The organism is Pseudomonas sp. BJa5, assembly GCF_030272875.2.
Classification (GTDB): Bacteria; Pseudomonadota; Gammaproteobacteria; order Pseudomonadales; family Pseudomonadaceae; genus Aquipseudomonas.
The window spans coordinates 1-57,671 of sequence record NZ_JALRNG020000017.1 but is presented as its reverse complement, the minus strand read 5'-3'; the positions used below and the strand labels follow the sequence as shown (position 1 = coordinate 57,671).

General features: G+C 61.9%; 47 protein-coding genes and 1 pseudogene (1 of these 48 running past the window's edge). 33 read left to right on the top strand and 15 right to left on the bottom strand.

Annotation, left to right across the window (positions count from 1 at the left end; translation table 11 throughout):
- The 3 genes from M2D63_RS12130 to M2D63_RS12120 form a co-directional block, all read left to right on the top strand.
- A protein-coding gene (locus M2D63_RS12130) for a FadR/GntR family transcriptional regulator (RefSeq protein WP_285863161.1) crosses the window boundary here: on the top strand, nt 1-382 show its 3' portion. The gene continues 323 nt to the left of window position 1, outside the view; the window shows 382 of its 705 coding nt (coding positions 324-705); its start codon lies off the left edge, out of view; it ends in the stop codon at nt 380-382.
- Between the two features lie 16 nt (nt 383-398).
- Nucleotides 399-1,085: a GntR family transcriptional regulator gene (locus M2D63_RS12125; RefSeq protein ID WP_285863160.1), complete on the top strand. Its 687-nt coding sequence runs from the start codon at nt 399-401 to the stop codon at nt 1,083-1,085.
- A 73-nt stretch (nt 1,086-1,158) separates the two neighbouring features.
- A complete protein-coding gene (locus tag M2D63_RS12120; RefSeq protein ID WP_285863159.1) occupies nt 1,159-2,271 on the top strand; it encodes a hypothetical protein in 1,113 nt (370 codons plus the stop codon).
- A gap of 2 nt (nt 2,272-2,273) precedes the next feature.
- Here M2D63_RS12120 and M2D63_RS12115 read toward each other — a convergent pair whose 3' ends face one another.
- A complete protein-coding gene (locus M2D63_RS12115; RefSeq protein WP_285863158.1) occupies nt 2,274-2,720 on the bottom strand; it encodes a PACE efflux transporter in 447 nt (148 codons plus the stop codon).
- Nucleotides 2,721-2,817: 97 nt separating this feature from the next.
- Between M2D63_RS12115 and M2D63_RS12110 the strand changes: the two genes are divergently transcribed.
- The 3 genes and pseudogenes from M2D63_RS12110 (at nt 2,818) to M2D63_RS12100 (ending at nt 5,769) form a co-directional block, all read left to right on the top strand.
- A complete protein-coding gene (locus M2D63_RS12110) occupies nt 2,818-3,693 on the top strand; it encodes a LysR family transcriptional regulator (protein WP_285863157.1) in 876 nt (291 codons plus the stop codon).
- A gap of 189 nt (nt 3,694-3,882) precedes the next feature.
- Nucleotides 3,883-4,866, top strand: a pseudogene (locus M2D63_RS12105) (cache domain-containing protein); the annotation flags it as partial.
- Nucleotides 4,867-4,983: 117 nt separating this feature from the next.
- A complete protein-coding gene (locus M2D63_RS12100) occupies nt 4,984-5,769 on the top strand; it encodes a methyl-accepting chemotaxis protein (RefSeq protein ID WP_405309894.1) in 786 nt (261 codons plus the stop codon).
- A gap of 48 nt (nt 5,770-5,817) precedes the next feature.
- Here M2D63_RS12100 and M2D63_RS12095 read toward each other — a convergent pair whose 3' ends face one another.
- The 3 genes from M2D63_RS12095 to M2D63_RS12085 form a co-directional block, all read right to left on the bottom strand.
- On the bottom strand, nt 5,818-6,882 hold the full coding sequence (locus M2D63_RS12095; RefSeq protein WP_285863155.1) for a hypothetical protein: 1,065 nt from the start codon (nt 6,880-6,882) through the stop codon (nt 5,818-5,820).
- A 78-nt stretch (nt 6,883-6,960) separates the two neighbouring features.
- Complete coding sequence (locus tag M2D63_RS12090) at nt 6,961-7,338, bottom strand: RidA family protein (RefSeq protein ID WP_285863154.1); 378 nt, start codon at nt 7,336-7,338, stop codon at nt 6,961-6,963.
- Nucleotides 7,339-7,359: 21 nt separating this feature from the next.
- Nucleotides 7,360-8,490 carry an FAD-binding oxidoreductase gene (locus M2D63_RS12085; protein WP_285863207.1) on the bottom strand — a complete coding sequence of 377 codons (1,131 nt, stop codon included), beginning with the start codon at nt 8,488-8,490 and terminating at the stop codon, nt 7,360-7,362.
- Nucleotides 8,491-8,616: 126 nt separating this feature from the next.
- On the opposite strand from M2D63_RS12085, the gene M2D63_RS12080 reads away from it, so the two are divergent.
- The 9 genes from M2D63_RS12080 (at nt 8,617) to kdsB (ending at nt 19,963) form a co-directional block, all read left to right on the top strand.
- Nucleotides 8,617-9,240 carry a helix-turn-helix domain-containing protein gene (locus M2D63_RS12080; protein WP_285863153.1) on the top strand — a complete coding sequence of 208 codons (624 nt, stop codon included), beginning with the start codon at nt 8,617-8,619 and terminating at the stop codon, nt 9,238-9,240.
- A 377-nt stretch (nt 9,241-9,617) separates the two neighbouring features.
- A complete protein-coding gene (locus tag M2D63_RS12075; protein ID WP_285863152.1) occupies nt 9,618-10,409 on the top strand; it encodes an ABC transporter permease in 792 nt (263 codons plus the stop codon).
- Nucleotides 10,410-10,420: 11 nt separating this feature from the next.
- Nucleotides 10,421-11,074 carry an ABC transporter ATP-binding protein gene (locus tag M2D63_RS12070; RefSeq protein ID WP_285863151.1) on the top strand — a complete coding sequence of 218 codons (654 nt, stop codon included), beginning with the start codon at nt 10,421-10,423 and terminating at the stop codon, nt 11,072-11,074.
- 49 nt (nt 11,075-11,123) lie between these two features.
- Nucleotides 11,124-12,230: an ABC transporter permease gene (locus tag M2D63_RS12065; RefSeq protein ID WP_285863150.1), complete on the top strand. Its 1,107-nt coding sequence runs from the start codon at nt 11,124-11,126 to the stop codon at nt 12,228-12,230.
- Nucleotides 12,223-13,308 carry a polysaccharide biosynthesis/export family protein gene (locus tag M2D63_RS12060; RefSeq protein ID WP_285863149.1) on the top strand — a complete coding sequence of 362 codons (1,086 nt, stop codon included), beginning with the start codon at nt 12,223-12,225 and terminating at the stop codon, nt 13,306-13,308. The genes M2D63_RS12065 and M2D63_RS12060 overlap by 8 nt, the downstream gene beginning before the upstream one ends.
- Nucleotides 13,309-13,484: 176 nt before the next feature.
- Nucleotides 13,485-16,934: a hypothetical protein gene (locus M2D63_RS12055; RefSeq protein WP_285863148.1), complete on the top strand. Its 3,450-nt coding sequence runs from the start codon at nt 13,485-13,487 to the stop codon at nt 16,932-16,934.
- A 170-nt stretch (nt 16,935-17,104) separates the two neighbouring features.
- Nucleotides 17,105-17,773, top strand: a complete 669-nt coding sequence (locus tag M2D63_RS12050; RefSeq protein WP_285863147.1) for an acyltransferase — start codon at nt 17,105-17,107, stop codon at nt 17,771-17,773.
- A 29-nt stretch (nt 17,774-17,802) separates the two neighbouring features.
- Nucleotides 17,803-18,645, top strand: a complete 843-nt coding sequence (gene kdsA, locus M2D63_RS12045; protein ID WP_285863146.1) for a 3-deoxy-8-phosphooctulonate synthase — start codon at nt 17,803-17,805, stop codon at nt 18,643-18,645.
- Nucleotides 18,646-18,676: 31 nt separating this feature from the next.
- Entirely contained in the window at nt 18,677-19,963 is a 1,287-nt protein-coding gene (gene kdsB / locus M2D63_RS12040) for a 3-deoxy-manno-octulosonate cytidylyltransferase (RefSeq protein WP_285863145.1), read from the top strand.
- Nucleotides 19,964-20,024: 61 nt separating this feature from the next.
- Here kdsB and M2D63_RS12035 read toward each other — a convergent pair whose 3' ends face one another.
- Complete coding sequence (locus M2D63_RS12035) at nt 20,025-20,957, bottom strand: SIS domain-containing protein (protein WP_285863144.1); 933 nt, start codon at nt 20,955-20,957, stop codon at nt 20,025-20,027.
- A 247-nt stretch (nt 20,958-21,204) separates the two neighbouring features.
- Between M2D63_RS12035 and M2D63_RS12030 the strand changes: the two genes are divergently transcribed.
- The 9 genes from M2D63_RS12030 to M2D63_RS11990 all read left to right on the top strand — a co-directional run bounded on the left by M2D63_RS12030 (nt 21,205) and on the right by M2D63_RS11990 (nt 32,194).
- Nucleotides 21,205-22,239, top strand: coding sequence for a phosphotransferase (locus M2D63_RS12030; protein ID WP_285863143.1), 1,035 nt, complete (start codon nt 21,205-21,207; stop codon nt 22,237-22,239).
- A 179-nt stretch (nt 22,240-22,418) separates the two neighbouring features.
- On the top strand, nt 22,419-24,440 hold the full coding sequence (locus M2D63_RS12025) for a capsular polysaccharide biosynthesis protein (RefSeq protein ID WP_285863142.1): 2,022 nt from the start codon (nt 22,419-22,421) through the stop codon (nt 24,438-24,440).
- Nucleotides 24,380-25,696, top strand: a complete 1,317-nt coding sequence (locus tag M2D63_RS12020) for a capsular biosynthesis protein (RefSeq protein WP_353050863.1) — start codon at nt 24,380-24,382, stop codon at nt 25,694-25,696. Before M2D63_RS12025 ends, M2D63_RS12020 begins: the two co-directional genes overlap by 61 nt.
- A complete protein-coding gene (locus M2D63_RS12015) occupies nt 25,693-26,469 on the top strand; it encodes an SDR family oxidoreductase (protein WP_285863140.1) in 777 nt (258 codons plus the stop codon). The genes M2D63_RS12020 and M2D63_RS12015 overlap by 4 nt, the downstream gene beginning before the upstream one ends.
- Complete coding sequence (locus M2D63_RS12010; protein ID WP_285863139.1) at nt 26,462-27,985, top strand: LTA synthase family protein; 1,524 nt, start codon at nt 26,462-26,464, stop codon at nt 27,983-27,985. Before M2D63_RS12015 ends, M2D63_RS12010 begins: the two co-directional genes overlap by 8 nt.
- A 2-nt stretch (nt 27,986-27,987) precedes the next feature.
- The gene (locus M2D63_RS12005; protein WP_285863138.1) at nt 27,988-28,566 is read left to right on the top strand and encodes a GNAT family N-acetyltransferase; all 579 of its coding nucleotides are present in this window, start codon (nt 27,988-27,990) and stop codon (nt 28,564-28,566) included.
- Complete coding sequence (locus M2D63_RS12000; protein ID WP_285863137.1) at nt 28,563-30,689, top strand: capsular polysaccharide biosynthesis protein; 2,127 nt, start codon at nt 28,563-28,565, stop codon at nt 30,687-30,689. The genes M2D63_RS12005 and M2D63_RS12000 overlap by 4 nt, the downstream gene beginning before the upstream one ends.
- A gap of 3 nt (nt 30,690-30,692) precedes the next feature.
- The gene (locus tag M2D63_RS11995; protein ID WP_285863136.1) at nt 30,693-31,736 is read left to right on the top strand and encodes a phytanoyl-CoA dioxygenase family protein; all 1,044 of its coding nucleotides are present in this window, start codon (nt 30,693-30,695) and stop codon (nt 31,734-31,736) included.
- Nucleotides 31,737-31,945: 209 nt separating this feature from the next.
- Nucleotides 31,946-32,194 (top strand): hypothetical protein, encoded by a 249-nt coding sequence (locus M2D63_RS11990; protein WP_285863135.1) that lies wholly within the window; start codon nt 31,946-31,948, stop codon nt 32,192-32,194.
- 172 nt (nt 32,195-32,366) lie between these two features.
- Here M2D63_RS11990 and M2D63_RS11985 read toward each other — a convergent pair whose 3' ends face one another.
- Nucleotides 32,367-33,719 (bottom strand): aminotransferase class I/II-fold pyridoxal phosphate-dependent enzyme, encoded by a 1,353-nt coding sequence (locus M2D63_RS11985; protein WP_285863134.1) that lies wholly within the window; start codon nt 33,717-33,719, stop codon nt 32,367-32,369.
- 22 nt (nt 33,720-33,741) lie between these two features.
- Complete coding sequence (locus M2D63_RS11980) at nt 33,742-41,259, bottom strand: type I polyketide synthase (RefSeq protein WP_285863133.1); 7,518 nt, start codon at nt 41,257-41,259, stop codon at nt 33,742-33,744.
- Nucleotides 41,260-41,648: 389 nt separating this feature from the next.
- Between M2D63_RS11980 and M2D63_RS11975 the strand changes: the two genes are divergently transcribed.
- From M2D63_RS11975 to M2D63_RS11955, 5 genes are all read left to right on the top strand, one after another.
- Nucleotides 41,649-42,434: a sulfite exporter TauE/SafE family protein gene (locus tag M2D63_RS11975; RefSeq protein ID WP_285863132.1), complete on the top strand. Its 786-nt coding sequence runs from the start codon at nt 41,649-41,651 to the stop codon at nt 42,432-42,434.
- A gap of 90 nt (nt 42,435-42,524) precedes the next feature.
- Complete coding sequence (locus M2D63_RS11970; RefSeq protein ID WP_285863131.1) at nt 42,525-42,869, top strand: metalloregulator ArsR/SmtB family transcription factor; 345 nt, start codon at nt 42,525-42,527, stop codon at nt 42,867-42,869.
- 16 nt (nt 42,870-42,885) lie between these two features.
- Nucleotides 42,886-43,356: an arsenate reductase ArsC gene (locus M2D63_RS11965; RefSeq protein ID WP_285863130.1), complete on the top strand. Its 471-nt coding sequence runs from the start codon at nt 42,886-42,888 to the stop codon at nt 43,354-43,356.
- An 11-nt stretch (nt 43,357-43,367) separates the two neighbouring features.
- The gene (arsH, locus tag M2D63_RS11960; RefSeq protein ID WP_285863129.1) at nt 43,368-44,060 is read left to right on the top strand and encodes an arsenical resistance protein ArsH; all 693 of its coding nucleotides are present in this window, start codon (nt 43,368-43,370) and stop codon (nt 44,058-44,060) included.
- Nucleotides 44,061-44,109: 49 nt separating this feature from the next.
- The gene (locus M2D63_RS11955) at nt 44,110-44,718 is read left to right on the top strand and encodes an alpha/beta fold hydrolase (protein WP_285863128.1); all 609 of its coding nucleotides are present in this window, start codon (nt 44,110-44,112) and stop codon (nt 44,716-44,718) included.
- Between the two features lie 15 nt (nt 44,719-44,733).
- Here M2D63_RS11955 and M2D63_RS11950 read toward each other — a convergent pair whose 3' ends face one another.
- The 5 genes from M2D63_RS11950 to M2D63_RS11930 all read right to left on the bottom strand — a co-directional run bounded on the left by M2D63_RS11950 (nt 44,734) and on the right by M2D63_RS11930 (nt 50,384).
- Complete coding sequence (locus M2D63_RS11950) at nt 44,734-45,858, bottom strand: acyltransferase (RefSeq protein ID WP_285863127.1); 1,125 nt, start codon at nt 45,856-45,858, stop codon at nt 44,734-44,736.
- Between the two features lie 9 nt (nt 45,859-45,867).
- Complete coding sequence (locus tag M2D63_RS11945; RefSeq protein WP_285863206.1) at nt 45,868-46,992, bottom strand: acyltransferase; 1,125 nt, start codon at nt 46,990-46,992, stop codon at nt 45,868-45,870.
- A 1,062-nt stretch (nt 46,993-48,054) separates the two neighbouring features.
- Complete coding sequence (locus M2D63_RS11940) at nt 48,055-48,375, bottom strand: multidrug efflux SMR transporter (protein WP_285863126.1); 321 nt, start codon at nt 48,373-48,375, stop codon at nt 48,055-48,057.
- Between the two features lie 23 nt (nt 48,376-48,398).
- Complete coding sequence (locus M2D63_RS11935; RefSeq protein ID WP_285863125.1) at nt 48,399-48,848, bottom strand: carboxymuconolactone decarboxylase family protein; 450 nt, start codon at nt 48,846-48,848, stop codon at nt 48,399-48,401.
- Between the two features lie 105 nt (nt 48,849-48,953).
- Entirely contained in the window at nt 48,954-50,384 is a 1,431-nt protein-coding gene (locus M2D63_RS11930; protein WP_285863124.1) for a PLP-dependent aminotransferase family protein, read from the bottom strand.
- Between the two features lie 153 nt (nt 50,385-50,537).
- On the opposite strand from M2D63_RS11930, the gene M2D63_RS11925 reads away from it, so the two are divergent.
- Together M2D63_RS11925 and M2D63_RS11920 are read left to right on the top strand one after the other, a co-directional pair.
- A complete protein-coding gene (locus tag M2D63_RS11925) occupies nt 50,538-51,179 on the top strand; it encodes an FMN-dependent NADH-azoreductase (RefSeq protein ID WP_285863123.1) in 642 nt (213 codons plus the stop codon).
- Nucleotides 51,179-51,760 (top strand): TIGR00730 family Rossman fold protein, encoded by a 582-nt coding sequence (locus M2D63_RS11920; RefSeq protein ID WP_285863122.1) that lies wholly within the window; start codon nt 51,179-51,181, stop codon nt 51,758-51,760. The genes M2D63_RS11925 and M2D63_RS11920 overlap by 1 nt, the downstream gene beginning before the upstream one ends.
- Before the next feature lie 43 nt (nt 51,761-51,803).
- On the opposite strand, the gene M2D63_RS11915 is transcribed toward M2D63_RS11920, so the two are convergent.
- The 3 genes from M2D63_RS11915 to M2D63_RS11905 all read right to left on the bottom strand — a co-directional run bounded on the left by M2D63_RS11915 (nt 51,804) and on the right by M2D63_RS11905 (nt 55,081).
- The gene (locus tag M2D63_RS11915; protein ID WP_285863121.1) at nt 51,804-52,595 is read right to left on the bottom strand and encodes a hypothetical protein; all 792 of its coding nucleotides are present in this window, start codon (nt 52,593-52,595) and stop codon (nt 51,804-51,806) included.
- 13 nt (nt 52,596-52,608) lie between these two features.
- Nucleotides 52,609-53,334 (bottom strand): hypothetical protein, encoded by a 726-nt coding sequence (locus M2D63_RS11910; protein ID WP_285863120.1) that lies wholly within the window; start codon nt 53,332-53,334, stop codon nt 52,609-52,611.
- A gap of 1,039 nt (nt 53,335-54,373) precedes the next feature.
- Nucleotides 54,374-55,081 carry a CatB-related O-acetyltransferase gene (locus M2D63_RS11905; protein ID WP_285863119.1) on the bottom strand — a complete coding sequence of 236 codons (708 nt, stop codon included), beginning with the start codon at nt 55,079-55,081 and terminating at the stop codon, nt 54,374-54,376.
- Nucleotides 55,082-55,443: 362 nt separating this feature from the next.
- On the opposite strand from M2D63_RS11905, the gene dusA reads away from it, so the two are divergent.
- Together dusA and tal are read left to right on the top strand one after the other, a co-directional pair.
- Nucleotides 55,444-56,454 carry a tRNA dihydrouridine(20/20a) synthase DusA gene (gene dusA, locus M2D63_RS11900; protein ID WP_285863118.1) on the top strand — a complete coding sequence of 337 codons (1,011 nt, stop codon included), beginning with the start codon at nt 55,444-55,446 and terminating at the stop codon, nt 56,452-56,454.
- A gap of 122 nt (nt 56,455-56,576) precedes the next feature.
- Nucleotides 56,577-57,503, top strand: a complete 927-nt coding sequence (gene tal / locus M2D63_RS11895) for a transaldolase (RefSeq protein WP_285863117.1) — start codon at nt 56,577-56,579, stop codon at nt 57,501-57,503.
- Nucleotides 57,504-57,671: the final 168 nt, after the last annotated feature.

Below are 57,671 nucleotides of genomic sequence, written 5' to 3'. Positions count from 1 at the left end.
CGCCCAGTCGATCAGCAGCAAGGAAATCGGCCAGCTGCGCCTGACCCTGATGGACATGCGCGAAGCCCTCGAGGCCCAGGACAGCGAAGCCGGGGTCAATGCCTACATCGCCTTCCATGAAGAGCTGTTTACCCTGACCGCCAACCCGATCTTCCAGAACGTGGTGCAGCAGACCAGCAACGCCCTCAAGCAGAGCGCCGATGTGCTGCGCAACTCGCCCGAGCACCTGGCGGCGCGACTGGAAGAAAACGAAGCGGTGGTTCGCGCCATTCGCAACAAGAACAGTGCCCAGGCCAGCGCCCAGATGCGCCACCATATCCTCCAGGAAGGCCTGCGCATGGGTATCGAACTGAAGATCCCGGACGAACATCCGGTCAAATGATCAGAGGAGTGCAGTGATGAACACCAGCGCCCAAGCCCCTGCGACCACCCTGCCGCCCCTGCTGGCCCATGGCGAGGTACGGCTGTCGGCCGAGCAGATCTACCCGCGCCTGTTCGACGCCATTCTCGAACAGCGCCTGGCACCGGGCAGCGCCCTGCCCGAGCAAGCCCTGGGCGAGGCGTTCGGAGTCAGTCGCACGGTGATCCGCCGAGTGCTTGGCCGCCTGTGCGACCAGCAGGTGATCGTCCAGCGCCCCAGCCACACCGCCCGTCTGGCCGCCCCCGACCCGCAACAGGCGCGGCAGATCCTCAGCGCCCGGCGCCTGGCCGAAACCACCCTGATCAGCCTCGCCGCACAGCGCTCGCGCCCGGCCAAGATCCGCCAGCTGCGCGAACTGGTGGCCCGCGAGCGCCAGCACCACGAACAGGGCCAGCGCTGCACCGCCATTCGTCTGGGCGGCGAGTTTCACCTGAAACTGGCCGAGATCGCCAACAATGCCCCGCTGACCCGTTTTCTCAACGGCCTGGTGCCGCAGACCTCGCTGATCATCGCCCAGTACGAAGCCCGCCCCTGCAGCCACTGTGCCTGGCAGGAGCACGCGGCGATCATCGATGCGCTGGAACAGGGCGATGGCGACAAGGCGCTGGCATTGATGCACGAGCACCTGGACCATATCGAGGCCAAGCTCGACCTGCAGGACTGAAACGCACAGGGAGGCCGGACCTATACTAAGGTAACCAAGCCGGTACGCCTGACTCTTCACAGGGGGCTGCGATGTGAATGCGCGTTCCCCGCTCACCTTCCTCCTGCTCACCCTGTTGTTGGTGCTGGGCGGCTGCGCGTCACGGGAAAAGCCCGTCGAGCCGCCGCCGGTGCAACTGAGCCCGGCGACCTGGGAGCAGATCGACCGGGAAATCATCGACGCCTCCCTGGCGGCCACCAGCTCGGTCAATGATTACGCGAGGCGCTCCATGCGCGTGTGGAAAGATCGGGTGCAGCAGTACACCGAAAGCAATTTCATCCCCTGGTTCACCGGCTACTGGACCCAGCAATGGCTGACCATGAAGGTGGCCTGGTACAAGATGAACAGCAAAAATGCCGACGACGCGCCGGATAAGCGCCTGGCCCTGTACCTGCAAGAGCAGTACCACGAGCGCGTACTCGACCAGGTGGCCAAGGAGATCAACCCCGAAGGCATCCGCGATCGGGCCATGGAACTGTACCTGCAGTTGCTCGGCCAGCAACTGCAACAGATCGCCCAGCGCTACCGCGCCCCCGCCGAGCAGTTCAACCTGCGCCTGACCCGCATCCAGGCCATCAGCCTGGCGCCCCCCAAGTCCAACGATGCCTCGCTCTACCAGTTGCTGTTCGCCAAGTCGCTGTCCGAACAACCGGCCTGGGTCGCGCTGCACAAACGCATGCACAGCGCCGTGCGCGCCGGCACCCAGCGCTCGGACATCGGCCTGTCGTCGGTGGCGCGCCAGGCCAGTGAAAAGCTCGGCGCCACCCTCGCCCCGCGCGGCATTGCCAGCGCCGTGGCCGCCGCCGTGGGCCGCGCCGCCGGCACCCTGATCTCGCTGGCGGCCACCGGCTACAACGTGGTGACCCACAACCAGGAACAACCGGCGATGATCGAGCAGCTGCGGGTGATCCTCAACGTGGCGCTCAACCAGGAATGGCGCGACCTCATGGATAACCGCAAGACCGGGGCCATGGCCGGGGTCTACTACCTGTCCGGCGAGATCGAGGACAACCTGCTGGGTGCCACGCGCCTGCAGGACAATCCCGACAGCAACGCCAACACCGACACCGACACCGACCCCACTCCCAGCTCTGGCTCTGGCCCTTCCGATACCGGCTCGCTCTACATCAGAATCCCGGCGCAATAGCCTCAGGCGGCAACGCGCGGGTCGTCCTTGGCCTGGGCCGAGGTCGGCAGGCCGAAGATGCGATCGAACAACCAGTTGTAGAGGAAGGTGTAGCAAGGAATGAGAATGATGAAGGCCAGGTCCACCAGCAAGGCTTCCAGCAGGCTCATGTCCAGCCACCAGGCGATCAGCGGAATCAGGTAGACCACCAGGGTCAGCTGAAAGCCGACGGCATGCGCCAGCCGTCGCGCAACACTGCGGCCACGGGTGGCCTGGCGGCTTTCCCAGTACTCGAACAGGGTGTTGTAGATGAAGTTCCAGGCCATGGCGATGGTTGTGATCATCACCGCCAGCGGCCCGGTATTGCTCGGCGCGCTGTCCGACAGGTAGGCCAGGCCCAGGGTCGACATGCACAGGCCGATGGCTTCATAGGCGGTCACGTAGACCAGTTTGCGTTTGACACCTTGCACCGGGTTACCTCATGAGCTGTAAAGCCGGTGAGGATGCGTCAATCTTCTTGACAGCCAAAGTCAGCAGCTATCAGATTGACTGATAGGAGATTGACCTTTGAATTTTTCCAGCGACAACATCGAACTCTTTCTCGCCGTGCTCGACGGCGGCTCCTTCTCGGCCGCCGCCCGCGCCCTGGGGCGGGTGCCTTCGGCGGTGAGCATGGCCATCGGCAACCTTGAGGCCGAGCTGGGCTTCGCCCTGTTCGAACGCAGCCACCGGGAAACCCGGCCCACCGCCCTGGCCCGGGCACTGGAGCCCCACGCCCGGCTGATCGCCGCCCAGCTTGGGCAATTGCAGGTACACGCCCTGGAACTGTCCCAGGGACTGGAGAGCACCCTGTCCATCAGCGTGGTCCCGGATATCGACCATGGCCCGCTGCTGGCGGCAATCACCCGGATCAGCGAGCGCTATCCGTTGCTGCAGGTGGAAGTGCTCAGCGCCCCACAGGAAGAAGCCCTGCACCTGCTGCACAGCGGCCGGGTCAGCCTGTGCCTGGCCTTTGCCGGGCTGGCGGTTGATCCGCAGCAACGCTTCCAGAACATTGGCATGGAGTCGCTGGTGGCGACCATTTCTCCCCACCACCCTGCCCTGCAAGGCCAGCCCCGGCAGATCGCCTACCTCGAAGACCTGGTCAATGTCCGGCAGATCGTGGTGGCCAGCCGCGACCTGCCGATCAGCGATACTCGCGCCCTGATCGGCAAGGCCCACTGGCGCACCGACAGCCTGGCCATGGCCCTGGAAATGGTCGAAGCGGGCCTGGGCTGGGGCGATTTTCCGCTGTCACGGGTGGCACCGCTGCTGGCCGCCGGGCGCCTGCTGCGCCTGGACTTCAAGAACACCCGCAATGAGCTGCAGCTGCCGGTGCATGCCTTCTGGCGTCACAACCAGCCACTGCAGAAGGCTGCACAGGAACTGGTGAAGCTACTGTAGGAGCGGGCTTGCCCCGCGATTGGGCCCATGCCTGCCACAGCGTAATCGCGGGGCAAGCCCGCTCCTACAGGGCTGCGGCAATCTGTCCTTCAACCTTTGCGCAAATCAGCCGATACCCGTCGGGATAGGTACGAGCATCGCCACAAGCAGCGCTCGGCATTTCTCTTTACTGGCACAAGGTCTCGGAACATGAACCTGAAATTTCGCCACAAGATCCTGCTGTGCGCTTGCAGCGTCGTGGTTCTGGCATTTGCATTGTTCACCCTCTACAACGATTACCTGCAACGCAACACCATCCGGCAGAACATCGAATCCTCAGTCAAGCAGGCCGGCGCCCTGACCGCCAGCAGCGTGCAGAACTGGATGGGCGGGCGCATCCTGGTGCTGGAAAACCTCGCCCAGGACGTCGCCCACCAAGGCGCCCGGGCCGACCTGCCAGGCCTAGTGGACCAGCCGTCGTTCACCAGCAACTTCCAGTTCACCTACGTCGGCCAGGCCAACGGCGTGTTCACCCAGCGCCCGGACGCGAAAATGCCCGACGGCTACGACCCGCGCCAGCGCCCCTGGTACAGCGCTGCCGTGGCCGCCAACCAGACCATGCTGACCCCGCCCTACATGGCCGCCGTCGGCGGCCTGGTGGTGACCATCGCCATGCCGGTCAAGAGCAAGGCCAACGGTGAGCTGCTGGGCGTGGTCGGTGGCGACCTGAGCCTGGGCACCCTGGTCGACATCATCAACGCCGTGGACTTCGGCGGCATCGGCCACGCCTTCCTGGTCGACCGCAGCGGCCAGGTGATCGTCAGCCCCGACAAGGGCCAGGTGATGAAGAACCTCAAGGACATCTACCCCGGCAGCAGCCTGCAGGTGGCGCCGGGCATCCATGACGTGACCCTCAACGGCCAGGATCGGATCATTTCCTTCGCCCCGGTCAGCAACCTGCCGTCGGCCGACTGGTACATCGGCCTGTCCATCGACAAGGACAAGGCTTATGCCGCGCTGAGTCAGTTCCGCACCTCGGCGATCATCGCCATGCTCATCGCCGTGGCGGCCATCACCGTGCTGTTGAGCCTGCTGATTCCGGTGCTGATGCGCCCGCTGACCACCATGGGCCGCGCCATGCAGGACATCGCCCAGGGTGAAGGCGACCTGACCCGCCGCCTGGTGGTGGAAAACAAGGACGAATTCGGTGAACTGGCCGGCGCCTTCAACCAGTTCGTCGAGCGCATACACGCCTCGATCGCCGAAGTGTCGTCGGCCACCCGCCAGGTCCACGACCTGTCCGAGCGGGTAATGAGCGCTTCCAATGCCTCGATCATCGGCTCCGAAGAACAGAGCATGCGCACCAACAGCGTGGCGGCGGCGATCAACGAGCTGGGCGCCGCCACCCAGGAAATCGCCCGCAACGCCGCCGATGCCTCGCAGCACGCCAGCGGCGCCAGCGAGCAGGCCAACGATGGCCGTCAGGTGGTGGAAGCAACTATCTCGGCGATGACCTCGCTGTCGCAGAAGATCAGCGAATCCTGCGCCCAGATCGAGACCCTCAACGCCAGCACCGACGACATCGGCCAGATCCTCGATGTGATCAAGGGCATCTCCCAGCAGACCAACCTGCTGGCCCTGAACGCAGCGATCGAAGCGGCCCGCGCCGGTGAAGCCGGACGTGGCTTTGCCGTGGTCGCCGACGAGGTGCGCAACCTGGCGCACCGCACCCAGGAGTCGGCCGAAGAGATCCACAAGATGATCACCACCCTGCAGGTCGGTTCCCGCGAGGCGGTGCACAATATGAACGCCAGCCAAGTGTCGAGCGAGGAAAGCGTGATGGTCGCCAACCAGGCCGGCGAGCGCCTGGGCAGTGTCACCCAGCGCATCGGCGAGATCGACGGCATGAACCAGTCGGTGGCCGCCGCCACCGAAGAACAGACCGCCGTGGTCGAAAGCCTGAACCTGGACATCACCCAGATCAACGTGCTGAACCAGCAGGGGGTGGCCAACCTCAATGACACCCTGCGCCATTGCGATGCCCTGGCCCAGCAGGCCGGTCGTCTCAAGCAACTGGTCGACAGCTTCAAGATCTGATCGAAGGCCCTGGCGAGGGCGCTTGCCGTCCTCGCCAGGCGCTTGCCGCTACACCGTCACCGCGCGTTTGAAACGACCGATCCGCAGCCAGCCGACCAACACCGCCAGCATCAGCACGAAGCCCAGGTAACCGAAGAACGGGTAGACCTGGCCGACCAGGCTGATAAAGCCGATCAGGCTGCAGACGAACGCCGCCACCCCCGCCGCCACCGACCCCATCCGGAAACTGCGCGTCCCCGCCGGCAACAGCCGGGCCATGAACGAATACAGCGTACCCACGGCCGTGTTGACGATCATGCCGAAGATGATCACACACATCACCACACCCAGGGCCGGGGAGATTTCGCTGGCGATCGAGAGCATCGGCATCGGCAGATCGGCCACGCTGTCGAGCCGCGACAACAGGCCGGCGCTCATGATCAGCATCAGGCCACCCAGCGCGGCACCGCCGAGGATACCGCCCCAGACCGCGGTTTTCTCGAAGCGCGCCGAACCCCCGAGAATCGCCAGGATCGGCGTGCCGGCGACGATGTTGTACGACACATAGAGAAACGCCCCCAGCAACCAGTGACGGGTGCCAGCTTCCTGCTGGCTGGCCACCGCGTTCAGCTCGCTGAAACTCAAGCTGCGGGTGAACAACGCATACAGGGCGATGGCACTGGCGACCAGGATCAGGAACGGCGTGACCGCCCCGATCAGGACGATCACCTTCTGCACATCCAGGCACACCACCGCCACCACCAGCGCTGTCACCAGGATGCTGCCGGTCAGCGCCGGAACGCCGAACTGCTGCTCAAGCAAGGCACCGCCGCCGGCGAGCATCACCACCGTCACGGCGAACATGAAGAAGGTGATCAACAGGTCGATGAACAAGCCCAGGTGACGTCCGCAAATGGCGTACACCACATCCTTGTGCGAGGCTGCCTGCAGGCGATTGCCCAGGCCCGCCAGGGCCATGCCGAGGAAGGTGAACAGCGCCGCACTGACCAGCGCGCCGAGCAGCCCCCAGAGGCCGAAGTCGACGAAGAACAGCAGCAACTCACGCCCTGACGCGAATCCCGCACCCACGATGACACCGATGAAGGCACCGGCAATTTTCAGCTGTTCCCGCATGTCCGAATCCTCTGGTCTATAGCCCTTTGCGAGCCTTGTTGTTCTTGTCCAGTGCGGCGCCGGGATGGCGCGCAGTCATCAGTCCTGGCCGATCCAGGCCTGCACTTCGATCTCTACATCCACCCCCAGGGCAAGCCCGGCACTGACCGTGGAACGTACCGGGTAACCCTCGGTGAAAAACTCTTTGTAGACTTCGTTGAAACCGGCGAAATGGACCATGTCCGACAGCCAGACGGTGGCCTTGATCACCTGGCCGAAACCGACGCCGCACTCGGCCAGGGTCTCGCCGATACGTTCGAGGGTGGCGCGGGTCTGGGCCTGGATATCGCCACGCACCACCTCCCCTTCGCGGCTCATGGGCACCTGGCCTGAGAGGAACAGGAAGCCGCCGACCTTGATCGCTTTGGAGAAGGGAAACGGCAGGTTGCTGGGGATACGCTGGATGCTGGTGCTCATGGAAAACTCCTCGATGAGTGATTAACGAAAACGCGCGGGCGACAAGCGTTGCGGCTCGACACCTTCGGCGATCAGGGCCGCGGGCAACGGCTGCTCGAGCAGCAGCGCCGCGGCCAGTTGCGAAACACCGGCAGCCGACTGGATGCCATAGCCACCCTGGGCCGCCAGCCAGAAAAATGCCGGTTGTCCGGGCTCATGACCGATCACCAGGTCGCCGTCGGCGACGAACGAGCGCAGCCCGGCCCAGGTGTGGCTGGGGCGGCGAATACTCAGGGTGGTCATGTTTTCAATGTTGTAGATACCCAGCGCCACATCCAGCTCCTCGGCCATCACGTCCTGGGGCGCGACCGGATCGGCATTGGCCGGGGAGCCGAGCAACTGCCCGGCATCGGGTTTGAAATAGAAACTTTCGTCGACACCGATCACCGCCGGCCAGCGGGCGAAGTCCTGGTCTTGCGGGCCTTCGAAGGTGAAGGCACTGCGCCGGCAGGGTTGCAAGCCAACCGGTTGCACGCCACAAACCCGGGCCACCTCGTCGGCCCAGGCGCCTGCCGCGTTGATCAACTGACGCGCCTGCACCCCGCTGCCATCGGCCAGGCTCAGGTGCCAGAGGCCGTCCTCGAAACGACCTTCGACCACCTCGGCATGACAGCGCAGCTGGCCACCGGCCTGGCGGAAGCCGCGCAAGAAGCCCTGGTGCAAGGCATGTACATCCAGGTCCATGGCACCCGGTTCATGCACCGCGCCGGCAAGGGTTTCGCCACGCAGGCTGGGCACCAGCGCCAGGGCTGCCGGGGCATCGAGCAGGCTGACCGCAGTGCCGTTGGCGAGGTTCTGCGCATAAGTGCTGGCCAGCAGTTCCTGCTGTTCAAGGTTGGCGACGTACAGGCAGCCCCGCGACTCCAGCAGCGGGTGCTCGCAGAACCCGGCCGGCGGCGCCTCGTAGAAGCTGCGGCTGGCGCGGGTCAGGGCCTGGATCTGCGCCGTGCCGTAGGCCTCCATGAACATTGCCGCCGAACGGCCGGTGGCGTGGTAGCCCGGCTGGGCCTCACGTTCGAGCAGCAACACCTGCTGCCCGCCGACCAACCGGTAGCCCAGGGACGCACCGGCAATACCGGCACCAATGATCACGCTGTCGAACGTCTGGGTCATATCCATGCCACCGCCTGTTGGGAAATACAAAATTATCACTTATGAGAATTCTAATATATGAGAATTTAGAAATACGCAAGCGGCCACGGTAAGATGCCTGCCCGTAAAGACAGACCGAGATCCTTGATGAGTGCCGACCGCTCCCCTGCTGCCGACCGCCCTGGCGCGCTACCTTTGATCGACCGTGGCGAAGTCGGCGCGCGTCTGCGCCAGGTGCGCAAGGGCCAGCAACTGACCCTCAAGCAACTGTCGGAGCGCTCCGGGGTGCCGGTGTCGACCCTGTCGAAAATGGAACTGGCCCAGGTCTCGGTCAGCTACGAAAAACTGGCGGCTGCGGCGCGGGCGCTGAATGTCGACATTGCCCAGCTGTTTCGCTCCTCCGGCGTGGGCGACACACCGGCGCCGGCCACCGTGGTGGTCGACTCACTGCCGGCCGCGGCGGGCTACAGCACCGGTACCTATGACTACCATCCGATTGCCGGGGCCTTTCCCGAGCGACTGATGACGCCGATGTATGCGCGGATCATTGCCCGCGAGCGGCAGCAGTTTGACGAATTCATCCGCCACCCCGGCCAGGAATTCGCCCTGGTGCTCAGCGGCCGGGTGCGGATCGAGTTCGAGACCGGCGAAGCGGTGAGCATCGGGCCGCAGGAGACGGCGTACTTCAACAGCAATGTCGGGCATATCTACCTGTCGGAGACAGACGATGGCGGTGATGCCCATGTGATGGTGGTGATGACCGATCGCTGAACGCCCCACGATCGACCGCAAAGCCCTCGCGATCCACTACCTCGATACAGCAGAAGCTGAAAACCGGGTCAGTTTTTAGCAACGATTCCCAACCAGGCGACAGCGGTTACGGCAGGTACCTGTTCAAAAAGTTTGGATCCTAAGTGGAATCTGCCCACAGCCATATCCGACAAGGCCTACAGGAACTTTTTCACGTTCTGCGGCAGCCGTCGTGAATACCTCTCATCTTGACGCTTCTATCGCCCACGGATTAATCTCGCGCCCCTTAGAGCACGGAAGCTTTCCGAACGCCCGTTTTCATTAGGGAAATCGGACCTTTCATGAAATGAATTCACCAGCATGCCCCAGGCGTGCTGCTTTGCTTTGCGGTAAATATCTTGAAGCCTCGCTCCTCCTTCCAGATCCAGAAATCGGTCATCTTTGCCCTTGTTCTGCGCGAAGCCCGCGCGCGTGTCGGCGACCGCCGCATGGGAGCGGTCTGGACCCTGATCGAGCCGATCTGCCACCTGCTGATCTTCACCCTGCTATTCACGCTGATTCGCGGCCGTACCGTGGCCGGCGTCGAATACCCGGTGTTCGTCCTGGTCGGCCTGGCCCCCTTCCTGCTCTACCGCAACACTGCCCTGCGCCTGATGGACAGCCTGCGCGAGAACCGTTCGCTGTTCGGCTACAAGCAGATCAAGCCGCTGGACACCTACGTGGCCCGGGTACTGGTGGAAACCTGCATCAGCGTCACGGTCTACGCCATCCTGGTGTTCGGCTTTGCCTGGTACGGCTTCGACATGTCGGTGCACAGCCCGCTGCAGTGGGTCGCGACCCTGGCCCTGGGCCTGTTGTTCGCCTTTGGCCTGGGCATGCTGCTGGCATTGATCACCCACGCCCTGCCCAGCCTGAAGCTGGTCATCCGCATGGCCTTCTTCCCGCTCTACTTCATCTCCGGCGTGCTGGTGCCGGCGGCTTACCTGCCGCAAGCGATGATGCCCGTGCTGCTGCTCAATCCGTTCCTGCACCTGATCGAGCTGATTCGCGCCGAAGTACTGCCGCACTACACCCCGGTCGATGGCGTGTCCGAGACCTATGTGATTTCGCTGACCATCGTGTTGCTGTTCATCGCCCTGGGTAGCTACCGCGCCCGCCGCCTGCACTTGATTTCCACCAAGAACGGCTAAGGAAGGCCTACGTGTTCGAACTTAAAAACGTCACCAAGTCCTACCTGACCCCCAACGGCCGTCGGTATGTCTTTCGCAACCTGTCGCTGGCGATTCCCCCGGGCAAGAACATCGGCCTGATCGGCCGCAACGGCGCGGGCAAATCGACCCTGATGCGCCTGCTCGGCGGCGCCGACGTCCCCGATTCCGGCGCCATCGTCACCGACCGCAGCATTTCCTGGCCCGTGGGCCTGACCGGCGGTTTCCAGGGCAGCATGACCGGCCGCGACAACATCAAGTTCGTCTGCCGCGTCTATGGCGCCGAAGGCGAAGCCATGCGCGAGAAGGTCCGCTACGTCCAGGAGTTCGCCGAGATCGGCGACTGGATCGACGAGCCGATCAAGACCTACTCCTCCGGGATGCGCTCGCGGGTGGCCTTCGGCCTGAGCATGGCCTTCGATTTCGATTACTACCTGATCGACGAAGTGATGTCGGTGGGCGATGCGCAGTTCAAGCGCAAGTGCGCCGAGGTCTTCCAGGAAAAACTGCAGAAGTCCAACGTCGTCCTGGTCTCGCACTCCATGCCGGAAATCGAAAAGCTCTGCGACATCGTCCTGCTGGTACGCGATGGCGGCATCCAGGTCTTCGACGACGTCGCCGAAGGCATCAAGGCCTACAACAGCTGAGCGCACCCCCTATTTCGCAGCACCGTTCCACTTCAAGGATGCATCACATATGAGCAGTACGGGTACAAAAAAGGGCTGGCGCCTGGCGATGGCCATGGTGGTCTTACCACTGATCCTGGCGGCCGTGTATTACGCTGTATTCGCCGTCGACCGCTATGTCAGCTCCGCCCAGGTGGTGGTGCGCCAGGATGGCGGCAACCCGGGTGCGCAGATGCCAGGCCTGGCCACCCTGCTGACCGGTAACAACCCGGCTTCCCGTGAAGAGACCCTGTACCTGCGCGAGTACATCGTGTCGACCGACATGATGCTGCTGCTCGAAGAGCGCCTGCACTGGATCGAACAGTACGCCGCCCAGCGCAGCGACGTGTTCTTCTGGCTGGACAAGGACGCCGAGCGCGAAGACCTGCTCGAGTACTACCAGCGCATGGTCTCGGCGCACTACGACGAAACCACCGGCCTGCTGCGTGTAGAGGTGCAAGCCTTCACCCCTGAACTGTCGGAGCAGATGCTGCGCACCATCCTCAAGGCCAGCGAACACTTCGTCAACGAAGTCAGCCACAGCATCGCCCGCGAGCAGATGAAGTTCGCCCAAGGTGAACTGGAAACCGCACGCATCAACTACGCCGAGCGCAAGACCGAACTGCTCGACTTCCAGAACATCAACAAGGTCCTGGACGGTGGCAACACCGCACAGAGCCGCGCCAGCATCATTGCCGACCTCGAAGGCCAGTACACCAAGGAACAGGCCGTTCTCACCGAGATGCAGTTCAAGCTGCGCGCCGATGCGCCACAGGTCAAACAGCAGATCCAGAAGGTCAGTGCCATCACCCAGCAGCTGGCCAAGGAAAAGCGCCTGTTGGTGTCCTCGCCCAACGGTTCGCAGTTGAACGTGGTCGCCTCGCGCTACCAGCAACTGACCCTGGACGCCGGCATTGCCGAAGAAAGCTACAAGACCGCGGTCGCCGCCCTCGACAACGCCCGTATCGAGGCCAGCAAGAAGATCCGCACCCTGGTGACCGTCGTCAGCCCGAACACCCCACAACTGGCCCTGTACCCAGAGCGTCTGTACAACCTGGCAACCATCCTGCTAGGCCTGCTGATGCTGTACGGCATTACCCGCTTCATCCTGGCTTCCATCGAGGATCACCGTGATTAAATCCCTTGTCGTTTCCCACAAGTTCAAACTGGCAGCCCTGGCCCTCGCGACCCTGGGCCTGAGCGGATGCGGCGGCACCCTGTCCGGCGCCGGCCCTTACAAGGGTGATATCGAAGCCAAGAACCAGCCCTACAACCTGGTCGAGATCAACGCCAACACCATCGCCCCGTACATGCGCGGCGAAGTGCGCCCGGCGCAGGCAACCATCGCCAAGCCGGTGGCCCCGACCGCGCGGCTGATGGCTGGTGACACCCTCAATGTGCTGATCACCGACAACGCCCCGGAAGGCTCGGCGCTGTTCGCCCCGCTGACCACCGGCGGCACCCAGCTCAAGACCCGCATCGACGACCAGGGCACCATCTCCCTGCCCTACGTGGGTCGCCAGTTCGTCGCCGGCATGACCCTGAGCCAGGTCGAGACCATGATCCGCAACAAGCTCAAGGGCGTGACCACCGACGTGCAGACCCACGTCGAGCTGGTCGGCGACCTGTCGGGCTCGGTGCTGGTGGCCGGCGCGGTCAAGGCTCCAGGCCGCTTCAGCACCCTGCAAGGCCCGCTGACCCTGCTCGATGCGGTCAACCAGGCCGGTGGCCCGGTGCTGGAACCGCACCTGGTCAACGTCACCGTACGTACCGGCAGCGATGTCCAGCAGTTCAACTACGAAGATGTTCTGGCCGGCAACAACATGGTCCTGCGTCCGAACTCGGAAGTGGTGCTGGACCGTGCGCGCCAGCGCTTCGTGGCCATGGGTGCCGTGGGCGAGCCAGGCCTGAAGGACCTGCCATCGCAGAACACCAGCCTGCTCGATGCACTGGGTAGCGTCGGTGGCCTGCGCGAAGCGAATGCCAACCCTGAGGGCGTATTCGTGTTCCGCATGGGCGAAGGCGCCAACGCCAAGCCTACGGTGCTGCGTCTGGACATGCGTGATCCGGCGGCGGTTTTCTACGCTCGCCAGGTCATGATCAAGCCGGATGACACCATCTATGTGACCAACGCAGCTGTGTACGAATGGCAAAAAATCATCGCGCCGATCGTACAGACCATGTTGGTGGGTAATGTGACTGGCGCTATCAAATAGAACAGACTGAGGCGTGCTGGGAACAAAAACTACAAAAACAGATTTCTAGGCACACTGTATAGCAGGGATCGCCCTGCTGTTTATGGAATGAACGCAAAGCATAAGCATATATGCTCATGCTGTAATCAGTGAGACCGACAATGTTTGCTAAAATATTTTTGTGCTGCGATTTTTTGATGACTCGTCCAGAAACCCAGCGATACCATTTGCGCTGGCTTTCCACAATCCTGAACACATCACTAGGTCGCGCACTTAAAGTAAAGCCTGAAGACTTTTTGAGCGACCAGCAAAACACCTTCAGTCGTCGAGATTTTTTCGCGAAAAGCGGAATAATCCTTAACGAGTCCGAGTCTCACTTCCACTTTAATGAGCAGTCAATCTCAGAAAAGTCACTGGAGCTAATTAAAGCACCACTCCAAAACACAATTCTTATTGGCTATGAACTTTCGGAAGAAACCCGAGCCGTCTTGTCAAGAGCCAATATCTCGTATATTGACATTTGGCTTCATCCGATTCGCTTTTTAGACGATAATTTCTTTGCATTTCGATCTAATGTAAAAAAGATTAACTACGCTCTAGAATCCTTTCACCTCAAAGATGATGTCTACACACTCTATGCAGACAAACTGCGCATCCAGTCCTACATGGGGTGGGATAAATACAAAAACAGTCTAGATAATGCACTGAAGGCAAACTCAGCGCTCTTTGTTGGCCAGACTTTGACCGACAAAGCAGTTTGCCGTGACGGCACAATGCTTAACGTGCTTAATTTTAAAGATGAGTTCACCGAGCTCACAAAACGTTTCAGTCATGTGTATTTCTCACGCCACCCTATGATCAAGGGTGATGACTCTGCACAGCTTGAATTTGTTCTTTCACATGACAACACAAGCATTACAACTGAACCTGGCTACAAACTGCTCTGCACCGAATCCATCGAGCACGTAACCGGCGTTTCCTCGTCTCTAATGTATGAATCCAAGTACTTTGGGAAAAGTTTTAGTTACTTGTATCGTCCAGTTCTAGAAATCTTTGACAGAAATACTCCTTCTGGATACTACTCAGTATTTTCGAAACTTCACTCTCCTGGGTTCTGGCAGGCAATTTTAAGTGGCAGCCTCCCAACAACAAAAATATCCTCTGACTACGATTTTTTGAACCCCTCATCAAACTATCGTGACATGCTGGCGCTTTACTACAACACCCATGTTTTTGATAAAAACCATGCGTCCTTCGTCGACTCAACAAAATCAAAAAGTGTTAAGCGCAAGGATCAACCCGAATCCAAGTCAACCAAAGTAACCTCCGAGCGCCTGCAAGCCAATCCGCCATCCCTTAAGAAGCTCGAAGCCCTTATCGATCAACATGAGACTATTTCGTTTGATGTTTTCGACACGCTTCTCCAAAGAAAGACCTGGGTCCCTGGCGATGTTATTTCCTTAACAGGTCATAGAGCCCACACTGAGTTTGGAATCATCCAGGAGGACTTCGTACGTGCACGTCGTGAAGCGAAAAAGCATTCGACAAAACATGAAGTCCCTTTGACAGAGCGTTACGAAATAATCGGAAAAATTCTAAAGCTTGACCCTGCCACTACAGCAAAGCTTTACGAGTTTGAAATTGAAGTTGAAAAAGGCCTTCTTGAAGCCCGTACAATCGGGAAGATGGCTCTAGAATACGCTCAAGCTCGCGGCAAACGGGTGATTATTACATCTGACACCTATTTCTCTGAGGACCAAATCAGAGAGTTTCTTGCTGCAGCAAGCATTTTCCCCGATGAAATATATGCATCAAGCGCTTATGACGCCACCAAGGAAGCTGGCGGACTATACGAAGTGCTGCTTGCACAAGAAAAGAATAAATTATTGCATATCGGCGACAACTACAAAGCCGACATTACTAATGCCCATGCACACAAAATCAATGCGAGCTGGGTAATTTCCAATCACGACCAATTTAAAGGTAGCACCCCACAATTCCTTCGCTCAACAGGCCCCTATGGCCCAATAAAAAATGGCCTAATTCAGCGAAACACTGCTGGATATCCATCGATCACCAACGGCGCAGGATATACTAGCGGCAAGCCTTACAACCTTGGCTATAACATCGTGGGCGATATGATGCTCGCGTTCGCCGCATGGACTATTGAAAAAGCTCGGATTGATGGAGTTGAAACACTTTATTTCTTGGCAAGAGACGGTGAAATTGTCAAGAAGATGGCGGACGAACTGTTAAGCCGAATTCCCGGAAACAAAATCCGAACCCAATATTTACTGGCCTCTCGGCGATCCACCCGAGTCGTTTCGCTTCGAAACGAAAATGACATTCTTGAAGAAATTGATCTAGTAACCAAAGAGTATGCAAAGAACCCAAATAAATCGAGCCTAGACCAATATATTTCGCTACGATTCGGGCTTACAACCAAAGCGCTAAACTCTTTCGGCCTTGAGGAGCTTGAGCGCAGCATCGAAAAAACCAGCGAGAACAACGCCCCCGCACTTTTGGAAGCATGGCTAAAATCTCGAGAACTGCTTACCGCTATCTTGGAAAATGCTGCCGAAGAACGCGAACTATATTCCGAGTACTTGGATGGAGTTGGCTTTATCGAGTCTGACGCTCCGCTCGGACTCGTTGACATCGGCCACAACGGATCGCTTCAAGCCAGCCTGGCCAAAGCTCGTAATCTTAAGCAGACTCGCGGTTACTACTTCTGCACTTACGATGGCGTTGAAAGCACGCTATCTGCGGTACCCGGCCAGCATATTGGCACTGGTTTCTACAAAGACAGAATCAGCGCTTCTGACAGAACACAAAAATACATTCGATATGCACTTATTATCGAATCTCTGTTCCTCAACAACAAAGGAACCTTCCTAAGGTTCCAAAAAGAGTCCGACCAACTCTCGCCAACATTCCTTGATGGAAAGGAACGCGCCCGCGCCATCTTTAATCAAGAAATACATTCCGGCTCGCTGCAGTATACAAAAGACCTTCTTGACACCATTCAAGAGTGCTTCAACTCAATACAGATCAGCCATCTGTGGATGTATGACGATGTATGTGGCCGCCTGTTCTCGATGCTAGAATCTCCAATGTATCGAGACTCCGAGGTATTTTCCGGCATTACTATCGAAAACTACTTTGCTGGCCGCCCACTACGATATTTCGTCCCGCCAAAGAACCGCCTGGATGTTAGCCCAACACTTTGGAAAGAAGGTACTCAAGCGCTAAAAAATGGGCTCAGCGCACTTAAACAGTCGGCTCTCGAAAAACAAAACCAGGCAAAACTTGAAACCAAGAAAAAAGCCAGGACCGACATCCACAAACAGTACGTGGACCTAGAAGCATCTGCTCGCAGACTCTTCAAAGAACAAAAATTTTCCGAGGCCGCGTCTGCGTTCAACATAGCTTTTGAAGCGAAGCCCGAAAAGCCAAATCTATTGCGCGCGGCTTCAGAGGCCTATCTGTTAGCAAACGACCGAAAATCCGCTATTGAGGCCTTGATTAAAGCTCAGCAGCTAATGCCCAACAACCAGAAACTCAAGCTAAGGCTGCTTACACTTAAGATGCCTTATTTGAAAATATTTTTTGGCAACAATAAGTTCGATATTTCATCCCAGGCCTAAGTTAGTTTTTCCGCAGGCAGATCAGCTTTAACTGCCTGCGGAAAAAATACTAAACAAACATATCCGCTTATAGACATCAAATGTTGACGTCAAAAATCCGTCGCCTATTGACAAAGACATCAAAACGAAATATTAAGACGGTCCAACTGAAACCTGATGCAGAGAACCGCATGCCTGTACTGAACGAAGCGACCGATTATAATGACGAAAATGGAAATTCGATCATCGGTACAGCTACGAGCAAAGGAAGGCTGACAATTTTTTTCGGCGCAAAGAACTGCCGAATTGAAATTGAAGAGGGTGTTACACTTAAAGATGTAAACATTACAATGCAGGCAGATGGCGGCACTGTCATCTTAAAAAAAGACACCGAACTCCGCGGAAGAGTTAGAACCGGCTTAAATAGCACTATTATTGTGGGATCTCGCCTGAAACCCACAGGCTCCATGAACATATCAGCCGCCGAAGGGACATCCGTTACAATAGGTAACGACTGCATGTTTGCAGTAGATATTGATATACGAAGCGATGACGCGCACCCAATATTTTCACGTTCAACTGGACAGAGACTGAATCATAGTCGCTCCGTAACCATAGGAGACCATGTGTGGCTTGGCCCACACGTGGCGGTACTTTCCGGGTCTAACATTGGCAAAGGAAGCGTGATTGGCTATCGGTCAGTAGTTAAGGGTGAAATACCCGAGCACTGCATTGCTGTCGGCACCCCAGCAAAAGTCACTAAAACAGATATTGTTTGGGACAAACTCCACTTGTCCGTCCAGCAACCATGGAGTTTTGACTCTTCTGAAGGATTGTCCCTCTGGAGTCCTGACGTATAACTCCACCTCAAATCTAAGCTAATAAGACCATGATCAAAATCACCCCCACTATCACCTGCTCCAACACCGCCCCCTTCGTCCTCTTCGGCGGCATCAACGTCCTCGAATCCCTGGACCTGGCCCTGACCGCCTGCGCCGAGTACGTGCGCGTCACCGAAAAGCTGGGCATCCCTTACGTATTCAAGGCCAGTTTCGACAAGGCCAACCGCTCCTCGATCCACTCCTACCGTGGTCCGGGCATGGAAGAAGGCCTGCGGATTTTCGAGAAGGTGAAGGCCGAGTTCGGTGTCCCGGTGATTACCGACGTGCATGAGATCTACCAGGCTGCGCCGGTTGCCGAAGTGGTCGACGTACTGCAGTTGCCTGCGTTCCTGGCGCGCCAGACCGACCTGGTGATGGCCCTGGCCAAGACCGGCAAGCCGGTGAATATCAAGAAGCCCCAGTTCCTGAGCCCTTCGCAAGTGCAGAACATCGTGCACAAGTTCAAGGAAGCCGGTAACGACCAGCTGATCCTGTGCGACCGCGGCACCTGCCTGGGTTATGACAACCTGGTGGTCGACATGCTCGGCTTCGGCGTGATGAAGCGCACCTGCGAAGACCTGCCGATCATTTTCGACGTGACCCACGCCCTGCAGCAGCGCGATCCGTCCGGCGCCGCCTCCGGTGGTCGTCGCGAGCAGGTGGTCGAACTGGCCCGTGCCGGCATGGGCGTTGGCCTGGCCGGTCTGTTCCTGGAAGCGCACCCGAACCCGGACCAGGCCAAGTGCGACGGCCCGAGCGCCCTGCCGCTGGATCAGCTGGAACCTTTCCTGGCACAGATCAAGGCGCTGGATGATCTGGTCAAGTCGTTCCCACCGCTGAACATCCGCTGAACCCGTACGTCTCCAAGCAAGGATTGTGAAGATGGCAAGTACAGAACAACGGGTGGCGATCGTCATTCCGGCCCGCTATGGCTCCACCCGCCTGCCGGGCAAACCGCTGGCCGACATTGCCGGCAAGCCGATGGTGCAGCACGTGTACGAGCGCGCGCTGCAGGTCGCCAATGCCCAGGTGGTGGTGATCGCCACCGATGACGAGCGCGTTGCCCAGGCCGTGCGCGGGTTCGGTGGCGAATGCGTGATGACCTCGCCGGATCATCCGTCCGGCACCGACCGCCTGGCGGAAGTCATGGCCCAGGTCGAGGCGGACATCTACATCAACCTGCAAGGTGACGAGCCGCTGGTGCGCCCGGCCGATATCGACGCCCTGGCCGCCGGCATGCTCGCCGACGCCAGCGTGAAGGTCGGCACCTTGTGCCACCCGATCGACAGCCACGAAGCCGGCAATCCCAACACCGTGAAAGTGGTGCTGGGCAACAACGGCAACGCCCTGTACTTCAGCCGCTCGCCGATCCCCTACCCGCGCGATGGTGAAGTGGCTCATTACCTCAAGCACGTTGGCGTGTACGGTTATCGCCGCGAAGTGCTGGCCGACTACAGCAGCCTTCCGCAACCGATGCTCGAGCACGCGGAAAAGCTCGAGCAACTGCGCTTGATGGCCGCCGGCTACTGCATCCGCGCCTATCAGGTAGAACCAACCGGCCCGGGCGTTGATACACCCGAGTGCCTGGAGCAGGTGCGCGCCCTGATGAGCGGCCAGCCCCCTGCCTCGCAGCCGACGCTGAAGGACATTCGCCTGGTGATCACCGATGTCGATGGTGTGCTCACCGACGGCGGCATCTACTACGACGCCAGCGGTGAATGCCTGAAACGCTTCCATGTCCGCGATGGCATGGGCATGCGCCTGCTGGAAGAGAACGGTGTGCGTGTAGCCGTGTTGTCGGGTCGTGATTCGGCCACCCTGCGCAAGCGCGTGGCCGACCTGGGCATCACCCTCTGCCAGTTCGGCGTGAAGGACAAGCAGGCCGCCTGCAACCAGCTGATGGCCGAAGCCGGTGTCAGCGCCGCGCAAACGGCATGCATCGGCGACGACTGCATCGACCTGCCGGCGTTCGCCGCCTGTGCACTGTCATTCGCGGTGGCGGATGCACCGGTGTACGTCAAAGCGGCGGCCACCGGTGTGCTCAATGCTGCTGGCGGTACTGGCGCCTTCCGTGAAGTGGCGGATGCCATCCTCTTTGCCCAGGGCAAGGATGCGGTGCTGGGTACAGCGGTAGGCTACGCGCAGGTGATGGCCAAGATGGCGCAGTAAGGCCAAATGAAAAACGGGGCCGTTGTAGGGCCCCGTTATTCTTCATGCACAGGCGGAAGGATCAGTCGAAAATCTCGACTACACCTACCACCGCATTGTTCTGATCGGTCACCGCCAGGGCGCGGATCTTGTTATCGAGCATGTAGGCTTCAGCTTCCGACAACTGCGAATCGGCCTTGATGGTATGCGGGTTGGCCGTCATGAACTGGGCGACGGTCGCGTGGATGATGCCTTCGTCTTCCAGCAGGGCACGGCGCAGGTCGCCGTCGGTGACGATACCGACCAGGGTGCCCTGGTCCATGACCACGGTCAGGCCCATACGGCTCTGGGTCATGACCAGCAGGCAGTCGTGGAAGCTGGTGGTCGGGGTTACTACTGGTGCCGGCGAGTGCATGACGTCGCTGACGCGGGTCAGCAGCTTGCGGCCCAGGCTGCCGCCGGGGTGGTAGCGGGCAAAGTCCATCGGCTTGAACTGGATGGCTTCGATCAGCGCCACTGCCAGGGCATCGCCCATGGCCATCGTGGCCAGGGTCGAGGTAGTCGGTGCCAGGTTGTTCGGGCACACTTCGCGCTCGACCGAGATGTCCAGCCAGATGTCGGCATGCTTGGCCAGGGTCGACTTGCCGTTGCCGGTCATGGCGATGATCTTGTTGCCGAAGGACTTCAGGCTCGGGATCAGTTTGATCAGCTCTTCGGTCTCACCGCTGTAGCTGATCAGGATTAGCACATCGATGGGTTTGAGCATGCCCAGGTCGCCGTGGAAGGCTTCGGCCGGGTGCAGGAAGAAGCTCGGGGTGCCGGTGGAGGCGAAGGTGGCCACCATTTTTTGCCCGATCAGGCCGGATTTGCCCATGCCGCACACCACGGTGCGTCCCTGGCAGCCGAGGATGAGTTCGACAGCCTGCTGGAATTCGCCATTCAGGCGGTCGGACAGCTGGGTGACAGCCTGGGCCTGAGCGATCAGGGCTTCTTTGGCAATAGCGAGGTGATTCATCGTTTGACGTTCGTCCTTGAAAAAACAGCGTGGTAATCGAGGGCGAATTTTAAGGTTTTTGCAAGATTTAGCAAAGTCGCATTACCGCCGGAGTCGCAGTTTAAACGTATTTTTCGCACCCGCCCCGTCAACCACGGCCATCGGGATAAACTTTTCGTTGTGCCGCCGGGCTGTATGACGCAGCATATTATTACCGAAACCGCGACAAATCAGACGTACGGCGCTTGCCTAAGTTGAAGTTATGAACATGGACCTACACCCCCTGCAAGGCTGCAGAACGCTTTACCGCTGGCAACACGGTCACCTGGAAGACCACCTTCGCGCCCTGTTGCCCCATTGGGGCGACAAACCCCTGACCATCACCAGCCAGGACCTGAACGCCAACGCGTCGTTCGTCAATTATGTGCGCCACCATCGACTGCTCGACCCCTGCACCGGAGAGCCGTTCGAGCTGGTGGAGAAGTCCATCCGCAAGCTGGGCTTGATCGGCAGTCAGGAAGCACGCTTCCACCGCATCCAGGACATGCTGCGCGGCAGCGAGCATTTCCACTACCCGGCCTGTCTGGGGGTCATCGAAACCCCCTGGGAAAGCCTGATCTTCACCGAATTTGTACGCGGCAAGCCGCCGCGCATGCAGGCCATTGCCGGGCAGCTGGCATTGGGCATTGCCGAGCTGGAAGAGCGCAGCCACCGCTACCTGAGCAACCAGCCCTGGCACAAGGCTGCGCTGTTCTGGAGCATGGACTTCTTCCGCCCCTGGTTCCTGCTACGTCCGCGTTTCAACTATGCGCGCTGCCTGCCCGAACTGCAGCGCCTGGCGGCCAGCGACGAACGCTTCGCTGGCCTGGCCGACTCCTTCAAGGGCTTCGAACCGCTTCTGACCCGACTGAAGTCGGCCGCCTGGCAAAGCCCGCGCTGTATCAGCCACATGGACTACCTGCGCAAGAATCTGTTCATCGACAAGGGCCAGCTGCAGTTGATCGACTGGAGCGAAGTCAAGGTCGGTCGGGTGGGGTTCGACGGCGGCGCTTATCTGGGCAGCCTGTTCAGACGCAAGGACATGCCGGCGTTCCTCACCGCTCGGACGCAGTTCCTGGAAGCCTACCAGGCTGCCCTGCCCGCGCACTTCGATGGCGTTGAGGCGCTGCGCAACCTGGATTACATGTTCCTGCTCACGGCGCTGTTCCATTGCCTGCGCCCGGAGACCATCAGCGAGTATCAGGAAAAGCAGCGCATGCCGCTGCTACGGCAGAAGTACGACTACCTGCTCGGCTTGCTCTGAAGAAGGCGCGCAAACCAGATGTAGGAAATATCTGATCTGGAGCACATTTTTATCCACAAATTCAGCCGGCCAATTGTTAAGATATGTGGCTCTTTGCGCGCCAACTTTTTCCTTCGGCCTGTTTCACAGAAGCCGCCCTGGCGCAGTCACGCACTTAAACGGATTTTCGCTGCTCGTTCATGGATGATGTTGCTCCCCGCCCGCGTTTGCTGATCCTCTCCAAAGGCGCTCAACGCATAGCCACACTGCCCTCGCTGCTGCCCGATTTCGCGCTGCACAACGGTACTGTGCGCGATGTGAAGGATGCCGACTGGGTGATGGCCTGGGGACGCAAGCCCAGCGCGATCAAGGCCATGGCCGAGGCTGCCAGCAACCAGCGACCGGTGCTGACCCTCGAAGACGGCTTCCTGCGCTCCGTGGGCCTGGGCGCCGACGATCCGCCGCTGTCGCTGATCGTCGATGATCTCGGCATCTACTACGACGCCAGTGCGCCCTCGCGCCTGGAGCAGTTGATCGCCACGCCACTGACGGCCAGCGAAAGCGAACGCGCCCTGGCGCTGCAACTGCTGTGGCAACAACAGCGAGTCTCCAAGTACAACGACGCGCGCATCGAAGCGCCGGAGCTGCCTGCCGACTGTGTGCTGGTGGCCGACCAGACCTGCGCCGACGCCTCGCTGCAAGGGGCCGGGCCCGCCGATTTCAAGGCCATGCTCGATGCCGCCCTGGCCCGCTACCCCAGCAGCACCGTGCTGCTCAAGGTCCACCCGGACGTGGTGGCTGGGCGCAAGCGCGGGCATTTCGACCTGGCGGCACTGGCGGGTCATCCGCGGGTGCAGGTACTGGCGCGCAATGTGCACCCGGCCGAACTGTTGCCGCACATGCGCGCGGTCTATGTGATGACCTCGCAACTGGGCTTCGATGCGCTGCTGTGGAATGTGCCGGTGCACACCTGGGGCATGCCGTTCTACGCCGGCTGGGGCCTGACCGATGACCGTCTGCCGCCACCGTCGCGGCGCCAGCCGGCGAGCCTTGCGCAGTTGATCCATGCCAGCCTGGTGCGCTACCCGCGCTATGTCTGCCCCGAGCGCGGCCAGCCTTGCGAGCCGGAAATGCTGATGCACTGGCTCGGCCTGCAACGCCGCCATCGCAGCGCCCTGCCGAGCGCCATCCAGATGCTTGGTTTCAGCCGCTGGAAGGAACCGCTGGTCAAGTTGTTCTTCGAGGGCAGCGCGATCCACTTCGTCAAGCCCGAGCAGCCCCTGAGCCCGGGCCTGCCCGTGGTGTCCTGGGGCTGCAAGCACGATGCTGAACTGGCAAGCCATCCGCAAGCGATCAGTCGGGTCGAGGATGGCTTCCTGCGCTCGGTCGGCCTGGGTGCCGGCAAGGCCCGTCCGCTGTCCTGGGTTGTCGACGACCTGGGCATCTACTACGACGCCACGCGTACCTCGCGCCTGGAGCGCATCCTGCTCAGCGAACCCTTCGACCCGGCGCTGCTGGAGCGGGCCCGGGCCCTGCGCCTGGCCATCTGCCGCGCCGGCCTGACCAAGTACAACCTGCCCGGCAGCACCTGGCAGCGACCGCCACAGGCGCAGCGGGTGATCCTGGTCACCGGCCAGGTGGAAGACGACGCCTCGATCCGCTTTGGCGCCCATCGCATCCGCAGCAACCTGCAATTGCTCAAGGCCGTGCGTGAGCGCAACCCGGATGCCTGGCTGCTGTACAAGCCGCACCCGGAGGTGCTGGCCGGCACCCGCGCCCAAGGTGCCGATGAAGCGCAGACCGTGCAGTGGTGCGACGAGGTCATTGGCGACAGCCCGTTCCAGCAGTTGCTGGAGCGTGTCGACGAGGTCCATGTGCTGACTTCCCAGTCCGGCTTCGAAGCCTTGTTGCGCGGTGTCCCGGTGACCACCTACGGCCAGCCGTTCTATGCCGGCTGGGGCCTGACCCGCGACCTCGACCTTCACCCGCAGGTGCAGGCCAGGCGCTCACGAACGCTGAGCCTCGATGAACTGGTTGCAGGCACCTTGCTGTTGTACCCCACCTATGTCAGCCGCATCACCAATCGCTTCACCACGGCTGAACAGACCCTTTACGAATTACAGAATTGGCACGCGTTACCGCAGTCAGGAGCAACATCCAGATGGCAGGACTTGATAGAGCGCTTGAGCAGTTTACTGGGCATCCGTCGCCCGAGAAGCTGACAGCGCGGGCACCGGAATGCCCTCTTCCACCCTGCGGGCGCAACAGTTTTCTGTTCTTGCAAGGGGTCAGCTCGCCGTTCTTCGACCGGCTGGCCAAGGCCCTGCGCGCGCGCGACCAGCGTGTGCACCGGATCGGCTTCAACGTTGGCGACGTGCTCTACAGCTCGGGTGCGCGCAGCCTCTTCTCGGCGCGCCCGGACGAGCTGGAAGGCTTCTATCGCCAGCGCTTCGACGAGCTTGGCATCACCGACGTGGTGCTGTTCGGCGACTGCCGTCCGGTGCACCGCCCCGCCGTGGCCCTGGCCCGGCAACTGGGCATTCGCGTGCACGTGTTCGAAGAAGGTTACTTTCGCCCCTACTGGATCACCCTGGAGCGCGACGGGGTCAACAACAACTCGCGGCTGCCACGCGACCCGGCCTGGTACCGCGAAGTCGGCAAGCACATCGAGCGCTATGGCAACGGCACGCCGTTCAAATTGTCCTTCGCTGCCCGCGCCGCCCATGACGTGCTCTACCACAGTGGTGGCGCGCTGAACAAACTGTGCTTCCCGCATTACCGCACCCATGCGCCCTACAGCGCAGCCAAGGAGTATGCCGGCTTCATCCGCCAGGGCCTGCGCCTGCTGCTGGCCGCACGTCGCGACGATGCCCTGGTGGCCGAAGTGGCACGGGAAAAGCGCCCGACCTTCCTGCTGCCGCTGCAACTGGACAGCGATTCGCAGATCAAGGATCACTCGCCCTTCGCCAACATGTTCGAAGTCATCGACCATGTCATCGCCTCGTTCGCCGCCCATGCGCCGAGCGCCGCGCGACTGCTGGTGAAGAACCATCCGCTGAGCCCGGGCCTGGTCAACTACCAGCGCATTACCCAGGCACTGGCGCAGCAGTACGGGGTCAGCGACCGGGTCGATTACCTTGCCAGCGGGCACATGCCGACGCTGCTGTCGCACATTGCCGGGATGATCACGGTCAACAGCACCGCCGGTGCCTCGGCACTGCTGCACAAGCGCCCGACCTTCACCCTGGCCGAGCCGATCTACGCCATGCCCGGGCTGACCCACCAAGGCAGCCTCGACGATTTCTGGCAGCACCCGCAAGCACCGGACATGGGCCTGTTCCATCACTTTCGCAACACCGTCATCCACACCACCCAGATCAACGGCGGCTTCTATACCCGCTGCGGCATCGACATGGCCGTGACCAATTGCCTGGACGTGTTGCTGGCAAAAACATCAAGAATCGAAAACTACCTATGACTCACCGCTCTACGCCCCGCTGCATCCTTATCACCGGCGCTACCGGCGGCATCGGCGGTGCCCTGGCGCCCGCCTATGCCGCCCCGGGCGTGACCTTGATCCTGCAAGGCCGACGCCTTGAACGCCTGGAAGAGATGGCCAGCGAATGCCGTGCCCTCGGCGCCCGGGTGTTGCTCGAAGCGCTGGACGTACGTGACCTGGAGGCCTTGCGGGCGATGGTGCGCCGGGTCAGCGCGACCGAGCAGCCGGACCTGGTACTGGTCGGCGCCGGACTCAACACGGCGGTGGGCAGCAATGGCGAACCGGAGCGCTGGGACGACAGCCGCGCCCTGCTCGACGTCAACGTCACCGCGGCGCTGGCCACGGTCGACGCAGCGCTGCCGGCCATGCGCGCTCGCGGCGCCGGGCAGATCGCCCTGTTCAGCTCGCTGGCGGGCTGGCGCGGCCTGCCGGTCACGCCCACCTACAGCGCCAGCAAGGCGGCGATCCGTGTCTATGGCGAAGCGATGCGCGACTGGCTGGCCCCGCAAGGGGTGAAGCTCAACGTGATCGTGCCCGGCTACGTCGAATCGAAAATGTGCTTCGAAATGCCTGGTCCCAAACCCTTCCTGTGGACCGCCGAAAAGGCCGCCCGACGCATCAAGCGCGGGCTGGCAGCCAACCAGGCGCGCATCAGCTTCCCCTTCCCGCTGAACCTGGGCACCTGGTTGCTGGGGGTGATTCCACAGCGCCTTTCTTCGTTCATTCTGCGTGGTCTGAATTACAGTGAGTGAATTGTCCATCCTCCAGGTCGGTGTGTTCGGCCTGCTGCTCACCGTGCTGATCGAACGTCTGCTGACCCCCCGCCCGGCACTGCGCCGCCCCTTGAGCTGCTGGTGGCTGCACGCCGGCGCCTGGTGCGTCAGCCTGGCGCTGCTCTACGGCCTGACCGCGCGCCCGCTGTTCAGCGGCGTCAATGTGCTGCTGGTGTGGTTGCTGATCGTGATGGTCAGCAACGCCAAGTACCATTCGCTGCGCGAGCCGTTCGTGTGCGCCGACTTCGAGTACTTCAGCGATGCGGTGCGCTTTCCGCGCCTGTACCTGCCGTTCTTCGGCTTCGGCAAGGCGGCCGCACTGGCAGCCGGGTTCATCGCCTACCTGTGGGCCGGGCTGAGCTTCGAGCTGCCGGTGGCCGGCGCGCGCCTCGATGCGTTGTGGCTGGGTCTGACTGGCATGCTGATGCTGAAGCTCGGCCATCGCCGCGCGCCCCCGAGCTTCGATGCCGAGGCCGATGTCCGCCGCTGGGGGCTGACCGCCAGCCTGTGGCGCTACTTCTGGGCCGCCCGGACCAAGGTCGACCGCAACGCGCTGGGTTCGCCGTTCGCCGCCCCGGTTGCAATCCCGGCAGGCAAGCCCCTGCCTGATCTGGTGTCGGTGCAGAGCGAATCGTTCTTCGATGTCCGCGAGCTGTGGCCCGGGGTCAGGACCGACGTGCTTGGCGAGTACGACCGCCTGGCCGGTGAAGCCCTGGCCCGGGGCAAACTGCAGGTGGCTGCGTGGGGCGCCAACACGGTCCGCACCGAGTTCGCCTACCTCACCGGCATCCCCGGCGAGCGCCTCGGCGTGCATCGCTTCAACCCCTATCGGGTGCTGGCGCGCCAGGGCTTGCCAAGCATTGCCGCGCACCTCAAGGCCCAGGGCTATCGCACGATCTGCATCCACCCTTACGACGGCAGTTTCTATGGTCGAAACAAAGTGCTGCCGGCACTGGGCTTCGATGAATTCATCGATGTGCGCAGCTTCAACGCCGGGCAAAAAGCCGGGCCGTTCATTGGCGATTGCGCCGTGGCCGACAAGATCCGCGAACTGCTCCAGGACCCGGCCCGCCAGCAGCCGCTGTTCATCCATGCGGTGACCATGGAGAACCACGGCCCGCTGCATCTGGAGCAGGTGGAAGCGGACGAGCTTCCCACCTGGTTCGAGCGCCCGCTGCTGGCCGGCATGGACGACCTGGCCCCTTACCTGCGCCATATCGCCAACGCCGATTGCATGCTGGGCAAACTGCGCGCGACCTTGCTCGACCATCCTCGCGAGGCGCTGCTGTGTTTCTTTGGCGATCACGTGCCGATCCTGCCCGACGTCTACCAGGCCATCGGTGCGCCGGCCGGCGATACCGACTACCTGATCTGGTCGAACCGTCGCCAGCCCGGCGCCAGTCCTTGCCCGCTCAAGGTCGAGGCCTTGTCCAGCCGACTGCTGGCCTGCGCCAGGGACCTGCGCACGCCCGCCGCCGTCGCCGGGGTCGCCTGAGCGTGGTGAAGATCGTGCTCGGCTCGAGCCTGGCGCCAGAGCGCACTGCCGACCCGGCGCTGTCGCGCGTGGTGACCCAGGGCCGCGGCTCGCTGGCCTTCATCCTCGGCGACACCGCCTGCCGCCAGCGCCTGCTGGGCAACAGCATTCACTGGGACCGGGTACTGCTGGCCTTCGAAGAAGACCAGCCGCTGGGCTATGTCGCCTTCAAGCATCACCTGCGCGGCCCCTTCGCCCTGCGCGCGCAACCCTTCGTCGAAGAGTTCGGTCGGTTCCAGGGCTGGCTGCGCTTTGCCGCGTTCTGCCTGAGTGAGTACCGCGAGTGGCGTTACTCGTTCCTGCTGTACGGGCTGCGGGTGAACAAGAGCGCGCGTAACCAGGGCGTCGGTTCGGCCCTGGTGCAGGCCTGCTGCGCCCATGCTGCACTGAGTGGTTTCAAGGACGTGCACCTGGAAGTACCACTGGACAATCAGCGCGCCCGCAACCTCTACCTGCACAACGGCTTTCGCCTGCTGCGCAAGCGCTGGGTGCCCTTTCCGCCTGTGCGCAGCATGCACCGGCGAGCGGAGCCTGCGCTTTGAACCACCGCGACCTGACTGCGATCGACCTGCAATCCCTGGTGCCAGGCCCGGGCTGGATCGGCATCATGTCCCAGTGGGTGGCCTGGAAGGTCCTGCACCTGCCGCAATTTCTCCAGCCCGAAGGCCAGCCGTTCTGGCTGTGGCGACGTGGGCGCAAGGCCCCCGCGGGCCTGAAGGCGATTGCCGGGATCGGCTACAAGGACTCCTCGGCGCCGGCCCGGGTGTTGTGCCAGCGCTGGGGCCTGCCCTACATCGCTATCGAGGACGGCTTTTTGCGCTCCTCGTCGCTGGGCGTGGAAGGCGATACGCCGATGTCGCTGGTGGTCGATCCGGTGGGCATCCATTACCTGGCCGATCGCCCTTCGCTGCTGGAAAACATCCTGCAGAACCCCCACGACCTCAGCCCTGGCGAACTGGACAGCGCCCGCCAACTGATCGAGCTGATGCGCAGCAGCGGCATCGGCAAGTACAACAACGCCCCGGACCTGGACCCCGACGACCCACTGGGCCGCGAGCGGCCCCTGGTGCTGGTGGTGGACCAGACCGCCGGCGACTACTCGATTCCCGGTGGCGGCCTGTGTGAAGCCGACTACGTGCGCATGCTCGACGTGGCCCTGGCGGAGAACCCGGACGCCGAGGTACGGGTGCGCATTCACCCCGACTGCGTCGGCGGGCACAAACCCAGTTGCCTGCTGGCGGCAGCCACGGCCCGGGGCGTTACCCTGGAATCGCGGCCGGTGTCCTGGGCATCGCTGGCCCGGCGTGCGCGCCGAGTCTATATCGGCACCAGCCAGGCCGGCCTCGAAGCGCTGATCCAGGGGGTGCCGGTCACCTGTTTCGGCCTGCCGTTCTATGCCGGCTGGGGCCTGACCGATGACCGCATGCCGATCCCCAGGCGCCAGGCGCGACCGGACCTGGTGCAACTGGTGGCCGCGGCCTACCTGCGCTACTGCCGCTACGTCGATCCGCTGACCGGCCAGCTCACCGACGCCCTCACAGTGGCCCGGCAACTGGCGAGCAAGAAAGCCCGCGATGCCGAGTTCGCCGGGCCCATCACGGTACTGGGGGTCAAGCGCCACAAGCAGCACAATATCCGCCGTTTCTTCAGCAGCCGCTGGGGTCGCCTGGACTTCGCCGTGGACAGCCCGGCGCTGCTGGACAAGGTCGCCGCCGAGCGCGGCAAGGTGCTGGTCTGGGCCGCGCGCGAACCTGCCGACCTCAAGGACCGCGCCGCCGCCCTGAAGGTGCCGCTGTGGCGGGTCGAGGACGGTTTTCTGCGCTCCAACGGCCTGGGCGCCCTGAACGCGCCGGCCCTGTCGCTGGTGCTCGACCGTCACGGTATGCATTTCGACGCCAGCACTGCCAGCGACCTGGAGCGCCTGCTGGAACAGGCGCCATTCGATGCCGCCACCCTGGCCGAAGCCGCCGCGCTGCGACAGCGCGTGGTGGCCCTGGGCGTCAGCAAGTACAACCTGAAAAGCGACGCCGCCAGCCAGGTGACCGCCCGCCCCGGCCAGCGACGGATCCTGGTGCCCGGCCAGGTCGAGGACGACGCCTCGCTGCGCTGCAGCGCCGGCGCCCTGCACGACAACCTCGAACTGCTCGCCCAGGTGCGCGCCGACGCCCCGGACGCCTGGATCGTCTATAAGCCGCACCCGGATGTCGAGGCCGGCAAGCGCCAGGGCTCGGTGACCGATAAAAGGCTGCTGGCGCTGGCCGACCAGGTGCTGCCCGGTGCCGACATCGCCCGCCTGTATGACCAGGTCGACGAAGTCCACACCCTCAGTTCCACCTCGGGTTTCGAAGCGCTGCTGCGCGGCCTGACCGTGGTGACCTACGGCACGCCCTTCTATGCCGGCTGGGGTTTGACCCGCGACCACCAGCCTTTGCCGCGCCGTACCCGGCGCCTGACCCTGGACCAGTTGGTAGCCGGCGCCCTGTTGCGCTATGCGCGCTATGCCGACCCCCAGCACGCTTTGCCCTGCGATGCCTGGCATGCCCTGGCCTGCCTGTCTGCCGCTCGCCCGCAGCGCCTGGCGCACCATCCGCGCCTGTTGCCGCTGCGCAATTACACCCGGACCATGCTCGGCCACGCTCGTGCAAAGGTCCCTCTCAAGGATTAGACCATGCCTGCATCATTGAAGGATCTGGGCCGTTACGCGGCATTGCCCTGGCACTGCCTGCAGTTGCTGACTCACGCCAAGTCATTCGAGAACAACCCGGTAATCGGCAGCTCACGGCTCAACGCCCTGGGCCTGCATGTGCAGCGCCGCCAACTGGCCATGGCCATGGCCAGCCTGCGCCGTCGAGCACTGGCGCCACGGATAGACGCGACGGAGCTGGCAAGCTTCGAGGAACAGGGCTTTTTCGTCCGCGAGAACGCCCTGCCCGCCGAACAGTTCGCCGCGCTGCGCGCCGAACTGGGCGAGCTGCGCAGCCAAGGCTGGGAGATGCGCCAAGGCAAGGCCGTGACCCGGCGCGTCAGCCTCGACCAGGATGTGCTCAACCACAACCCGGCCAGCGCCGCCTTCGTCGCCGACCAGGGCGTGCGCGACCTGATCGCCTATGCCTCGTCCAATACCGGCGGCATCACCTATCAGCTGCAGTCGATCGTGATCGATGAGGCCACTGCCGAGCAGGATCCGCAGACCCGCCTGCATGCCGACACCTTCCACCCGACGGCCAAGGCCTGGCTGTTCCTCGATGACGTGGCCGACGACCAGGGCCCGTTCAGCTACGTGCCCGGCTCCCATCGCCTGACGCCGGAGCGCCTGGCCTGGGAGTACCGCCAGAGCCTGGGGGCGGCCCGCTCGACCGAGCAGATGCACCGTGAAGGTTCATTCCGGATTCATGAAGAAGAACTGGCCGGGCTGGGCCTGCCCGCACCGCGGCGCTTCGCGGTGCCAGCCAACACCCTGGTGGTGGCCGACACCTCGGGCTTCCATGCCCGCTGCCCGAGCCTGACCCCCAGCCACCGGGTGGAAATCTACGCCAGCCTGCGGCGCAATCCGTTCATCCCGTGGCGCGGTGCCCACCTGTTCGCTCTACCCTGGATCGCCAACCATCACATGCGCTGGGACATCCGCCTCAAGCGCCTGATGGGCTTCGACAAGCGCAGCCACTGGCGCTTCATCGACCGGCTCAACGCCTACGAAAAGCCCTGGATCTGAGGCAAATCTGAGCACAGCGCGGTCAGGTTTTACGGCCGCTTCGCGGCCGATCGCAGCCTGGCGGCAGCTCCCACAGTTTGAGCTGCAATCGGTGTGGGAGCTGGCGAAGCCTGCGAACGGCTGCGCAGCAGTCGCAATCCGACCACATCGTTGAACCAGACGTCCCGCAGAATCAGGCGAGCCTGGCCATCTCTTCGAACACCCTGGTGGTGGCCGACACCTCGGGCTTCCATGCCCGCTGCCCGAGCCTGAGCCCCAGCCACCGGGTGGAAATCTACGCCAGCCTGCGGCGCAATCCGTTCATCCCGTGGCGCGGTGCCCACCTGTTCGCCCTGCCCTGGATCGCCAACCATCACATGCGCTGGGACATCCGCCTCAAGCGCCTGATGGGCTTCGACAAGCGCAGCCACTGGCGCTTCATCGACCGGCTCAACGCCTACGAAAAGCCCTGGATCTGAGGCAAATCTGAGCACAGCGCGGTCAGGTTTTACGGCCGCTTCGCGGCCGATCGCAGCCTGGCGGCAGCTCCCACAGTTTGAGCTGCAATCGGTGTGGGAGCCGGCGAAGCCTGCGAACGGCTGCGCAGCAGTCGCAATCCGACCACATCGTTGAACCAGACGACCTGCAGAATCAAGCGAGCCTGGCCATCTCTTCGGCGACGATGGCCACGGTGCGGGTGATCTGCTCTTCGCTGTGCTCGCAGGACACGAAGAAACGCACCCGCGCCGCCTGCTCCGGCACTGCCGGGTAGAGGATCGGCTGGGCATTGATGCCGCGCTCGAACAAAGCGCTGGACAGGCGCCCGGCCTTGAACGAACTGCCGGTGATCACCGGAATCACCGCCAGCCCGGTGCTGGTGGCGGTGTCCAGACCGGCCGCCCTGGCCAGGCGCAGGAACAATTCACCACGGGCCTGCAGGGTCTGCACCCGCGCCTGATCAAGGGCCATGCACTGCAACGCCGCCAGCGCCGACGCTGTGACTGCAGGCGGCATGCCGACGCTGTAGAGAAAGCCCGGGGCGAGGAACTTCAGGTGTTCGATCAGCGCCGTGTTGCCGGCGATGTAGCCACCGCAACTGGCCAGGGTCTTGCTCAAGGTGCCCATCCAGATATCCACGTCGTCGCCGGCCAGGGCGAAATGCTCGCGAATGCCTTTGCCGGTCGCGCCCATTACCCCCAGCGAGTGCGCCTCGTCGACCATCAGGAAGACCTTGTGCTTGCGCTTGAGCTCGACGAAGCGCGGCAGGTCCGGGTAGTCGCCGTCCATGCTGTAGATGCCCTCGACCACCACCAGCACCCGCTCGAAGTGCTGGCGCTGCTCACCGAGGATACGGTCCAGTGCCTGCCAGTCGTTATGGGCGAAGCTCAGACGCCGCGCACCGGACAACTGGATGCCCTGCAACACGCTGTTGTGGATCAGCTCGTCATGCAGCACCAGGTCGCGCGGGCCGAACAGGTAGCCGATGGTGGTGACGTTGGTGGCATGACCGCTGACCAGCACCACCGCATCGTCGACCTCGTACAGGTCGGCCAGGGCGCGCTCAAGCTCCCGGTGCAGCGGGCGATCGCCGGACACCGGCCGGCTGGCCGACACCGAGGTGCCATAGCGATCGATCGCCGCCTTGGCCGCTTCGGCCACCTGCGGGTGACCGGAGTAGCCCAGGTAGTTGTAGCTGGCGAAGTTGAGGTACTCGCGCTCGCCGATACGGGTCTCGGCGCCCGCCGTGCCCTGGTGCAAACGGAAGAACGGGTTGGCCAGGCCCAGGCGTGCGGCGCCCTGCTGCATCACCCGCAACTGCTGGTAGCCAGGGTGCTGGTCGAAGCGATAGAAGGCTTCCGGCACCTTGAGCGCCACCTGTTGCGCTTGCTCCAGGGTGGCGCCGGGGGCCCCGTCGCCCGCCTCGCTGCGACGGCGTTGCAAGGCTTGTTCGATCAGCCGTTGCTTGATGCCGGCATTCAGGCCGGAGGGCGTTTTAGCAGTCATTGCAGGTTCACTCGGTCAGACATCATTCAATCAAACGGTCAGGTGCCGCAGCCGTGTCCGCCAGCTCGGCGTTCAGCTCGGCGATTTGTTCCGGGCTCAGTTCACTGCCGTGGCGGGCCAGCACGTTCGCGGTCAACGAGGTCGATGCGGGTGCCTCAGCCGCTTCGCCACGCAGCAGTTCGAGGATGCGCACGCTGAGCTTGTCGATGCTGGAGCTTTCGCTGAGCTCCATGACCGGCAGGCGAATGCCGAAGCGTTCTTCCAGCGCCACCACCAGCTCGACACTCATCAGCGAGTCCAGTCCCAGTTCTTGCAGCGGCCGCTGGGTATCCAGCCGGGCTGCCGGCAGGCGCAGGATTTCACAGACCTCATGCTTGAGCAGTTCGACGAAACGCTCCAGCACCTGTTCGTCATCCAGCTCGGCGAGCAAGCGCTGGATGTCCTGGGCATCGCCCTCATCGTCCTGCTCGCCACCGTGGGCGCGGACCAGCTCGATAAAGCGCGGGGTGGCGGCGCTGGGCAGGAAGCGCGACAAGGCTTTCCATTCCAGCTCCAGCACGCCGATGCCGTCGTCGCCGCTCAGTAGCATCTGCTCCAGGTGCGCCAGGGCCACGTCGGCGCGCAGCGCTGCGCCACCCATGCGGCTTTGCAGGGCATCCTTGATCTGCTCGTTACGGGCCAGGAAGCCGACATCATCGATGGCGCCCCAAAGCACCGCCGTGGCCGCCAGGCCTTGGGCGCGACGATGGCGGGCCAGGGCTTCGAGCCAGTGGTTGGCCGCCACGTAGTTGGCCTGTCCCGGGTTGCCGAACAGGGTGGTGGCCGAGGAGAACATCACGAAGAAGTCCAGCGCCAGCCCGCAGGTCAGTTCATGCAGGTACTGCGCGCCCTTGGCCTTGGGCTCCAGCACACGCTGCAACTGCCCGGCATCGAGGTTGCGGATCAGGCCGTCGTCGATCACCGTCGCGGCGTGCACCAGGCCGCGCAACGGGTAAGGCGTGGCGGCGATGTGTTCGAACACGGCGCGCAGTTGCTGCGGGTCGGTGATATCGCAAGCCAGCGCCTGCACATCGATACCCTGGGCCTGCCAGGCGGCCAGGCTCGGCTGCGCCTCGACACTGGCCGGGCCGCGACGACCGAGCAGCACCAGGTGTCGCGCGCCCTTGTCCACCAGCCACTGCGCCGTGCGCAGGCCGAAACCACCGAGGCCGCCGGTGACCAGGTAGGTCGCCTGGCCATCGAGCTGCAGCTGTTGCTGCGGCTGCTCGCGGGTGTCCACCAGGTGCTCGATCGGGTTGCCGTAGGTGACCACGATCTTGCCGATCTGCCGCGCCTGCTGCATGTAGCGGAACGCCTCGACCACCTGGTTGGCATCGAATTCTCGGAACGGCAGCGGGTGCAGGATGCCTTGCTCGAACAAATCCATCATCTGCCCGAACAGGCGCCGGGTCAGTTGCGGACGCTCGCTCATCAACTGGTCGGCGTCGATGCCGAAGTAGCTGATGTTGTTGCGGAACGGCCGCAGGCCGATGCGCGTGTTCTGGTAGAAGTCGCGCTTGCCCAGTTCGAGGAAGCGACCGAACGGCTTGAGCACCCGCAGGTTGCGGTTGATCGCTTCGCCCGCCAGGGAGTTGAGCACCACGTCGACACCCCGTCCGCCGGTGATTGCCAGGACTTCGTCGGCGTAGGCGAGGGAGCGTGAATCGAACACTTTGTCGACACCCAGCAGGCGCAGGAAGTCGCGCTTCTCGTCGCTGCCGGCGGTGGCGTAGATCTCGGCGCCACACCACTTGGCCACCTGGATCGCGGCGATACCCACGCCACCGGCGGCGCCGTGGATCAGCACTTTCTCGCCCGGCTCCAGGCGCGCCAGGTAATGCAGGGCGTAGTAGACGGTGAAGAAGGTACTGGGGATGGTCGCCGCCGCTTCGAACGACATGCCGTCGGGAATCCGCGCCACGGCGTTGGCGTTGGTCACCAGGCGGTTGGCGAAGCTGCACGGGCCGAAGCCGACCACACGGTCGCCCGGGGCGAAATCGCCCAGTACCTCGGCGCCCTTGCCCTGCACTACGCCTGCGAATTCAAAGCCCAGCGTCGGGCCGGAGAAGCCGTTCTCGATGGCTTCGTCGGACAGCAAGCCGAGGGCGAACATCACGTCGCGGAAGTTCAGGCCGGTGGCCCGCACGGCGATATCCAGCTCGTCCGCCGCCGGCAGGCGCGGCTCACGCACTTCCCAGCGCAGGTTGCGCAACTGGCCGGGCAGGTCGAAGCCCAGACTGATGCGCTGGTCTGCCGCGTCAATGGTGTCATGCTTGTCCGCCAGCACGCGCAGGCGCGGTACGTAACGCAAACCGTCGGCGCTGATGGCCATTTCGTTTTCGGCGTCGGCCTGCAGCAGGGCCGGGACCAGGCTGTCGATCGATGCGCCATGGGCCAGGTCGAGCAGACGGATCGGGCAACTGGCGGATTCGTTCGCCAGGGTGCGGCCAAAGCCCCAGAACGCGGCGTCGGCAATCGCATCCACCTGCTGTGCGCTGTCGCCGCTGTACAGGTGAGCGGCAGCGCCACGGGTCAGCAGCCAGCAGTGCGGGGCCAGGCCCAGCGATTCACACGCCTGGACCAGCGCCGCGGCCTGCATGCAGCGCTCGCCCTGGGCATCCAGGCCCCGGGCGGCATCGAAGCCGGCCAGGTGCACGAGTTGCTGCGGCGGCTGATCCAGCGCGGCCAGTTGCTGCGCCAGCGACCGGGCATCACCCGGCACCAGCAGGCTGACCTGCTGGCCCTGCTCGCGCAGGCGACTGGCCAACTGCTCGGCGGCGCCCTGCCCGGCCTCAGCCAGCAAGGCCCAGTGCTGGCAGGCGACTGGCGCCAGCGGCGCAGCGCTGCCCGCCAGCTTGCCGGCAAGCATCAGGTAACTGCCACAGCCATTGCCTGGCAGGGCTTCGAGGGTATGGGTCAGGGACAGGCCATGGCGTTGCAGCTCGTGCTGCCAGAAGCCTGGACGCTGCTGGCGCGACAAGGCCTGCTCGGGGCCGGCCAGCCACCAGTCGGCCTGGGCACCGAAGACGAAATCGGCCCAGCGCGCCGGGTGCTGTGCCAGCAACGCCAGTTGCCCATGGGGGTTGAGCTGGGTTGCCACCTGGCGCAAGGCGGTGCCAATGCTGTCCAGCGCCGCCAGGTCGGTCGGCAGCAGTACCCAGTCGTAGTGACCGGCAGCGGCCAGTTGATCGAAGCCGAGGATATCCAGCGCCGGGCACTCGTCGCACAGCATCTGCGCCAGCTCCGGCTCTTGCACGCAATAGCTGTAGTCCACCCGGTCGAAATCGACCGCGGCGTACAGCGACTCGGCAAAGGACGGCCCGCCAAAGCCGAGCTCCAGCACCCGCAGGCGCTGCCCGGCCGGCAATGCATCCAGGCGTTGGGCCAGGGTCTGGCGCAGGCCGGCGAGCAGGCGTTGCTGGCCACTGGCACCCAGCACCAGGCGGGTCAGGCTGGCGCCGCTGGTTTCCCGCGGCAGCAGGGTTTCAAGTGACTGGCGACCGTCGAGCAGCGCCTGCAAGTGGCGCCCGATACGGCCCACCGAATGAATCAGCTGGAAGTGTTCCGGGTAGCTCTGGAACAGCTCCTGCCAGATCGCCTCGGACGTCGGGCGCTCGCCGGCATCGGCAAGCTGCCAGCCACCGGCGGCATCACGGTCGAGGCTGCCGTCTTCCAGGCCATGGCGCAGCAAGGTCGCGAGGAACTCAGCCGGCACGGTCGCCTGTTGCGACCACAATGCAACCTGTTCGGCGCTCAGGCGGCCACCGGCCTGCTCGATCAGGTCGAGCACGAAACTTGAACACAAGGCATCGAGCAGCGGCTCGACCTCGTTGAGGTAGCGCACCTGCACCGGCTCATCGGCCAGGCCCTGCAGATGATCGGCCAGCGCCGTATCGAGCAGGGCTTCACGCAGCACCGGCACGACCTGACCCGGGGCGGCGACGCCGACATGGGCCAGGTGCTTGATGTCGCCGGAGCGATCGCGCTGCAGGCGCACGCCACGGAAGCGCGCCTCCTTGATGCACAGCACCGCTTCGCCGCGGGCGTCATAGAGGACGAAATCGACCAGCAACGAATGCTCGGTGCGCTTGAGCTGCCGCACTTCGGCCAGGCACGGCACGCCCCCGTCGCGAGCAAAGGCGATGCGTCCGAACTTGACCGGAATGAACGCCAGGCCCTTGTTGCGGCCCGGCTGGCTCACCAGCAGTTCGGTGATCAACTGGAAGGCACCGTCGAGCAAGGCCGGGTGCAGGTGCAGCGACGTCAGCTCGGCGCTGATCGCAGCCGGTACACTCAACCGGGCCAGAATGTGCGCCGGTTCCACCCAGACAGCCGACACAGCCTGGTAGGCCGGCCCGTAGTTCAGGCCGACCGCCGCGGTCAGTGCCAGGTGCTGCTCGCCGCTGAAATCCGCCGGGCGCTGTGGCAATGCCGGGGCACGACCGCCGAGCATCACCCCGCGTGCCTCGCCGGGCAGGCGCGCGACCACATGCTGTACCCACTCTTCGCGCTGGGCCAGGGTGCGCGAGACGATGCGCAAGGTGCCATCGGCCTCCTCGACGCTGACGCGAATCTTCTTGCTGCCTTCGCTGCCGAGCAGCAACGGGTTGTGAATCTCCAGTTCTTCGATGTCGACGAACTCGCCTGGCTGGTGCAACAAGGCCACAGCCAGGGCCAGTTCGGTGAAGCCGGCGCCGGGGAACAGTACCGACTCGCCGACCTTGTGATCGCCCAGGGTCGGGAACAGCTGGGTATCCAGACGGTTTTCCCAGGTCAGGGCACGGTCGGCCAGCGCATAGCCGAGCAAGGGATGCACGCGCTCGCGCTGCAACAGGCCGGACGACTCGGAGCTGACCGGCAACTGGAAGTGATCGCGCTGCCAGGCGTAGTTGGGCAGGCGCAGGTTGGCACCGGCCACCGGGAAATGCGCCTGCCAGTCCGGCTCGACACCGGCGATCAGCAGCTTGGCCAGGCAACGCTCCAGCAGCACTGGGCTGTGGTCCTTGCGCAGCAAGGTGGCGATCACCTGGCCGGCGACCTCGCGCTGGGCCAGGGCATCGGTGACGTAGCTGCGCAGGATCGGGTGCGGGCCGACTTCGACGAACAGGTTGCAGCCCTGCCCCACCAGCGCGTCCATCGCACCCTGGAACAGCACCGGCAGGCGGATGTTCTGCCACCAGTAGCGGCTGTCCAGTCGCTCGCCATCGAGTTGGCCACCGACCACGGTGGAGTAGAACGGAATACGGCCGGTGCGCGGGCGGATGTGCGCCAGGTCGCTGATGACCTGCTGTTCGATCGGGTTCATCGCCGGCGAATGGAAGGCGTAGTCCAGGGCCAAGCGACGGGCGAAGACCTGGCGCTCGCCGAGCACCTGCTCCAGCTCGCCCAAGGCCTCGACACAGCCTGCCACGGTGGCACCGCGGGCGCTGTTTTCGCCAGCGATCACCAGACGCTCGTCCAGGCCCAGTTCGGCCAGTACGGCAGCGGTGGCTTCAGCCGACAGGCCCACGGCGGCCATCTGGCCGTTGCCACGGGTCAGGCCCTGCAGGCGGCTGCGGTGGAAGATCACCTGGGTGGCGTCCTCCAGGCTCAGGGCACCGCAGGCCCAGGCCGCGGCCACTTCGCCAACGCTATGGCCGATCACCGCCTGGGGATGCACGCCCTGCGCCGCCAGTACACGGGTGACGGCCACCTGCAAGGCGAACAGTGCCGGCTGGGCAATCTCGGTGCGCGCATAGCGATCGTCGCCGTTCTCACCCATCAGTTCGGCACGCAGCGAGTAGCCCGCCAATGGCTGGAACAGCGCATCGACTTCAGCGACCGCTGCCTCGAACAGTGGATCACCGAGCATCGCCCGGCCCATGCCTTGCCACTGCGAACCGTTGCCGGAATAGACGAAGACCGGGCCCTGGACCTGGTCCAGCGCCTGCCCGGCTTCAAGCACCGAACTCAGCTCGCTGAGGCTCGGGTCCTGGGCATAGTCGGCCAGCGCCTGGGCGGATTCGGCCGGGTCGGCGCTGATCAACAACAGGCGATGCGGATGGGCATCGCGACGGAACATGGCCTGGTAGGCGACGTCGTAGTAGCTGGCTTCGGGATGCGCGGCCAGGTAGTCGGCAAAGCGCTCGGCCGTGGCGCGCAGGCCTGCGGCATCCTTGGCGCTGAGCAGCAACGGCAGTCGGCGCGCCTGGTTCGGCGCGGCCGGCACAGGCTGCGCTTCGGCGCTCTGCAAAATGACGTGGGCGTTGGCGCCACCAAAGCCGAACGAGTTGATGCCGACCGTCAGCTGCCCTTCAGGCTTGAGCGTGCGCGGCTCGGTGACCACGTCCAGGTTGAGGTCGACAAAGTCGATGTTGGGGTTAAGCGCTTCGACCCCGATGGTCGCCGGAATCTTGCGCTCGGCCAGGCAGTTGAGGGCCTTCATCAGGCCGGCAACGCCGGAGGCGGCTTCCAGGTGACCGAGGTTGCTCTTGATCGAGCCGATCGGCAGCGGATTGCCGGCGCCACGGGCCTGGCCCAGGGTCTCTCCGATGGCACGGGTCTCGACCGGGTCACCGACCGCGGTGCCGGTGCCATGGGCTTCGAGGTAATCGAGTTGCGCAGGGTCGATGCCGGCCTTGGCATAGGCGCCTTTGAGCAAGGCGGCCTGGGCCTCGGCGTTGGGCAGGGTCAGGCTGGACTTGCGGCCATCGGTATTGACCGCACTGGCCGCCACCACCGCCAGGATCGGGTTGCCATCGGCCAGGGCCTGGTCGTAGTCCTTGAGCAGGAACAGTCCACCGCCTTCGGAACGGGCGTAGCCATCACCGCTCTCATCGAAGCTGTGGCAACGCCCGGTGCGCGACAACATCGACGCCTTGGCGAAGATCATGAAACCGAACGGGTGCATGTGCAGGCTGATGCCGCCGGTCACCGCCTGGTCGATATCGCCACTGAGAATCGCCTGGCAGGCCTGGTGAAAGGCCACCAGCGACGACGAACAGGCGGTGTCGATGGCCATGCTCGGACCGCGCAGGTCGTAGAAGAACGACAAGCGGTTGGCGGCGATGCTCATGGTGTTGCCGGTGGCGGTGGCGCCATCGATCGAGGCCATGTCTTCGACCAGGCGATAGGCCTGCTCGACACTGGCGATCCCCAGGTACACGCCGCAGTTGCTGCCACGCAGGCTCGACGGCTTGACCCCGGCGTTCTCGAAGGTTTCCCAGCACATTTCCAGCAACAGGCGTTGCTGCGGGTCCATCACTGCCGCTTCGCGCGGCGAGATATTGAAGAACCCGGCATCGAAAGCGCTGACGTCACCCAGGCTGCCGGCAGCGAAGGTGTAGCTGGTAGCCGGATTGGCTTTGTCCGGGTGCAGGAACTCGGCATGCTCCCAGCGCGAGGCGTCGACCTGGGTCACCAGGTCGCGCCCGGTCATCAGGTTTTGCCAGAAACTGCTGGTGGTGGAGCCAGGGAAACGAAAAGAACAACCAACAATTGCAACCTGTTTACGCTTTGTCAAAACCCATTCCTTTAAAAACCACTGGCACCGTCCCATCCTGCGGACAGCCGGCAAGCCTGGCCAATTCAACTTTGGCAGTCGTTAAACGTCTTTATGTGGATCATGCTTGGTTCTGGAGATCACCTTGCGAGGCACCTGGGCCACGCAAGGTAAACGGCGTGTGCGCTACGCGGGGACGACCTTCAGACTTATCTGATTGAATAATACGCGGTCTGGATGATAAGGGAAAACCCCAAGCGCCAGTCGCCTGGCGAATGTCCGAACCGGTTCACACAATGGTCGTAGCCGATTGCAGTTATAACCTAATAACGAACTAGTCTATTTGGCTATAAAAAAACCTTTATGCTGGCTGCCATCCGATCACGGGCACGTTGGGCGTTAGGTTGACTATGGATGTAGGTTCTTTCGGCTTCACCATTGCAGGTCTGGTTGTAGGCTTCATCGTCGGCATGACCGGCGTCGGCGGCGGCTCGCTGATGACCCCGATCCTGCTGTGGTTCGGCATCAACCCGGCCACGGCGGTCGGCACCGACCTGCTCTATGCCGCCATCACCAAGGCCAGTGGCGTCTGGGTGCATGGCAAGAACAAGAACATCGACTGGAAGATCACCGGCTGGCTGACCCTGGGCAGCGTTCCGGCTGCCGCCCTGACCCTGTGGTTCCTCAGCAGCCTGGACGCCGACACCCAGGCGGCCAACGCCATCATCAAGCAAGGCCTGGCTGTGGTGCTGGTACTGACCGCCCTGGCCATCCTGTTCAAGAGCAAGCTGCAAGCCTTCGCCAACAAGCACGCCGGCGACCGCTGGCACCTCAACGGCCGCACCCTCAACCTGCTGACCGTGGTCACCGGCGTCATCCTCGGCATCATGGTCTCGCTCACCTCCATCGGTGCTGGCGCCCTGGGCACCGTGGCGCTGTTCCTGCTCTACCCCTACCTGGTCACCCGTCGCCTGGTCGGCACCGAGATCGCCCACGCCGTGCCCCTGACCCTGGTCGCGGGCCTGGGCCATGCCAGCATGGGCAACATGGACTGGTCGCTGCTGGGTTACCTGCTGCTGGGCTCCTTGCCGGGCATCTATCTGGGCAGTCACCTGACCGGGCGCATTTCCGACGGCGTCCTGCGCCCATGCCTGGCGGGCATGCTACTGATGATCGGCTACAAGCTGGCGTTCTGAGACCACCCCCGCACAGCGTCTCATCGCGGCTTGCATAACATATGGAAATCCGTATATTCGGATTTCCATATGTTAAAGCGGGCAACTGCGATGCTCACCCCTGCCGCACTATTCAAGTCCCTGGCCGACGAAACCCGGACGCGCGCTACCTTGCTGATCGTTCGCGAAGGCGAACTCTGTGTCTGCGAGCTGATGAGCGCGCTGGATGAAAGCCAGCCGAAAATCTCCCGCCACCTGGCGCAACTGCGCAGGTGTGGCCTGCTGCTCGACCGTCGCCAGGGCCAGTGGGTCTACTACCGGCTCAACCCGCAACTGCCCGCCTGGGTAGGCGAGGTGCTGAAGCTGACCCTCGATGCCAACCAGCACTGGCTGAGCGACGACAGCGCCCGCCTCGGCGCCATGGGCGAACGCCCTGCCCGACCTACCTGCTGTTGATAGCGAGAATGTCCCGATGCGAATCCTGTTCATGTGTACGGCCAACAGTTGCCGCAGCATCCTGTCCGAAGCCCTGTTCAACCACCTGGCCCCGGCGGGTTTCGAAGCGGTCAGTTCCGGCAGCTTTCCCAAGGGCCAGGTACTGCCCCGCAGCCTGACGACGCTCCAGCGCGCCGGTATCGCCACCACGGGCCTGTCCAGCAAGGGCAACGACGCCTTTGTCGACAACCCGCCCGATATCGTCATCACTGTGTGCGACAGGGCCGCCGGCGAAGCCTGCCCGGTCTGGTTCGGCCCGGCGCTCAAGAGCCACTGGGGCCTTGAGGACCCTTCCGAGGTCCGGGGTAGCGAGGCGCAGATCAACACCGCCTTCGACGCCACCTTGGCGCAGATCGAACGACGCTGCCGCGCCTTCCTCGCCCTGCCTTTTGCAACGCTGGACGCAGATGACCTACAGCGCGAACTCAACCGTATCGGCACCCTGTGAGCGACGAACCCATGAATGAAGACCTGCCCAACCTCGACCTCGAACTGATCAAACCCTTCGCCGCCCACGACGGCCACAAGCCACGCATCCTGCTGCTCTATGGCTCGACCCGCGAACGCTCCTTCAGTCGTCTGCTGACCGAAGAAGCGGCGCGCTTGCTCGAACACTTCGGCGCAGAAACGCGAATTTTCAACCCTAGCGGCCTGCCCCTGCCTGACGACGCCCCGACCAGCCATCCCAAGGTCCAGGAGTTGCTGGAACTGATGCAGTGGTCCGAAGGCCAGGTGTGGTGCTCGCCGGAGCGCCACGGCGCCCTTTCGGCGGTGTTCAAGGCACAGATCGACTGGGTGCCGCTGGCCCTCGGTGCGGTGCGCCCGACCCAGGGCAAGACCCTGGCAGTGATGCAGGTGTGTGGCGGCTCGCAGTCGTTCAATGTGGTCAACCAGCTGCGGGTGCTGGGCCGCTGGATGCGCATGTTCACTATCCCCAACCAGTCATCGGTGCCCAAGGCCTGGCTGGAGTTCGACACCGACAACCGCATGAAGCCTTCACCCTACTACGACCGAGTGGTGGATGTGATGGAAGAGCTGGTCAAGTTCACCCTGCTGTTGCGCGATCGTGGTGAGTACCTGGTGGATCGTTATTCGGAGCGCAAGGAATCGGCAGCGGCGCTGACCCAGCGGGTGGGGCAACGCTCGATCTGATAGAGTGCGGCGCAGCATTTCCCTTGAAACGGACCCTGAGGTTTTGCTGATGACCCACCCCTCACGCCTCATTTTTCTCCCCGGCGCCTCGGGCAACACCGACTTCTGGCGCCCGGCCGCGCGGCAACTCGTGCACCCGGCACATCAGCTGCATGTCGGCTGGCCCGGCTTCGGACCGACTCCGGCCGATCCGCAGGTGAACAGCCTGGATGATCTGGTCGCCCGCCTGCTGCCGGCCATCGACCGACCTACGGCGCTGGTGGCGCAGTCCATGGGCGGGATCGTCGCGGTGCGTGCCGCACTGGAGCGACCCGAGCGAATTACTCACCTGGTGCTCAGCGTTACTTCAGGCGGGGTGAACATGCCGGCATTCGGTGCCCAGGACTGGCGGGCGGATTTCGCCGCCGAGTACCCGGGCGCGCCGCGCTGGTTCCTCGATGAGCACAGCGACCTCAGTGCGCGCCTGGCGGATCTGAGCATGCCGGTGCTGTTGCTCTGGGGTGACCGTGATCCGATCAGCCCGGTGGCTGTGGGCGAGCACCTTGCCCGCTTGCTGCCCCGTGCAACGCTGCAGGTGCTGGCAGGTGCGGGGCATGACCTGGGGAACAGTCATGCATCGGAGGTGGCGCAACTGATTGACAGGCATATGCTGTCGTAACCTGACACCCGTGTGTCACGCTGTTTTTTTACTGCCAGCCCGCCTCATGGCGGAGCGCAACAACGCATCCAGCAAGGCTTTGTTCTCCACCCAACGGCTCAGCGACCAGGACACGGCCAGTGAAACCAGTACCACCCCTACGCTCACCATCAGCGACCTGGCGCTGGACCCGTAGGCAAAGACCTGGAACACCCCAAGGGCGAACAGCATGATCGGAAAATGGATGACATAGAGGGTGTACGAATAGCTCGCGTGCTTGTGCAAACAGGTCGAAAACCTCAACTTGCCGCCGAGCAACATCGCCATGAAACAGGCAAACCAAAGCCCCGAAACCACCCTGAACATATTGATCTTTTCATAGACCACTTCGTTACCCGATGGATGGCGCCAGAGCGCATCGGCTGTCACCGCAACCAGCGCGACACTCATGACCAGGAAGAGCCAGGTGTAAACCCGACTACTCATGGCCGGATGACGCTGGTGAATCAAGGCCAGCACAAAGCCGGAAAACCACACGGGTGCGAGCAGGAAGAACAATGAGTTGCCATGGGTGACAAATGCGGTAACGGCCACAAGCACCAGCGCCAGCAGCTTCTTTCCAGGCCACAGGAAGATGGCAGCCGCTATCACGTAGTACCAGGCTTCCAGCGACAGACTCCACAGCGGGCTATTGGCGGAGGGATTCTCTACCTTGAAACCATTGAGGAAGGTCAGTGCGCCCCAGATATCTGCTGTCGACGTAACAAACCCTGTGCGAATGAAGTCGACACCTTCAATCGGCAGCAACGCATTGGAACCGGAAGGAAAGAAATGCGGGGCAATCAGGCCAAGGAACAGCATCAGCATCAACGCTGCAATCAGCGGCGGATAGAGCCGCAGCACGCGAGCCTTTGTATAGTCGCCAATACTGAAAACTGTATGTTTGCGGACATTGTTGCAGGCTGATTTGCCGATGAGGAATCCACTCAGCACGAAGAACGCCATCACCGCAAATTGCGCCACCAGGACAACCACGGTAAACCACGACCCGAGCGTTGGTAAAAGCAGGGTCTGGTAGGTATGGCCCAACAACACTGCAAAGGCTGCAAGTGCCCTGATCGAATCAAGCTGCTGCGACTGATCCTGCGTCAAGCGAGACATACGCCACCCTTACCCTAGGTTCTTGTACATTGCGGCGCCGGAGCGACCCGCCTCGAGCTTGTCGATCAACCTGCGGCCCAGCGCAATGCCCGGTTTCTCGACAAAGCGATAGGTGAGCCACGAGACACCAGCGGTCAACGTCAACACGCACAAGAAGAACAGCAGGCTGTTCAGATCCCCGCTGGCGAACAGAAGGTTGATCTGGGCGTTACCCAGGATCTTCAGCACAGCGATATGGACCAGGTACATGCTGAAACTCAACTTGCCAAGGAACACGGTCAGTCGATTGACCAGCAACACCGTGGGCCGGTAAGCCAGGAAGATCGAGAAAATGGCAAACATCGCACCTGCCACGACATGATGCTGGACAAACGTCTGGCTGGGACGCCAGAACTCCAGCATCAGCAGCACGAAAGCAACGCCACCCAACACAAGGCTTTTCAGACCGATCGTGTGGTTTTTTACCAGGAACAGGTACGCCATGATCCCCATGATGAAAACCGGGAGTTGGCTGAAGAAGTTGAAGAATGCAAATCGATCAATCAGGTAAGCCTGAGGCGCCTGGTAATTGAAAATCATCGAGGACAGCGGTGCATTGAACTGCTGCAGCACGATACAACTGATCAGGATAAACAACAGGTAATAAAACCTGCGAACACACATCAGCAGTGGAAACACCAGATAAAAGGTCATTTCGACCGCCACCGACCATCCGCCGGGGACCACTGAGTTGATAGTCTCAGGATGAAAACCGTGGAGAAACAAGGCGGTCATCGGAACGAACCACCAACTGATGCCGTTTGGCGCAAAATAGGACGCCGCAGTACCGTTCAAGAACAGAAACAAGATAATTGCCAGATAAAACATCGGCGCGATCCTGAACAGCCTTCGCAGATAGAAGCTGCGCACCGGATAGACATCCTTGCCTTGTCGGGCAACCCACGACATACACAAGGTAATGGCACTGGCGATATAAAAAAGCTGCACCCCACTTGCACCTTCGCCCATCATTGTCAGGAGCCAGGTACTCAAGGGCTTTACATATTGAGACGCATGAACAAGTACAACCAGTGTTATAGCGATACCTCGAACAGCATCAATATAGTCATATTTTTTTATATTTATTTCCGACATCAACATCACTCACAGCCAGGAAAATATCGCCGCGCCATTATCCATAAAAACCAACCGTTCGCCAGCGCATGGCCGAGCCATCCATCGTCGTTTCGGGACCTCTGCGTGAGCACTGTGCGCGGCCAACGGAATGCCGCCACTCCCAAAAAAATGGTTCTTCACGGAATCCTGGGGGGTATGTTCCTTGGGTTCGGGTGTTGGGATTGCGAGATTATCCATTCCATGTGGCGACGCTGGCGGCCCCTTCCGCCTTTACGGCGGCCTACTTTTCTCTTGGGAAAAGTAGGCAAAACCGCTTGCTCCTGCATACGGCCCTCCGCTGCGCTACGGGTCCTCTCGCTCCGGCGCCCTCCGGGGCCACGCGGCCTACGACTTGCTACGCAAGTCTACGGCTCGCGCTCTTCGGCTACGCCGAAGGTGCTGCGCACGGCCCCTACAGGCACCTCCACTCGGCCTCCTGAAGTCGCATTCTGCGGCGCCTGAACTGACGCGCATGAAGATCAAGAGCAACCGTAGGAGCGGGCTTGCCCCGCGATGGCGTCAGCCAGGCTGCGCCAACATCTGCCTTCGAAGATGCGCCAGCACAGACACCACCCGTAACTTCGCGACTTCAGGAGGCCGAGCGTAGGTGTCTGGAGGGGGCGGGTGCGTAGCACCCTTCGGCGTAGCCGAAGAACGCGAGCCGTAGACTTGGCGAAGCAAGTCGTAGGCCGCGCAGCCCCTGGAAGACACCGTAGCGAGGGAACCCGGAGCGCAGCGTAGGGCCGTATGTAGGAGCGAGCGGTTTTGCCTACTTTTCCCAAGAGAAAAGTAGGCCGCCGTAAGGGCGGAAGGGGCCGGCAGCGTCGCCACATGGAATGGATAAGCTCGCAAGCCCAAGCCCAAGCCCAAGCCCAAGCCCAAGCCCAAGCCCAAGCCCAAGGAGCCTAGCCCCCCGGGATTCCGTGAAGAACCAAAAAAATACGGCCCTTCGGAACGCTGCCCGCCTTTCGATCAGACCATTGGGCCGAAAGGCAATACTTAACCTGACCACTCTATGTCTCCGAGCCAGCGAGGCAGCAGCTACGGGATTGAAACCAGCTTCAACCCGATGACACCGGCCAGTATGAGACCGATGCACACCAGCCTCATCGGCGCTGCGGAGTCGCCCAGCCAGACTATTCCCACCATTGCTGTACCGGCAGCACCAATGCCTGTCCAGACCGCATACCCGGTCCCCATCGGCAAACTGCGCAACGAAATGGATAGCAGCGTTACGCTCGACACACCAGCGGCCAGGGTCAGCAGCGCAGGCGTCAACCGCGTGAAACCATGGGACGACTTCATGAACCAGGCAAAGGCAATTTCCAGAATGCCTGCCACGCCAAGTAAAACCCACGCCATCTTCAGCCAGCCTCCCGATTGAATTACGCCGCAGCAGCCGGCGTCGAGCGGAATGCCACGCCGAAACGATTGAAGGCGTTCATCAGGCCAATGGCGTAGGTAAGATCGGCCAGTTCCTTGTCATTGAACTGTGCAGCAGCAGCGGCATAATCGGCATCGGGAATGCCGTTCCGGGTGACGCACGTCACACTTTCACCCCAGGCAAGGGCGGCCCGTTCACGCGCACTGAACAGCTCACCCGCATCACGCCAGACCGGCACCAGCACCAGTTTGTCCTGCGCCAGTCCCGACTTGATCAGGTCCCGCGAGTGCATGTCGATGCAGAACGCACAGCCGTTGATCTGCGAAACACGCAGGTACACAAGGTCGACGAGCGCCTTGGGCAAAGCGGATTTTTGCAACGTCATGTACACGGCACCAAACGCCTGGTAGCCCTCAGGGGAGGCTTTGGTGTAATCGATTCGTTGGGTCATGATGAGTCCTTGGAGTGAACGAACAAGAGACTCAATCATCGGGGGACATGGCCTATGCCAGAAGGTCCATGATTGGTCTTCCGCACTGGGCCATGCTGCCGCGACTCAGGCGGACTGGATCAGCATGCGAAGCTGCCGTCCCAGGGATTGCGCGACACTGCGCGATTCGATGTTGGTGAACCCCACCAGCAAGCCGGGGGCGCTTCTGGGCTCCACGTTCCAATCCGACAGCGCTTCGGCGTACAAGCCATGCTCAAGTATGCGGGCAACCAGATCGCGATCCAACAGTGGCGCCTTCAGGCGCAGGACCAGATGCATGCCGCCTGGCTGAACGTCAATGTGCACATAGTCCTGCAACTCGCTCTGAAGGCCAGCGACTGCCAGGGCTCGACGTTCGGCGTAGAGCTTGCGCATCCGCTGGATGTGCCGCGCAAAGTGCCCCTGGGCGATGAAGGCACTGACCATCGCCTGGGTGAGCTGGGGGCTTCCGCCGGTGAAGGTCTGGGTAACCAGTTCGAAGCGCTCGACCAGCATCGGGGGAACAACCAGATAGGCAAGGCGTATGCCCGGCATCAGCACCTTGCTGAACGTGCCCGCATAGAGCACCCGGCCGTCATGATCCAGGCTCTTCAATGCCGGCAACGGACGACTGACATATCGGTATTCGCCGTCGTAATCGTCCTCGATGATCCATGCTGCTTCGCGTCTGGCCCACTCCAGCAGCGCCAGGCGCCGCGCCAGCGACAAGGACACACCCAGTGGGCTCTGGTGGGCAGGGGTGACGACCGCCGCTCGCGCCCGGGGAGCCCGCGCCAGCCCTGTGGCAACCAGCATCCCCTCCTGATCCACCGGCACTGCGACGGTCGCGATAGCCCGGCGTTCGAGCAGTTCGCGTGTCGGCGGGTAGCCCGGATCTTCGATCCAGACGCTATCGCCTGCCATCAACAGAGCCTCGGCGATCAACGAGACCGTGTGGCGATAGCCGCTGGTGACGAAGACCTGGGACGGCGAGCAGGTAATACCCCGCGCAACCTGCAGATACGCTGCAATCTGAGTACGTAACTCAGGCAGGCCACAAACCGCCGGATGCACCATGTCCGCAGCCTGCATGGCGCGCAGGCAACTGGCACCCAACCGCGCCCAGACCTTGCGCGGGAAGCTGTCCAGCGCCGGCAAGCCCATTTGCAACGGGCGTATCGATTCGGGGCGAAAGCTGGTCGCGGTGACGGTGACTTCTGGCGCTGGCGCCCGCTGCGCAACAGGCGCAATGGACGGCAGGTCACTGGCGACGATGGTACCGGCCTGTCCCCGGGCCTGGAGGTAGCCTTCGGCGGCGAGCTGCGCGTAGGCCGCATCGACGGTCCCCCTGGACAGCCCAAGCTCCTTGGTCAACGCCCTGACCGAAGGAACCCGCTCGCCGGGCTTGAGCACACCGGCGGCGATGGCGTCACGCAGCCGGTCATAGACCTGTCGATACAGCGGCGTTCCGCTGGCAGGGTCAAGTGCAGCGAGGCCACTGATTTGGGGGGTAGGCATGGTCTGGCTATCCGGGGCGATTATTACGCCTGAACTATACCACCCGCTCTTCACGGCCCTTCATGGACCAATACTCGTGTCGATTCATGGCTCTGGGGTGGCCACAACCCGGCTCGTATGCTTTGACACCGACCAACAACACCGGAAAGCGCAATGAAGAGAATCCTGCATGTCAGTTGCAGCCCAAGGGGAGAAGTCGCGGAAAGCTTCAGGCTGGCCCGGCGAATCATCGAACGGCTTCAGCAGAATGAGCCGACAGCCCACTTGACCCACCGAGTCATCGGCGATGGATCCCTGCCGCACATCGATGCCGACCATGCTCAGTCACAGGCATCGGATAGCGATGTGTCGCCGGTCGGTTCCATGGCCCGCTCTGAAGCGCTGATCCAGGAGCTGGAATGCGCGCACTGCATCGTCATCAGCACGCCGATGCACAACCTGGCAGCGCCCTCGGCCCTGAAAGCCTGGATCGATCATGTGGTCAGGGTTCGACGCACCTTTACCATCACCCGGTCCGGCAAGGTCGGCCTGCTGGCTGATCGCCCCGTGTACGTTGCCATTTCCTCCGGCGGCCGATTCAGTGGAGAACTGGCACGCCAACCCGACTTCCTCACCCCTTACCTCAAGGCCATCCTGCCGACCATCGGGCTTCACGACCTGAGGTTTTTCTCCGTACAGGGCACCAATGCCGCACAGGAATATGTGTTGCAGGCAAGGGAGCATGCGGAGCAGGCATTGCAGGAGCATTTTACCGACTGCACAGCAACACCTTGCGCCCACTGGAGAAAAGACTGATGACGATCCGCACCATCAACGCTGTCGCGGTGTTCTGCGGGTCCAATTTCGGTGCCAGCGATGACTTTGCCGATGGCGCGCGAACCTTGGGGCAGGTACTCGGCAATCACGGCATTGCCACCATCTATGGCGGGACCGGCAAAGGCCTGATGGGGACCGTCGCCGACGCCGCCCTCGCAGCGGGCGGGCGGGTGCATGGTGTCGTTACCGCGAACCTGCATCAGCGCGGGCAGTCCCATGCGGGCCTGACCGGGCATGAAATCACACCGACCTTGCGCCGCCGCAAGGAACGCATGATTGAACTGGCCGACGCCTTCATTGCCCTGCCCGGCGGAATCGGCACCCTGGAAGAACTCATGGAAGTGTGGTCGATGAACCAACTGGGGGAGATGGACAAACCGGTTGGCCTGCTGAATATCGGGGGTTTCTTCACCCCCTTCCTTGGCTTTATCGATCACATGGTTAAAGAGAAGTTCTTACCCGACGGTCATCGACAATCATTAATCGTTGAAGCCGATGCCAGTGTTCTGCTCGACAAACTTGGCCGTCATACGCGAATCGACATTCCCAAATGGCTGTAACCACGTCTGCACGGAGGAAATACCGAACGTGGCGGATGCCGACTCAGTTGCTCAAGTCCGCATACTGCTGCTGCAAGAATTGCTGATAGGGAAGCGACAGGTTGTTCTTCACCACATAATCAAGGGCATTCTTGTAGACGATGGCCCCTTCGGCAGCGTATTGCCCGCTCTCCAGGTTGGGGTTGCTGAGGATCTCGTCGCGCTTGCGCTCGATGACCTCTTTGACATTCTTGATATAGAACTCGGCTTCCCTGCGGTCTTCCTTGCCCCAGAACCGCTCGACGTCATCCAGGTAGGCGGCATCACTGATGACCGGCTGCAGGTTGGCACTGTCAAATGCCGACTGGCACAGATAGGCCATGGCCAGCCAGTCCCTGGCCCGCGGATCGCCCGAGGCCTTCAGCGATTGATACAAGGCCGTTCTGGCGTTGTAGTAAGGCGAAGTTTTTTGTTTCGAATCGGCCTCATAATACAACATGGTATTGCACTGGATCAGGTCACTGGTGGTACCTGCATTATTTTTCTCCTCGGAAATCCGGCTCATCATCAAGTAATTGATGATGTAGTCGTTCGCTTCGGCGTAGCGACCGGAAATGTACAAGGCATGGCCAATCGCTTTATAGTAACTGGTGCATGACCAGTAATAATCCCAGGACACTTTATTCTTGCTGCACACCTTCTGTGCCAATGGGATCAACTGATCAGCTATCGCATTCGGATTGCTGGTAGACGCCTCAATGGATTCGATTTCCTTCGAGCCGTCCAGCGAACTGTACGACATGCACCCGGCCAGCAAAGGAAACACCCAGGCGACCGTCATCAGCTTCATGTTCATGTCAGCGCACTCCTCATTCGGCGGAACCGCCTTCGAACCAACTGGCGTCCAGCCGCTCGGTCGATGCCCAGTACTTGTCGCGGGTGGTGAGATATTTCCACCGCCGGTTTTCACACTTGTAGACGTACTTGCCATACGAAAGCACCGTGCCGTCGGCGTGGTAATTCAGGTGGGCCTCGTCACTGGGGCGGGTGAAGTACTCGCAGGACTTTCCGGCGTAGTTCTGGTCGGGATCCTTGGGTTTGGGTGGGGGTGGCGGCTTGTCGGGGTTCGAGACGACCCTGGGCGTAGGAACCGGCGCCGCGGGGGGCGTGTTTGCGCGCCGTTGAAAGCTGGGGCCGTCGGACCAGGGGTTGAGTGAAGGATCCTGCCTGGCCTTGTTGAGCTGGTACTGTTTTTCCTGCTCCCGGAGCATGATTTCCTGCTGGAGCTGGCGCTGCTCTTCTTCCTGTCGGGCCCGGCGCTCGTTCTCGCCATCTTCCAGCATCTGCATCAGCATTTCGCCGCCTTGCTGGATCATTTGCGAGGTGGCGGCGTCGTTGCTACTGCTGCCGGAGCCTGAGTAACCGCCCCCTGTGTTCGACCTGCACTGCACAACCCCGTCGCAGCCGGATGCGGCGCTGGCGGCAGGGCTCCAGCCGGCAATGAGGACGAGCAGTGGGAGCAGCATCGAAGCGGTCAATTGGATGAAAGGAATCTCGACTTTGGAGGAAGGCCACAGCCAGTTTGATGTTGCCATTTCGCAACGCCTCCACAGGGGGTGTTTCAAGTAGGCATAGACGGGAAAAACAGCAGCGTCAAATTGCCATACACCTGAAGCGTCAGGAAGAACAGACATTTGATCTGTAAGGAATTTTCATAAAAACAAGTGATAGAAAACGTTTGCTTCAACAGCTCCCAACACGTCACATTGACTGCCGCAAGAACAGGCAGCGGGGTGTCCTGCAAAATAAATCTCTATCCTTTCCGCCGCCCCTTTCTGCCTAATAGAAAGCAATGGTACAGTTTAGCGGCGCCAGGAAAGTGACGGCGCAGCTACCTGCCCGGGCAGAATGGCTTTCGGTTGTTGTTCGGTGAGCTGTATTGGTTTCCCCAAACAAAAATAATTACCCGCTCAACAGCGGGCACAGGGAGAGTGATAAGCGTTCGACCAACTCGATCACTGATCGGGTTCTGGACGGACACAGCTCAACGCACGGCCTACGGGCCGGAGAGGTGCCATCATGTGGTGGATTGCTGCAGCCCTGATCATCATTGTGTTCGTTGCTATCCCGGTAGCGACGATTTTTATAATTGGCCGACGAATAAAGAAGTGTGAGGACTACGATTAATAAGCAGGGCACAGATCAAATGATCCGGGTAATCAGGTATATACTCTGGAACTACTCAGCCTCTCCTGTACCTGGCTCCGGCACCCCGGTCTCCATCCACTCAGCTCAAACTTTACTGTACCGCTTGTAGGCACATGCTCATGAGGGAAAAGGGGCAGGCCCATTACGCGACGGCGCCTGGAAAATAAGTCCATAACCTTTTCGCTGATTTGTTACGCGAACGGAACAATGCAACAGGCCGTTTCGATTACTTTCAGACGCATTTAGTTCGGGACGTTGCAGCAGTGAGCTTATAAAACGGGCGACGAGCAAAAATTTTGCCTTCTCTTCATCAAGAGCCCGTCCAATCCATGGACATCCAGACCGGCAATCCACTTACCTTAACTCTCGTCTCTACGGCCACCCATACATCAGACGCATCTGACAAATGGATTGATGGCGGCCAAGTCAATAAACCAGCGTTTCGTAGCTGGCCTCATGATACATACCGTGCCTGTGCCGCTCATCCAGCAGCTCAGCGGCTTGCTCGGGATCGACCCAAGCAATCCCATCCAGGCAATCAAGCGCCCAATTCCACCACTGGACCCTTTCCAACACCGCGATCAGATCGGTCGAGAATCTGTACTTGATGTGCTTGGCTGGTGCGCCTCCCACGACTTCATATGCCTCGACATCTCTCGACACTACGGAGTTCGCGCCAATCACAGCACCATTGCCGACTCTTACTCCCTTCCGGATGACCACGTTCTGGCCAATCCATACGTCGTTTCCAATGATCACGTGCTGCTGATTCCGGGAGGTAGGCTCGCGCATCCTGCGTAGCGCACTCTTCCTTTCTTCTGCGTTTCTGCCCCAGTAATCGTTGGAAACCTCCACATCCAGCCAGGAATTGATGAATGTGCTCGTCGTCAAAAGCCTCATGTCATGCTCTACGGGGGCCACCACTATATTAGGAGCAACCGAGCAAAAGCGGCCAATCGACTTCAACCCTTCAACAGAGCCACCGCGAAAAAAAGTGAAAGCCCCAACCGAGCCCACATTAAAGCTACTGACTCCGGATATCCTCGCCGGCGCCTCTACGATCGACTGATTTTTTTTCAACTGCAGAAACGTGGACTCGGAAGCGATATCAATACCGCCTTTACTGAAGAACATGGTTATCGTCCAAAAAATTTATTGTAGGCGCAGGCATAGCAATACATCCCCTGTATCTTTATTGGATTTTGGACTCTACAACTGAGGCGGACCCCTCCAGGCTCCTGACCCTGGCTCCGCTGTCATTTCCTTGTCTCAATTTTCCCCATAACGATAATCGGCCGCCAAGCCAAATCCATTAGGCAGAGTAACCAAAAAAATCACTCAAGGTTACGCCTAGGCTCCGCAAGAGCCAAATCATGTCATGCTATTCAGCCACGGAGAACGATTTAGCCGCTTGCTTGCGGGCGAAAGCTTGGCACTCTTGGTAAACTATTGACCTCTCGTCCCCGAAACCCCTACGACGACCCACGTTGAACGAAATGCCCCCAGAATCCGCCTCAACCCCAGCAAACACTCGCCCCGAGCCCTCCCGCCGCTTCTCCGTGGCGCCGATGATGGACTGGACCGACCGCCACTGCCGCTTCTTCCTGCGCCTGCTCTCGAGCAACACCCTGCTCTACACCGAGATGGTCACCACCGGTGCCCTGCTCCACGGTGACACCGAGCGCTTCCTGCGTCATGACGAGGCCGAGCACCCGCTGGCCTTGCAACTGGGCGGCAGTGTGCCGGCGGATCTCGCGGCGTGTGCAAAGCTCGCCGAGAACGCCGGGTACGATGAGGTGAACCTCAATGTCGGTTGTCCGAGCGACCGGGTGCAGAACAATATGATCGGCGCCTGCCTGATGGGGCATCCGGCATTGGTGGCCGACTGCGTGAAGGCGATGCAGGATGCGGTGCAGATTCCGGTAACGGTCAAGCACCGTATCGGCATCAACGGCCGCGACAGTTATGCCGAGCTCTGCGATTTCGTCGGTCAGGTGCGTGATGCCGGTTGCCGCAGTTTCACCGTGCATGCGCGCATCGCGATTCTCGAAGGCCTGTCGCCGAAGGAGAACCGCGAGATCCCACCCCTGCGCTACGACGTGGCGGCGCAGTTGAAGGCGGATTTCCCCGAGCTTGAGATCGTCCTCAACGGCGGTATCAAGACCCTGGCCGAGTGCCAGGCGCACTTGCAGACCTTCGACGGGGTGATGCTCGGTCGCGAGGCGTATCACAACCCGTACCTACTGGCCGAGGTCGATCAGCAACTGTTCGCAAGCCAGGCACCGGTGATCAGCCGCAGCGAGGCACTGGCCAGGCTGCGACCGTATATCGCCGCGCACCTGGCGTCGGGCGGAGCCATGCATCACGTGACCCGCCATATCCTCGGCCTCGGCCAGGGCTTCCCGGGAGCGCGCAAGTTCCGCCAGTTGCTGTCGGTGGATATCCACAAGAGCACCGATCCGCTGGGCCTGCTCGACCAGGCCGGCGAGCTGCTGCAAGGGCGCTAGCCCCGGAACCTGTGCCGGCTTCGACACTCGAAGGTTTATCTTCAACCCACGTGCCCGCCAGCCCTTGAGCGGTTGGCGGTGCTCGGGTAATGTCGATTCATCGCACAGGACAGAGCACACCCATGACCTCCAAGCTGGAACAACTCAAGCAGTTCACGACCGTGGTTGCCGACACGGGTGATATCGATGCCATCAGCCGCCTGAAACCGGTCGACGCCACCACCAACCCTTCCCTGCTGCTCAAGGCCGCGGCCATGCCCGGTTATGCCGACCTGCTCGATCAGGCCGTACGGGGCAGCAAGGGTGACCTGGGCCTGGCCTGCGATACCTTTGCAGTGTCGGTGGGCGCGGGGATTCTCAAGGTGATCCCGGGGCGCATTTCCACCGAGGTGGACGCCCGTCTGTCCTTCGATGAGCCGGCGCTGCTGAACAAGGCACGCCAGCTGATCGACCTGTACGAAAAAGCCGGCATCGGTCGCGACCGGGTGCTGATCAAGCTGGCCTCGACCTGGGAAGGCATCCGCGCCGCCGAGAAGCTGGAGAAGGAAGGCATCCAGACCAACCTGACCCTGCTGTTCTCCTTCGCCCAAGCCCAGGCCTGCGCCGACGCCGGGGTGTTCCTGATTTCGCCATTCGTAGGCCGTATCTATGACTGGTACAAGAAATCCACCGGCAAAGAGTATGTGGGCGCCGAGGATCCGGGTGTGCAGTCGGTGACGCGAATCTACAACTACTACAAGGCCAACGGTTACGACACCGTGGTGATGGGCGCTAGCTTTCGCAATATCGGCCAGATCGAGCAACTGGCGGGCTGTGATCGCCTGACCATCAGCCCCGAGTTGCTGCAACAGCTGAGCGATGACCAGGGCGCGCTGCCGCGCATCCTCAAGCCGGGCAACCCCGGTGAACCGCGCCAGCAACTGAGCGAAGCGCAGTTCCGCTGGGCTTCCAACGAAGACGCCATGGCCACCGAGAAGCTGGCCGAGGGTATTCGCCAGTTTGCCCGGGACCAGGAGAAGCTCGAGGCGCTGCTGGCTGCAAAGGCCTGATACAAGTCCGGGTTGCCGGTGCCGGGAGGAAGGTGGAGCATCTCCCGGTATTTCGGCGGCCTTAGGGGCCTCATCGCGGGGGAAGCCCCCACCAACCCGGGGATGAGCGGGCGTGACCCCCGCTGCGTTGGATCATGGGTTAAGAGATGTTTGTGTATGAATCTTACG

Bases quoted from the DNA above. Each gene is read 5' to 3' on its own strand.
- M2D63_RS12125 (WP_285863160.1), top strand. From the start codon at position 399: ATGAACACCAGCGCCCAAGCCCCTGCGACCACCCTGCCGCCCCTGCTG.
- M2D63_RS12100 (WP_405309894.1), top strand. From the start codon at position 4,984: ATGAGCGCTTCCAATGCCTCGATCATCGGCTCCGAAGAACAGAGCATG.
- M2D63_RS12095 (WP_285863155.1), bottom strand. From the start codon at position 6,882: ATGCGGGAACAGCTGAAAATTGCCGGTGCCTTCATCGGTGTCATCGTG.
- M2D63_RS12090 (WP_285863154.1), bottom strand. From the start codon at position 7,338: ATGAGCACCAGCATCCAGCGTATCCCCAGCAACCTGCCGTTTCCCTTC.
- M2D63_RS12085 (WP_285863207.1), bottom strand. From the start codon at position 8,490: ATGACCCAGACGTTCGACAGCGTGATCATTGGTGCCGGTATTGCCGGT.
- M2D63_RS12080 (WP_285863153.1), top strand. From the start codon at position 8,617: ATGAGTGCCGACCGCTCCCCTGCTGCCGACCGCCCTGGCGCGCTACCT.
- M2D63_RS12065 (WP_285863150.1), top strand. From the start codon at position 11,124: ATGAGCAGTACGGGTACAAAAAAGGGCTGGCGCCTGGCGATGGCCATG.
- M2D63_RS12055 (WP_285863148.1), top strand. From the start codon at position 13,485: ATGACTCGTCCAGAAACCCAGCGATACCATTTGCGCTGGCTTTCCACA.
- M2D63_RS12050 (WP_285863147.1), top strand. From the start codon at position 17,105: ATGCCTGTACTGAACGAAGCGACCGATTATAATGACGAAAATGGAAAT.
- kdsA (WP_285863146.1), top strand. From the start codon at position 17,803: ATGATCAAAATCACCCCCACTATCACCTGCTCCAACACCGCCCCCTTC.
- kdsB (WP_285863145.1), top strand. From the start codon at position 18,677: ATGGCAAGTACAGAACAACGGGTGGCGATCGTCATTCCGGCCCGCTAT.
- M2D63_RS12035 (WP_285863144.1), bottom strand. From the start codon at position 20,957: ATGAATCACCTCGCTATTGCCAAAGAAGCCCTGATCGCTCAGGCCCAG.
- M2D63_RS12030 (WP_285863143.1), top strand. From the start codon at position 21,205: ATGGACCTACACCCCCTGCAAGGCTGCAGAACGCTTTACCGCTGGCAA.
- M2D63_RS12025 (WP_285863142.1), top strand. From the start codon at position 22,419: ATGGATGATGTTGCTCCCCGCCCGCGTTTGCTGATCCTCTCCAAAGGC.
- M2D63_RS12020 (WP_353050863.1), top strand. From the start codon at position 24,380: ATGGCAGGACTTGATAGAGCGCTTGAGCAGTTTACTGGGCATCCGTCG.
- M2D63_RS12015 (WP_285863140.1), top strand. From the start codon at position 25,693: ATGACTCACCGCTCTACGCCCCGCTGCATCCTTATCACCGGCGCTACC.
- M2D63_RS11995 (WP_285863136.1), top strand. From the start codon at position 30,693: ATGCCTGCATCATTGAAGGATCTGGGCCGTTACGCGGCATTGCCCTGG.
- M2D63_RS11985 (WP_285863134.1), bottom strand. From the start codon at position 33,719: ATGACTGCTAAAACGCCCTCCGGCCTGAATGCCGGCATCAAGCAACGG.
- M2D63_RS11975 (WP_285863132.1), top strand. From the start codon at position 41,649: ATGGATGTAGGTTCTTTCGGCTTCACCATTGCAGGTCTGGTTGTAGGC.
- M2D63_RS11970 (WP_285863131.1), top strand. From the start codon at position 42,525: ATGCTCACCCCTGCCGCACTATTCAAGTCCCTGGCCGACGAAACCCGG.
- M2D63_RS11965 (WP_285863130.1), top strand. From the start codon at position 42,886: ATGCGAATCCTGTTCATGTGTACGGCCAACAGTTGCCGCAGCATCCTG.
- arsH (WP_285863129.1), top strand. From the start codon at position 43,368: ATGAATGAAGACCTGCCCAACCTCGACCTCGAACTGATCAAACCCTTC.
- M2D63_RS11955 (WP_285863128.1), top strand. From the start codon at position 44,110: ATGACCCACCCCTCACGCCTCATTTTTCTCCCCGGCGCCTCGGGCAAC.
- M2D63_RS11950 (WP_285863127.1), bottom strand. From the start codon at position 45,858: ATGTCTCGCTTGACGCAGGATCAGTCGCAGCAGCTTGATTCGATCAGG.
- M2D63_RS11945 (WP_285863206.1), bottom strand. From the start codon at position 46,992: ATGTCGGAAATAAATATAAAAAAATATGACTATATTGATGCTGTTCGA.
- M2D63_RS11940 (WP_285863126.1), bottom strand. From the start codon at position 48,375: ATGGCGTGGGTTTTACTTGGCGTGGCAGGCATTCTGGAAATTGCCTTT.
- M2D63_RS11935 (WP_285863125.1), bottom strand. From the start codon at position 48,848: ATGACCCAACGAATCGATTACACCAAAGCCTCCCCTGAGGGCTACCAG.
- M2D63_RS11930 (WP_285863124.1), bottom strand. From the start codon at position 50,384: ATGCCTACCCCCCAAATCAGTGGCCTCGCTGCACTTGACCCTGCCAGC.
- M2D63_RS11925 (WP_285863123.1), top strand. From the start codon at position 50,538: ATGAAGAGAATCCTGCATGTCAGTTGCAGCCCAAGGGGAGAAGTCGCG.
- M2D63_RS11920 (WP_285863122.1), top strand. From the start codon at position 51,179: ATGACGATCCGCACCATCAACGCTGTCGCGGTGTTCTGCGGGTCCAAT.
- M2D63_RS11915 (WP_285863121.1), bottom strand. From the start codon at position 52,595: ATGAACATGAAGCTGATGACGGTCGCCTGGGTGTTTCCTTTGCTGGCC.
- M2D63_RS11910 (WP_285863120.1), bottom strand. From the start codon at position 53,334: ATGGCAACATCAAACTGGCTGTGGCCTTCCTCCAAAGTCGAGATTCCT.
- M2D63_RS11905 (WP_285863119.1), bottom strand. From the start codon at position 55,081: ATGTTCTTCAGTAAAGGCGGTATTGATATCGCTTCCGAGTCCACGTTT.
- dusA (WP_285863118.1), top strand. From the start codon at position 55,444: ATGCCCCCAGAATCCGCCTCAACCCCAGCAAACACTCGCCCCGAGCCC.
- tal (WP_285863117.1), top strand. From the start codon at position 56,577: ATGACCTCCAAGCTGGAACAACTCAAGCAGTTCACGACCGTGGTTGCC.